Annotated in this window: 50 protein-coding genes, 2 pseudogenes, 3 riboswitches and 1 other annotated feature (2 of these 56 cut by a window edge); of the genes and pseudogenes, 40 read left to right on the forward strand and 12 right to left on the reverse strand. The window is 40.1% G+C overall.

What is annotated here, in order from left to right:
- From K0R93_RS07555 to K0R93_RS07570, 4 genes are all read left to right on the forward strand, one after another.
- On the forward strand, positions 1–427 hold the end of the coding sequence (locus K0R93_RS07555; RefSeq protein WP_300299597.1) for an acyl-CoA dehydrogenase. It extends 713 nt beyond the left edge of the window; the window shows 427 of its 1,140 coding nt (coding positions 714–1,140); its start codon lies off the left edge, out of view; the stop codon is at positions 425–427.
- A 166-nt stretch (positions 428–593) separates the two neighbouring features.
- Entirely contained in the window at positions 594–1,382 is a 789-nt protein-coding gene (gene etfB / locus K0R93_RS07560; RefSeq protein ID WP_300299599.1) for an electron transfer flavoprotein subunit beta, read from the forward strand.
- 21 nt (positions 1,383–1,403) lie between these two features.
- Entirely contained in the window at positions 1,404–2,630 is a 1,227-nt protein-coding gene (locus tag K0R93_RS07565) for an electron transfer flavoprotein subunit alpha (protein ID WP_300299601.1), read from the forward strand.
- A 115-nt stretch (positions 2,631–2,745) separates the two neighbouring features.
- A complete protein-coding gene (locus K0R93_RS07570; RefSeq protein WP_300299603.1) occupies positions 2,746–3,207 on the forward strand; it encodes a MarR family winged helix-turn-helix transcriptional regulator in 462 nt (153 codons plus the stop codon).
- A gap of 28 nt (positions 3,208–3,235) precedes the next feature.
- Here the strand turns inward: K0R93_RS07570 and K0R93_RS07575 are convergent, their stop codons facing one another.
- Entirely contained in the window at positions 3,236–3,406 is a 171-nt protein-coding gene (locus tag K0R93_RS07575; protein ID WP_300299605.1) for a 4Fe-4S binding protein, read from the reverse strand.
- A 316-nt stretch (positions 3,407–3,722) separates the two neighbouring features.
- On the opposite strand from K0R93_RS07575, the gene K0R93_RS07580 reads away from it, so the two are divergent.
- The 3 genes from K0R93_RS07580 to K0R93_RS07590 all read left to right on the forward strand — a co-directional run bounded on the left by K0R93_RS07580 (position 3,723) and on the right by K0R93_RS07590 (position 8,103).
- The gene (locus K0R93_RS07580) at positions 3,723–4,538 is read left to right on the forward strand and encodes an Asp23/Gls24 family envelope stress response protein (protein WP_300299607.1); all 816 of its coding nucleotides are present in this window, start codon (positions 3,723–3,725) and stop codon (positions 4,536–4,538) included.
- 360 nt (positions 4,539–4,898) lie between these two features.
- On the forward strand, positions 4,899–6,245 hold the full coding sequence (gdhA, locus tag K0R93_RS07585) for an NADP-specific glutamate dehydrogenase (RefSeq protein WP_300299609.1): 1,347 nt from the start codon (positions 4,899–4,901) through the stop codon (positions 6,243–6,245).
- A gap of 157 nt (positions 6,246–6,402) precedes the next feature.
- Positions 6,403–8,103 (forward strand): S-layer homology domain-containing protein, encoded by a 1,701-nt coding sequence (locus K0R93_RS07590; RefSeq protein ID WP_300299611.1) that lies wholly within the window; start codon positions 6,403–6,405, stop codon positions 8,101–8,103.
- A 55-nt stretch (positions 8,104–8,158) separates the two neighbouring features.
- Here K0R93_RS07590 and cobT read toward each other — a convergent pair whose 3' ends face one another.
- Positions 8,159–9,205: a nicotinate-nucleotide--dimethylbenzimidazole phosphoribosyltransferase gene (cobT, locus tag K0R93_RS07595; protein ID WP_300299613.1), complete on the reverse strand. Its 1,047-nt coding sequence runs from the start codon at positions 9,203–9,205 to the stop codon at positions 8,159–8,161.
- 221 nt (positions 9,206–9,426) lie between these two features.
- Positions 9,427–9,600: riboswitch (cobalamin riboswitch) on the reverse strand.
- Between the two features lie 352 nt (positions 9,601–9,952).
- Between cobT and K0R93_RS07600 the strand changes: the two genes are divergently transcribed.
- The 18 genes and pseudogenes from K0R93_RS07600 to K0R93_RS07685 all read left to right on the forward strand — a co-directional run bounded on the left by K0R93_RS07600 (position 9,953) and on the right by K0R93_RS07685 (position 34,014).
- Positions 9,953–10,834 (forward strand): DNA-3-methyladenine glycosylase family protein, encoded by an 882-nt coding sequence (locus K0R93_RS07600; protein ID WP_300299615.1) that lies wholly within the window; start codon positions 9,953–9,955, stop codon positions 10,832–10,834.
- A gap of 73 nt (positions 10,835–10,907) precedes the next feature.
- The gene (locus K0R93_RS07605; protein WP_300299617.1) at positions 10,908–11,609 is read left to right on the forward strand and encodes a DUF554 domain-containing protein; all 702 of its coding nucleotides are present in this window, start codon (positions 10,908–10,910) and stop codon (positions 11,607–11,609) included.
- A gap of 171 nt (positions 11,610–11,780) precedes the next feature.
- Positions 11,781–12,536: an RNA polymerase sigma-I factor gene (sigI, locus tag K0R93_RS07610; protein ID WP_300299619.1), complete on the forward strand. Its 756-nt coding sequence runs from the start codon at positions 11,781–11,783 to the stop codon at positions 12,534–12,536.
- On the forward strand, positions 12,505–13,653 hold the full coding sequence (locus K0R93_RS07615; protein ID WP_300299621.1) for an anti-sigma factor domain-containing protein: 1,149 nt from the start codon (positions 12,505–12,507) through the stop codon (positions 13,651–13,653). The genes sigI and K0R93_RS07615 overlap by 32 nt, the downstream gene beginning before the upstream one ends.
- 320 nt (positions 13,654–13,973) lie before the next feature.
- Positions 13,974–15,062, forward strand: a complete 1,089-nt coding sequence (locus tag K0R93_RS07620) for a stalk domain-containing protein (RefSeq protein ID WP_300299623.1) — start codon at positions 13,974–13,976, stop codon at positions 15,060–15,062.
- Positions 15,063–15,138: 76 nt separating this feature from the next.
- A riboswitch (ZMP/ZTP riboswitch) is annotated at positions 15,139–15,217 on the forward strand.
- Positions 15,218–15,547: 330 nt separating this feature from the next.
- Positions 15,548–17,233, forward strand: a complete 1,686-nt coding sequence (locus tag K0R93_RS07625) for a formate--tetrahydrofolate ligase (RefSeq protein WP_330685080.1) — start codon at positions 15,548–15,550, stop codon at positions 17,231–17,233.
- 306 nt (positions 17,234–17,539) lie between these two features.
- Positions 17,540–19,567 carry a urocanate hydratase gene (locus K0R93_RS07630; protein WP_300299625.1) on the forward strand — a complete coding sequence of 676 codons (2,028 nt, stop codon included), beginning with the start codon at positions 17,540–17,542 and terminating at the stop codon, positions 19,565–19,567.
- Between the two features lie 186 nt (positions 19,568–19,753).
- Positions 19,754–20,659 carry a glutamate formimidoyltransferase gene (ftcD, locus tag K0R93_RS07635; protein ID WP_300299627.1) on the forward strand — a complete coding sequence of 302 codons (906 nt, stop codon included), beginning with the start codon at positions 19,754–19,756 and terminating at the stop codon, positions 20,657–20,659.
- Between the two features lie 4 nt (positions 20,660–20,663).
- The gene (hutI, locus tag K0R93_RS07640; RefSeq protein ID WP_300299629.1) at positions 20,664–21,929 is read left to right on the forward strand and encodes an imidazolonepropionase; all 1,266 of its coding nucleotides are present in this window, start codon (positions 20,664–20,666) and stop codon (positions 21,927–21,929) included.
- Between the two features lie 187 nt (positions 21,930–22,116).
- Positions 22,117–22,734 (forward strand): cyclodeaminase/cyclohydrolase family protein, encoded by a 618-nt coding sequence (locus K0R93_RS07645; RefSeq protein ID WP_300299631.1) that lies wholly within the window; start codon positions 22,117–22,119, stop codon positions 22,732–22,734.
- A gap of 101 nt (positions 22,735–22,835) precedes the next feature.
- Positions 22,836–25,898, forward strand: coding sequence for an AAA family ATPase (locus tag K0R93_RS07650; protein ID WP_300299633.1), 3,063 nt, complete (start codon positions 22,836–22,838; stop codon positions 25,896–25,898).
- A 64-nt stretch (positions 25,899–25,962) separates the two neighbouring features.
- Entirely contained in the window at positions 25,963–26,649 is a 687-nt protein-coding gene (locus K0R93_RS07655; RefSeq protein WP_300299635.1) for a TIGR00266 family protein, read from the forward strand.
- A 332-nt stretch (positions 26,650–26,981) separates the two neighbouring features.
- Positions 26,982–27,671: a phosphatase PAP2 family protein gene (locus K0R93_RS07660; RefSeq protein ID WP_300299637.1), complete on the forward strand. Its 690-nt coding sequence runs from the start codon at positions 26,982–26,984 to the stop codon at positions 27,669–27,671.
- Positions 27,672–27,883: 212 nt separating this feature from the next.
- The gene (gene groES, locus K0R93_RS07665) at positions 27,884–28,168 is read left to right on the forward strand and encodes a co-chaperone GroES (protein WP_300299639.1); all 285 of its coding nucleotides are present in this window, start codon (positions 27,884–27,886) and stop codon (positions 28,166–28,168) included.
- A gap of 33 nt (positions 28,169–28,201) precedes the next feature.
- Positions 28,202–29,833, forward strand: a complete 1,632-nt coding sequence (gene groL / locus K0R93_RS07670; protein WP_300299641.1) for a chaperonin GroEL — start codon at positions 28,202–28,204, stop codon at positions 29,831–29,833.
- A gap of 761 nt (positions 29,834–30,594) precedes the next feature.
- Positions 30,595–33,042: a CARDB domain-containing protein gene (locus tag K0R93_RS07675; RefSeq protein WP_300299643.1), complete on the forward strand. Its 2,448-nt coding sequence runs from the start codon at positions 30,595–30,597 to the stop codon at positions 33,040–33,042.
- 675 nt (positions 33,043–33,717) lie between these two features.
- Positions 33,718–33,795: pseudogene (locus tag K0R93_RS19295) on the forward strand (hypothetical protein); the annotation flags it as partial.
- Positions 33,796–33,876: 81 nt separating this feature from the next.
- Positions 33,877–34,014, forward strand: a complete 138-nt coding sequence (locus K0R93_RS07685) for a helix-turn-helix domain-containing protein (protein ID WP_300299647.1) — start codon at positions 33,877–33,879, stop codon at positions 34,012–34,014.
- A 1,165-nt stretch (positions 34,015–35,179) separates the two neighbouring features.
- On the opposite strand, the gene K0R93_RS07690 is transcribed toward K0R93_RS07685, so the two are convergent.
- From K0R93_RS07690 to K0R93_RS07700, 3 genes are all read right to left on the reverse strand, one after another.
- The gene (locus K0R93_RS07690; protein ID WP_300299649.1) at positions 35,180–35,677 is read right to left on the reverse strand and encodes a hypothetical protein; all 498 of its coding nucleotides are present in this window, start codon (positions 35,675–35,677) and stop codon (positions 35,180–35,182) included.
- A 302-nt stretch (positions 35,678–35,979) separates the two neighbouring features.
- Complete coding sequence (locus K0R93_RS07695) at positions 35,980–36,258, reverse strand: spore coat protein (RefSeq protein ID WP_300299651.1); 279 nt, start codon at positions 36,256–36,258, stop codon at positions 35,980–35,982.
- Between the two features lie 56 nt (positions 36,259–36,314).
- Complete coding sequence (locus K0R93_RS07700; protein ID WP_300299653.1) at positions 36,315–36,530, reverse strand: hypothetical protein; 216 nt, start codon at positions 36,528–36,530, stop codon at positions 36,315–36,317.
- 242 nt (positions 36,531–36,772) lie between these two features.
- Here K0R93_RS07700 and K0R93_RS07705 point away from each other — a divergent pair, with 242 nt between their 5' ends.
- From K0R93_RS07705 to K0R93_RS07715, 3 genes are all read left to right on the forward strand, one after another.
- The gene (locus tag K0R93_RS07705; protein WP_300299655.1) at positions 36,773–36,949 is read left to right on the forward strand and encodes a hypothetical protein; all 177 of its coding nucleotides are present in this window, start codon (positions 36,773–36,775) and stop codon (positions 36,947–36,949) included.
- Positions 36,950–36,974: 25 nt separating this feature from the next.
- Positions 36,975–37,169, forward strand: a complete 195-nt coding sequence (locus K0R93_RS07710) for a hypothetical protein (RefSeq protein WP_300299657.1) — start codon at positions 36,975–36,977, stop codon at positions 37,167–37,169.
- Positions 37,170–37,452: 283 nt separating this feature from the next.
- Positions 37,453–40,890, forward strand: a complete 3,438-nt coding sequence (locus K0R93_RS07715; protein WP_300299659.1) for a pyruvate carboxylase — start codon at positions 37,453–37,455, stop codon at positions 40,888–40,890.
- A gap of 116 nt (positions 40,891–41,006) precedes the next feature.
- Here the strand turns inward: K0R93_RS07715 and K0R93_RS07720 are convergent, their stop codons facing one another.
- The gene (locus K0R93_RS07720; protein WP_300299661.1) at positions 41,007–41,189 is read right to left on the reverse strand and encodes a hypothetical protein; all 183 of its coding nucleotides are present in this window, start codon (positions 41,187–41,189) and stop codon (positions 41,007–41,009) included.
- Positions 41,190–41,273: 84 nt separating this feature from the next.
- On the opposite strand from K0R93_RS07720, the pseudogene larC reads away from it, so the two are divergent.
- From larC to K0R93_RS07770, 10 genes and pseudogenes are all read left to right on the forward strand, one after another.
- Positions 41,274–42,481, forward strand: a pseudogene (gene larC, locus K0R93_RS07725) (nickel pincer cofactor biosynthesis protein LarC).
- A 69-nt stretch (positions 42,482–42,550) separates the two neighbouring features.
- A riboswitch (purine riboswitch) is annotated at positions 42,551–42,652 on the forward strand.
- A gap of 123 nt (positions 42,653–42,775) precedes the next feature.
- Entirely contained in the window at positions 42,776–44,236 is a 1,461-nt protein-coding gene (gene guaB, locus K0R93_RS07730; protein ID WP_300299663.1) for an IMP dehydrogenase, read from the forward strand.
- 120 nt (positions 44,237–44,356) lie between these two features.
- The gene (gene guaA / locus K0R93_RS07735; protein ID WP_300299665.1) at positions 44,357–45,892 is read left to right on the forward strand and encodes a glutamine-hydrolyzing GMP synthase; all 1,536 of its coding nucleotides are present in this window, start codon (positions 44,357–44,359) and stop codon (positions 45,890–45,892) included.
- A gap of 337 nt (positions 45,893–46,229) precedes the next feature.
- Complete coding sequence (locus K0R93_RS07740; RefSeq protein WP_300299667.1) at positions 46,230–46,574, forward strand: transposase; 345 nt, start codon at positions 46,230–46,232, stop codon at positions 46,572–46,574.
- A 39-nt stretch (positions 46,575–46,613) separates the two neighbouring features.
- Positions 46,614–47,231 (forward strand): HAD family hydrolase, encoded by a 618-nt coding sequence (locus tag K0R93_RS07745; protein WP_300299669.1) that lies wholly within the window; start codon positions 46,614–46,616, stop codon positions 47,229–47,231.
- Positions 47,232–47,244: 13 nt separating this feature from the next.
- Positions 47,245–48,180 carry a helix-turn-helix transcriptional regulator gene (locus K0R93_RS07750; protein WP_300299671.1) on the forward strand — a complete coding sequence of 312 codons (936 nt, stop codon included), beginning with the start codon at positions 47,245–47,247 and terminating at the stop codon, positions 48,178–48,180.
- An 82-nt stretch (positions 48,181–48,262) separates the two neighbouring features.
- Positions 48,263–49,195: a hypothetical protein gene (locus tag K0R93_RS07755; protein WP_300299673.1), complete on the forward strand. Its 933-nt coding sequence runs from the start codon at positions 48,263–48,265 to the stop codon at positions 49,193–49,195.
- Between the two features lie 176 nt (positions 49,196–49,371).
- Positions 49,372–49,956, forward strand: coding sequence for a LysM peptidoglycan-binding domain-containing protein (locus K0R93_RS07760; RefSeq protein ID WP_300299675.1), 585 nt, complete (start codon positions 49,372–49,374; stop codon positions 49,954–49,956).
- A 94-nt stretch (positions 49,957–50,050) separates the two neighbouring features.
- Positions 50,051–50,275 (forward strand): hypothetical protein, encoded by a 225-nt coding sequence (locus K0R93_RS07765; protein WP_300299677.1) that lies wholly within the window; start codon positions 50,051–50,053, stop codon positions 50,273–50,275.
- A 197-nt stretch (positions 50,276–50,472) separates the two neighbouring features.
- Positions 50,473–52,086: a putative manganese-dependent inorganic diphosphatase gene (locus tag K0R93_RS07770; RefSeq protein ID WP_300299679.1), complete on the forward strand. Its 1,614-nt coding sequence runs from the start codon at positions 50,473–50,475 to the stop codon at positions 52,084–52,086.
- Between the two features lie 48 nt (positions 52,087–52,134).
- Here K0R93_RS07770 and K0R93_RS07775 read toward each other — a convergent pair whose 3' ends face one another.
- On the reverse strand, positions 52,135–52,656 hold the full coding sequence (locus K0R93_RS07775; protein WP_300299681.1) for a tryptophan transporter: 522 nt from the start codon (positions 52,654–52,656) through the stop codon (positions 52,135–52,137).
- 318 nt (positions 52,657–52,974) lie between these two features.
- Positions 52,975–53,226, reverse strand: a binding site (T-box leader).
- A gap of 225 nt (positions 53,227–53,451) precedes the next feature.
- Here K0R93_RS07775 and K0R93_RS07780 point away from each other — a divergent pair.
- Positions 53,452–54,105: a class II aldolase/adducin family protein gene (locus tag K0R93_RS07780; RefSeq protein WP_300299683.1), complete on the forward strand. Its 654-nt coding sequence runs from the start codon at positions 53,452–53,454 to the stop codon at positions 54,103–54,105.
- Between the two features lie 26 nt (positions 54,106–54,131).
- On the opposite strand, the gene K0R93_RS07785 is transcribed toward K0R93_RS07780, so the two are convergent.
- From K0R93_RS07785 to K0R93_RS07800, 4 genes are all read right to left on the reverse strand, one after another.
- Positions 54,132–54,524, reverse strand: coding sequence for a GerW family sporulation protein (locus tag K0R93_RS07785; RefSeq protein WP_300299685.1), 393 nt, complete (start codon positions 54,522–54,524; stop codon positions 54,132–54,134).
- 132 nt (positions 54,525–54,656) lie between these two features.
- Positions 54,657–55,346: a DUF2953 domain-containing protein gene (locus K0R93_RS07790; RefSeq protein WP_300299686.1), complete on the reverse strand. Its 690-nt coding sequence runs from the start codon at positions 55,344–55,346 to the stop codon at positions 54,657–54,659.
- On the reverse strand, positions 55,343–55,789 hold the full coding sequence (locus tag K0R93_RS07795; RefSeq protein ID WP_300299688.1) for an anti-sigma factor family protein: 447 nt from the start codon (positions 55,787–55,789) through the stop codon (positions 55,343–55,345). Before K0R93_RS07795 ends, K0R93_RS07790 begins: the two co-directional genes overlap by 4 nt.
- 1 nt (position 55,790) lies before the next feature.
- Positions 55,791–56,354, reverse strand: coding sequence for an RNA polymerase sigma factor (locus K0R93_RS07800; protein ID WP_300299690.1), 564 nt, complete (start codon positions 56,352–56,354; stop codon positions 55,791–55,793).
- A 273-nt stretch (positions 56,355–56,627) separates the two neighbouring features.
- Between K0R93_RS07800 and K0R93_RS07805 the strand changes: the two genes are divergently transcribed.
- Positions 56,628–57,194, forward strand: coding sequence for a DNA-3-methyladenine glycosylase I (locus tag K0R93_RS07805; RefSeq protein ID WP_300299692.1), 567 nt, complete (start codon positions 56,628–56,630; stop codon positions 57,192–57,194).
- A gap of 52 nt (positions 57,195–57,246) precedes the next feature.
- Here the strand turns inward: K0R93_RS07805 and K0R93_RS07810 are convergent, their stop codons facing one another.
- Positions 57,247–57,671, reverse strand: partial view of an AI-2E family transporter gene (locus K0R93_RS07810; RefSeq protein WP_300299694.1) — the 3' end only. 682 nt of this gene lie beyond the right edge of the window; only the last 425 of its 1,107 coding nucleotides appear in the window; its start codon lies off the right edge, out of view; it ends in the stop codon at positions 57,247–57,249.

A 57,671-nucleotide genomic window follows, 5' to 3' on the forward strand; every position in this document is an offset into this window, starting at 1 on the left:
CCTTGATGGCGGAAGAATCGGTATTGCAGCCCAGGCTCTAGGAATCGCCCAAGGTGCATTAGATGAAACCATAAAGTATATTCAACAAAGAGAACAGTTTGGAAAACCAATCGGTAAATTCCAAGCGTTGCAGTTTGATGTGGCAGATATGGAGACAAAGGTAAATGCTGCACGATGGATGGTCTATAATGCTGCGTGGAGAAAATCAGCAGGCTTATCTTATGGAAAAGAAGCTGCTATGGCGAAATTATTTGCTGCAGAGACAGCCATGGCTGTGACCACAAAGGCTGTTCAGCTCCATGGTGGATACGGCTATACCCAGGATTATCCTGTAGAGCGTATGATGCGGGATGCAAAAATCACAGAAATCTACGAAGGAACATCAGAAGTACAAAGAATGGTCATTTCAGCTGCAGTAATAAAATAGCAGTACGATAGACCTGACATCCTAATAGATATTTATTTCTAGTAAATTTTGACCATATTCTTCGGTGCGCGGTACGAGGTGCGCGGAAAAGATTAAGGAAAAGAGAATGGTTTTACCGTGAACCGGTAACCGTGAACCGTATACCGAAAAAAGGAGGGCTCGAAAAATGAAAATAATTGTTTGTGTAAAACAAGTACCGGATACCAATGAAGTTAAGATAGATCCAGTGAAAGGAACACTGATTCGGGATGGTGTGCCAAGTATTTTAAATCCAGATGATAAAAATGCCTTGGAAGAGGCGCTGAAGTTAAAAGATCAGCAAGAAGATATCCATGTGACTGTCATTACCATGGGACCGCCTCAAGCGGATGAAATGTTGAGGGAATGCCTTGCCATGGGAGCTGATGAGGCCATACTCTTAAGTGACCGAGCTTTTGCAGGTGCGGATACATGGGCTACCTCCAATACGCTGGCAGCGGCAGTGAGGAAGATTGGTGCGTACGATATCATTTTTGCTGGTCGACAAGCTATTGATGGTGATACGGCTCAGGTAGGACCTCAGTTGGCAGAGAGACTGGGAATTCCTCAGGTGTCTTATGTACAGAACTTCCAGGTACAGGGAGACAACATTCAAGTGCAAAGAGCTTTAGAGGATGGCTATGAGGTAATTCAAGTGAAAACGCCGGTACTTCTTACAGCAATTAAGGAATTGAATCATCCAAGATATATGTCCATCGGAGGTATATATGATGCTTTCCGTTCTAAAGAAGTGAAGGTGTGGACTTCGTTAGATATCCAAGTGAACAAGGATGAAGTTGGTTTAGAAGCTTCACCTACCCAGGTAAAGCGTTCCTTTACGCCTGAGCCAAAGGGAAAAGGCATCATGCTGAAGGGTACAACAAAGGAAATGGTTGAACAGCTTGTTATAAATTTGAAACAAAAACATGTGATATAGGGGAGAAAAGGAGGGAGACAGATGGCGATTTTTATATTAGAAGATAAATGTATTGGTTGTAAGCTTTGTTTAAAGTCTTGTCCTTTTGATGCCATTAAGATGGTAGGCAAGAAAGCAGTCATTAACGATAAATGCGTTGCCTGCGGTGCATGTCTTGAGGCATGTAAGTTTGAGGCGATCATCAGAGAGGAATCAGAAAAGAGCAAAAAGGATCTTGCTCAATATAAGAATGTATGGGTATTTGCAGAGCAAAGACAGGGTAAGATCATGCCTGTTGCCATTGAATTGCTGGGAGAGGGTAGAAAGCTAGCAGATGAAATTGGTGTGAAGCTTTGTGCTGTATTGTTAGGAAACAAGGTAGAGGGCTTAGCCAAAGAGCTTACCCAATATGGAGCAGATACGGTGTATTTGGCAGAGCATGGGCTGTTGGAAACTTATACGACAGATGGCTATACAAAAGTAATTAGTGATATGATAGAAGAATTAAAGCCAGAGATTGTACTCATGGGTGCTACCCATATAGGAAGAGACTTGGCACCAAGAGTTGCAGCCAGGGTAGATACAGGATTGACAGCAGATTGTACAAAATTGGAGATCGATGCAGAGGACAAAAAACTATTACAGACACGTCCTGCTTTTGGTGGAAATATCATGGCAACCATCATTTGTCAAAACCATAGACCTCAGATGGCTACGGTACGTCCTGGTGTTATGGATAAAGCAAAGAAGGTAGAGTCCGGTTCTGGTGAAATTGTGGCTTTCCCTGCTGTATTAGAGAAAGAGCATATTCGTACGGAGGTTCTTGAGATTGTAAAGGCAGATAAGCAGCAGGTGGCTTTAGAAGAGGCAGAAGTCATCGTTTCAGGCGGTAGAGGTCTGGGTAAAGCAGAAGGCTTTGAAATCTTGAAAAAGCTTGCAAGTAAGCTAGGTGGTGTTGTAGGGGCGTCCCGTGCCACGGTGGATGCAGGTTGGATCGATCATGACCATCAGGTTGGGCAAACGGGTAAGACTGTAAAGCCAAGAATCTATATAGCCTGTGGAATCTCCGGTGCTATTCAGCACATTGCAGGTATGCAGAGCTCCGATGTAATTATTGCCATCAATAAGAATCCAGGGGCCCCTATTTTCCAGGTGGCTGACTATGGCATCGTAGGAGATCTTTACGATGTAGTGCCGGCATTGATTGAAGCATTAGATCGTGTAGATGATATAATGAGCGCATTAAAAGAGGTAGCAGCGACAGAATAATCAAAATTACGGGCAGTTGATCATGGCGACAGCTGACCCGTTTTTCTTTTTTACATTTGAAACACATTCTCAACTATGATATAATGACACCAATCTATAGCGTTGGGTGATGAAGATGGCAAACTACCATAAGGAAATTAATAAAATGATTGAACGTTTAGTACATCGGGTTTTAACCTATGATCGTACTGGATTTAAAGCGGGCATGAAATCGGAGACATTATCTCTATTGGACATATATATATTGAAGAAAATTGGAGAAGTAGAGTCGAAAAAGATTTATGAATTGGTCAATGAAATGGAGATGGATCGCGGTATAGTGGCCTCTTCTACCAACAAGCTCGTATCCTGTGGGTTTGTAGAAAAGCAGAAGTCACAAGAGGACAAAAGGGTATTTATCCTTCGATTGACAGAAGAGGGAAAATCCTTGTGGGAAAAGAATCAAAACGTCCATTCAGATCTCTTGAGTGTTGTTTTAGGAGAAATAACCTTAAATGAGGAAAAGGCAATTTTGAAGTTTCTGAGTAAAATGAATCAAAGAACCCTGCTCCGGAATGAAAAAAACCTTAGCCAATAGGCTAAGGTTTTTGTTTATGTAGAACAAATTAAGCTTGAACAGGAGCGTCTACTGGGCATACATTTGCGCATGCGCCACAATCGATACATCCGTCAGCATCGATTACATAAATGTCATCACCAGCGCTGATTACGTTCACTGGACATTCTGGTTCACAAGCTCCACAACTGATACAAGAATCATTAATTACATAAGCCATAATATATTCCTCCTTCAATAGATATCATAATATTTGTCTAAGACGACAATTGTATTATAGCAAAAGGTCCTGGGAAGGACAACAAAGAACAAATAAAAAAAATAGAAAAAAGCTAATATATAATGATTATCATTGTATGTCGGTGCACGCCACTCGCCCCTCGCTGCTCGCAAAACCAGCTAGTAGAAGTGGTAGGGTAAAAGATAATTTTTGTTTTTTGTGTGATTGTGGTAAAATATTTATAATTGCGCATACAATAAGAGCAGTTCTAGAGGCGATAAGCGAGTAGCGAGTGGCCGATTTGAGGAGGTTTTCCATGAAAGTTGTTGCCTTGGTCGGGGAAAGTGGTACAGGAAAAAGCTATCGTGCCATAACCTTGTCCCATGAAAAAGATTTGGATTGTATTATTGATGATGGATTATTAGTTCAGAAAAATAAAATAATTGCAGGAAAGTCTGCTAAGAGGGAGTCAACCGCAGTTGGTGCTGTGAAGCGTGCACTATTTCATGATGATGGACATCGGGATTTGGTAAAGCAAGCCATTCATGAAAGAAACGTGCAAGGTATTTTGATCCTGGGAACCTCAGAAAGAATGGTGAATAAGATTGCCCAGCGATTGGGTATTTCCCCTATTCAGGAATATGTATATATTGAGGATATTTCCACGGAAGAGGAGCGGAAGGCGGCTAAGAAACAAAGAAGAGACTTAGGAAAGCATGTTATTCCTGTGCCTACCTTTGAGATCAAACAAGATTTTTCAGGGTATTTTATAGATCCTCTTAAGATTTTACGACGCAGAAAAGATAATACCATTGATGTGTCGGAAAAGTCTGTGGTACGGCCAACCTTCAGTTATATGGGCAGGTATACGATTTCAGATAAAGTGATTAGTGACCTGGTGGCCCATGCGGCTTTAAAAATCATTGGCGTTTCTAAGGTAGCGAGAATCGATGTGGTGACTGGGCCTGATGGTGTGGTGATTACCATGGATGCCATCATGGTCTATGGGAATCCATTAAGGGTATTGGCAAAGCAAATTCAACAGCAGGTAAAAAAAGAAGTGGAATATATGACTGCGTTGAATATTCTGTCAATTAACATCACTGTAAAAAGTTTAGTCGTTTTGAGTTAGAGTGTTTACAAAGAAAAAAGGGTGTGATATTATAATCTAGGAACTGAGGCCATAAGAATAATCCTCAGAGGAAAACATTTTCACACCCTTTTTGTATGCTTTTGCATTTTTTTTTAATAGGCCTGGGTTAAAAAATTAACAAAATCAGATAATTGAATGAAACAAGGACAAAAAATGCAATACTATTCAAGAGAAAATGTAGATGTGGTGTGAACTCTACGAACTTTAAGGTTTTGATTTATTAACATGGCAATGCATCGTGTTTAGATGAAGCTTAAGAAAAACAAACTTGCATGGGTGTCTAAATCGCTGGTACATGCCGTGGGATTATTTTAAATAAAAAAAGGGAGAAGTGATGTCATGAATACTTACGTTCAACAAGTGCTTGAAACTGTAAAACAAAGAAATGCCAATGAACCTGAATTTTTGCAAGCAGTTGAAGAAGTACTACACTCTTTAACACCTGTTATCGAGAAAAGACCAGAATATCAAGAAGCAGGGATTCTAGAAAGAATGGTTGAGCCTGAGAGACAAATCATATTCAGAGTACCTTGGACAGATGACAACGGGAAAGTACAAGTAAATAGAGGTTTCAGAGTACAGTTCAACAGTGCAATCGGACCTTATAAAGGTGGAATCAGATTCCATCCTACAGTAAATGTTTCAGTAATGAAATTCCTAGGATTTGAGCAAACTTTTAAGAACTCTTTAACAGGTCTTCCAATTGGCGGCGGTAAGGGTGGTTCTGACTTCGATCCAAGAGGAAAATCAGATGCTGAGATCATGAGATTCTGCCAAAGCTTTATGACAGAATTATATAGACATATCGGACCAGATGTAGACGTTCCTGCTGGAGATATCGGTGTAGGCGGAAGAGAAATCGGTTTTATGTATGGACAATACAAGAGAATTAAAGGTGCATTCGAGAATGGAGTACTTACTGGAAAAGGCTTAACATATGGCGGAAGCTTAATCAGACCTGAAGCTACAGGATTTGGTGTAACATATTTTGCCCATGAGATATTAAAGCATGAAGGTGATACTTTCGAAGGCAAAACTGTTGCAGTATCAGGTTTCGGTAACGTAGCTTGGGGTGCATGTCAAAAAGTTGAAGAACTAGGCGGTAAAGTTGTTACACTTTCTGCGCCAGACGGATATATCTATGATCCAAATGGTGTAACTGGTGAAAAAATTCAATTTATTGCACAATTATTAAATGAAAATAAAGGCGCAAGCATCAAGCCTTATGCTGATAAATATGGCGTAGAGTTCTTCCCAGGACAAAAACCATGGGGTGTAAAAGTAGATATCATTATGCCATGTGCGATCCAAAATGATATTCAGATGGAACATGCTAAGCAAATCGTTGCTAATGGTGTTAAGTACCTAGTTGAAGGTGCAAACATGCCTACAACAAACGAAGCTGTTGAATATTTACTAGAGAATGGTGTAATTGTAGGACCTGCTAAAGCAGCAAATGCTGGTGGTGTAGCTACTTCAGCTCTAGAAATGTCTCAAAACAGCATGAGAATGGCTTGGACAGCTGAAGAAGTAGATGCGAAGCTTCACCAAATCATGATCAACATCCATAACAACTCCATGAAAGCTGCGAAAGAGTATGGCTTTGGATACAACTTAGTAGCAGGAGCAAATATTGCTGGATTCTTAAAAGTTGCAGAAGCAATGATCGCTCAGGGAATCGTATAGAACCGAGGTTGAGGCTGAGGTTAAGGTTGATAAAAGAAGAAGAACCCGGAAGGGTTCTTCTTCTTTTATTTCAGTTTGGCAACGAATATTACATTTTAGAGACAATAGGAAAAAATGACTAATTTTTATATTACAATAGAAGAGAGGAGGGATGTAAATGAGAAATAGATGGATATATAAAGTCTTATTGACATGTATAATATTTATTTTCGCTTGGAGTGGAACTGTCTTTGGTGAAGGGGTATCCTTATATACGCCAATGCCCCAAGGCAATGTTATGGTATCAAAGCCAACGATCAGCTGGCAGATCATCCTAAATAATAATGTAATTGAAAATATTGATATGAAGCTGGATGGTAATAAGGTAGAGGCGAAATATAATAAGGAGACAGCGTCTATCGAGTACATACCATCAGAAGCTATTAAAGGAGGGCGCCATACCGTAGATGTCAGTGTAGTATTAAAGGAATGGTCTAAACCTATTAGTCGGAGTTGGCAATTTACGGTGAGTGATCAGGCTGTAGAGCAGCTCTCCGCTCCCAATACAGAACAAAAAACGGCACTCGAATATGCGAATCAATATCGTGGACAATTTCAACTCACGCCATTTCAATTAGATCCATCGCTGAATGCAGCGGCTTCAGCCCATGCTGATTATATGACGATCAATCAAGAGCTTACCCATGTAGAATCAGCAAATCGAAAGGGTTTTGTGGGAACAAATCCTCAGGATCGGGCAGCCAGCTTCGGGTATACCAGCAGTTTTATCAGTGAAAATGTCAGCAGTGGGCAGAAAGACTATAGGGAGGCTGTTAATGGTTTGGTAGATGCTCCTTACCATCGATTTTCATGGTTAAATCCTTATCTGTCTGATTTGGGCTATAGCAGCCGTGACAAATATTATTCTTTCCTATTCGGCGGGAAAACGGCAGGAGAAGATCAACTGGTCGTATATCCCTTAGATCATCAAAAGGGAGTGACTGTTTCTTGGGACGGAAATGAAACACCAGATCCATTAAGAATTCATAGAAAAAAAGAAAAAGTTGGGTATCCTGTAACCCTATCTTATTTTACAGGAAAAAATATTGTCAAATTCTCTATAGATAAGGCCACGTTAAGCAACAGTCAAGGAAAGAACGTAGAAGTCTTCTTGAATACACCTCAGAACGACGATAATTTGAAGGATAGTATCATTATGATTCCCGTAGATTCTTTTGATATGGGTGAGAAATATACAGCCACAGTCAAGGGAAGCATCATTTTTGAAGATAAGACAGAGAAGAAGATTGATAAGACCTGGACCTTTGAAACTGCAATATTCACAGATGTATTTGATCATTGGGGAAGGAACGATATTCTTGACTTGGGAAGCAAAAAGATTATTACGCCAAAGAAAGGCTCGGAATATAGACCTGAGGATAAGATTACCAGAGCAGAGTTTGCTGAGTTTATCGTAAATGTTTTGGAAATTCCTGTAAAGGACTATGAAGGAATTTTCAAAGATGTAGGAAAAGAGACCAATAAGGCAGTCTTTGTTGAGGCAGCTTATCGAGCTGGTGTTGTAAAGGGAATGGGTGATGGAAGTTTTGCGCCAAATCGGTGGATTACGAGGGAAGAAATTTCTGCTCTTGTGATCAGGGCCTATGAGAAAAAAGGAAATATGGATAAGATTAAGGAACTGCCAGCCATTACCTTTGCCGACCGCTACTATATTAGTCCGTGGGCCTTAGGGGATATTAAGGCTGTGGTTCGACTAGGTATCATGAAGGGACGTTTAAACAATGAATTTGCGCCAAAGGATTACGCCACTAGAGCGGAAGCTGCTGTAATCATGAAAGGCTTATTGGGAGCATTATAGAAAAAGGATGGTAACGAAAATGTTACCATCCTTTTTCTATACTACTATAATATTGCTATAATGAAATTCCTGATTCTTCTAGGGTAATCATTTCTTTTACCATGTAGGTAGCCGCTTCCACGATGTTGAAGGCGATGGCAGCTCCTGAACCTTCACCTAGGCGCATGCCCATGTCAAACATGGGTTGAAGTCCGATAAGATTTAATGCAGCTTTCCCGCCTTTTTCAGCTGAACAGTGGGAGGGAATCAAGTAATTCTTTACCTTTGGCTCGATAGAACAAGCAATGATGGCAGCTGCCGTAGAGATAAAACCATCTACGACCACAGGAACACCATGGGCAGCTGCAGCCAGCATGGTGCCAGCCATACCTCCAATTTCAAAGCCTCCAACCTTTGCAAGGACATCAATGCCATCCTTGGAATCTGGTTTATTATGGGCAATGGCTTTGCAGATGACGTTGGCCTTATGGGATAACTGGTCTGTTGGCAGTCCAGCACCTATACCGACAACTTCTGAAGGATCATAGTTGCCCATAACGGCCACTATGGCAGCACTGGCTGTGGTATTTCCGATACCCATTTCTCCTGTGCCGATGAGGTTCTTTCCAGCCTTGATTTGAGCTTCGGTGACTTCGATACCTATTTCTAAGGCTTGAATGGCTTCTTCTCGAGACATGGCAGGACCTTCTGCCATATTGCTCGTCCCATAACGTATCTTATGCTTGAGGACATCAGGGTGGTCGATATCAACAGCGACACCAATGTCAACGATGACTACTTCAGCTCCTGCTTGCTTAGCGAAGGCACACACCCCTGTCACACCCTTGGCGAAGTTTGGGGTTTGTATCGCAGTGATGATCTGTGGATTAGGTGCAATACCTTCTTGGTACACACCATGATCAGCAGACATGACAATCACGACTTTGTTATCTACCGTTGGGAAGGGGTTTCCTGTGATGCCTGCCAGTTGGACTGCTAAATCTTCCAATCTTCCAAGACTTCCAGGGGGTTTAATAAGGGCGTCCACGCGAGCTCTAGTTTTTGTCATGGCTTCCTGGTTTAGTTCAGAAATCATTTGTAGGGTTTGGTGAAGCTTTTCCATTTGATATTCCTCCTTGTATTGGATAGTAGTTAAGAGGCTGCTCGCCACTCGCTGTTTGCTTCTCGCAAAAGACTTTTGTGTGTTGCACTTATTAGAAGCGAGTAGCTAGTGGCCAGTAGCGAGCAGCCTATTTATAGTAGCTAAAAGCTAAAAAGCAAATAAAAAAAGTCCACAGTTTTTTTGCATAGGCAAAAAAACCATGAACTTTACCATCCTTCATGTACTTCTAAAGCTTATAGGCAGGTCTCCTGGCTTGACATCTTTGTCTTTCACACCTTCCCGGATGAACCAGTGGTATCTTGTGATTGACTCCGTCCTACAGTGGCGGGACCGCTGAAGATTTTCACTTCATTCCCTATTCTCCCCCTTGGGGCACCTATAACCTCTAATGGTTCTATAGAAGATTATATTCGACAGAGATGAAAAAAATCCTTCTAGAAAAAAGAAAAGTTAGTGTTAACGCTACTCGCTGTTCGCTTCTCGCTTCTCGGAAAAGATTTGTGTTTTGGGTTTGTGATGGGCAACTGGGTAGTGGTTAAAATATTAATGACTGGTGACTGGTGACTGGTGACTGGTGACTGGTGACTGGTGACTGGTGACTGGTGAGGATTTTTTCAGGGTTTTGCGAGAAGCGAGTGGCCAGCAGCGAGCAGCCAGCATTCAAAAGAGTAGAACATAAGATATAGGGTAAAAATAGAAGAAGGTGGATAATCTTTTTCATAGGATAAAAGCAAAGGAGGAAATACCTTGAACTATAAAGTAATCGAAGAGAAGGATAGAGTGATATTAGAAGGGGTAGAGGATTTTGAGCTGCAGCATATTCTAGAATGTGGACAGTGCTTCCGTTGGTATCGGGAAGTTGACGACAGCTATACTTTGGTGGCTCATAACAGAATATTAAATATTGCAAAGCAAAAGGATCAAATTCTCTTCAATCATACAAATATTGAGGATTTCTATGGGATTTGGAAGGCATATTTTGATTTGGATCGAGATTATAGAGGCATTAAAAAAGTTCTCTGTGAAAATGATCCCGTCATGGAAAGAGCCATTGAAAAAGGGCATGGTATTCGAATCCTTAAACAGGATGAATGGGAAACCTTGATTTCTTTTATCATATCCTCCAACCGTGGTATCCCCCTCATTAAAAAATCTATAGAAGAGCTCAGTGAAAAATATGGACAGTTCATCGGGATTTATGGAAATCGAAAGCACTATGCTTTTCCACAACCAGAAGCACTGCTGAATAGAACCATAGAAGAAATTCAGCTTTGCCGCACGGGATATCGTGCCAAATATATCGTAGATGCAGCTGCCATCGTAGGAGAGGGGCAAATGGACATTTATGCGATTCATAACTTGGATACAGACATGGCAAGAAGAAATCTTTTAAGAATCAATGGGGTAGGACCAAAGGTAGCCGATTGCATATTGTTATTTTCCATGGGTAAATTTGATGCATTTCCTATTGATGTGTGGGTAAAACGCGTAATGGAATATTTTTATTTGCAGGAGGACATGCCCCTAAAAACGATTCAAGACTATGGTCAGAAACGCTTTGGCAAATACGCAGGCTTTGCCCAGCAGTATCTTTTCTACTATGCCAGAGAATTAGGAATAGGCAAATAATACAAGAAGGAGTTTTTTGAAGAATAAAGAATATATATTTAGACATACGAAATGAGCAAAGGGGGAAGCAATTGTGCTGGGAACAATTGTGAATGCATTGGCCATTGTAGGCGGAAGTATTATAGGTCTATTTTTCGGGGGAAGAATACCAGAAAAATATAGCGATACGGTGATGAAATCCATGGGATTGGCCATCATACTTTTGGGTTTATTGGGTGGTTTTAAGGTTCAAGATCAGGATGTGCTATTGGTGATTTTTAGTTTGGCCATAGGGAGTTTGATCGGAGAGTATCTCCGCATAGAAGATAAGCTCGAAGATTTAGGAAGATGGGTAGAAAAAAAAGCAGGTAAATCAGAAGGGGGTATTGCCAAAGGCTTTGTCGCTGCTAGTTTACTTTATTGTGTAGGTTCCATGGCCATTGTAGGTTCATTGGAAAGCGGCTTGGTGGGAAATCATCAAACTTTATATACCAAAGCTGTGTTGGATGGAATCACCTCCATTGCATTTACATCTACCATGGGAATCGGTGTTATGCTGTCTGCTGTGGCAGTTTTTGTGTACCAAGGTCTGATTACCATGACCGCTTCCTTTATGAAGGTGTTTTTGATTGATGAGGTCATCCGTCAAATGTCAGTGGTGGGGGGATTGTTAATTCTTGCCATTGGATTGAATATGATAGAAGTAAAACGATTGAAGGTAGGCAACATGCTTCCGGGTATTTTTATACCATGTGTGTACTACATGGGAAAACTACTATATTTGAAGATAATTTAGTATATAATTGTTAAATAAGGGTAGACATTGGAGAGAGACAAATGGGTCTCTTTTTCCTTTTTAGCATAAAACATGAAAAATTTGGAGAGATATCTCCTCAAAAAACTAGAACCAGGGACCTAAAAAAGGGTAGAACAGCGTACATCTATAATGTAAGGAGGTGCATACGGGTTGGCGCGCCTATTGAATTTTCTTAAGAAAGACTCCTTAACAAATCGGTTAAAGAAAATTAAGGATGGAGATTCCCAGGAAAGAGAAATATTTATTGAGGAATATATACCTTTTATTATAAAAACCATATCCAATACGACCAATCGTTATGTAGAATCCGAGAACAGCGAGGAGTATAGTGTGGGACTGGAGGCCTTCAACGAAGCTATTGATAAATATGAGGGATCGAGAGGCACATTTATCAGTTTTGCGGAGTTGGTAATCAAGAGCAGAGTAACTGACTGCCTTCGCAGGGCCAGCAGACATATGGTTTCTGTTCCCATAAGTCAATATGACGACGAGCAGGAGCAGCAAATTGAAGCTCAGCTAAAGACCGAGGACTTTACTGTTGCTTTTGAGCTGAAGGATGAAATGAGAGCCTTTGAAGAACAGTTAAAGGCATTTGATATTACCTTCTCAGATTTGGTGAATGAAGCACCAAAGCATGTAGATACCAGGGTTAATAGCATACAAATCGCAAAGTTTGTGGCAACTCACCAGGAATTAAAGGATGAATTATTTCGGAAAAAGACATTGCCTGGGACAAAAATTACAAAAGAATTAAATGTAACATTGAAAATGTTAAAACGAAGCAGGAAATTTATCATCGCAGCCGTATTGATTCTAGACAGCGATTTAGAACTTTTAAAGAATTATATTTACGAGATAGAAGGGGGTGTTGCGGATGGTATACAGGGGATGCGTGGTAAAGCTTGAAAATGATTTTGCGGTTGTTCTGACAAGTACCATGGAATACCTAAAGGTTGTAAAAAAAGATGGGTTAGAAGAGGGAAAAGAAATTATCTTTGTCCAGGAAGACATTTATAGAAGAAGCAAGGTATCCATAAGGACTATTGGTTTAGCCGCAGCAATGTTCCTCATGATGTTTATTTCCATGACTTGGCTAAATCCATGGAGTACCACAAAGATTCTGGCAAATACAGCCGCTGTTGTCAGTATAGATATCAACCCCAGTGTAGAGCTTGAAATCAATCAAGCGCAGGAAGTTTTGAAGGTAATTCCCATCAATGAGGATGGAAAGAAGGTTGTGTCAGAAAAACTGCTTGGCATGGCCATTGATGAAGCAGTCTTAGCCATTGTAGACAGCGCAAAGACATTAAACTATCTGACAGAGGAGCGAAATATGGTGCTGATTTCTACCACCATGACAGCTGAAAAGGTGAGCCTTGATGGAAAAGAAATCGTTGGGAGAATTGAACAAAAGCTGGAAGAGAAGCTAGATATTCAAGAAATTCAAGTTGCCTATTTAGAAGGAAAGAAAGAAGATGTAAAAAAAGCTCGAGCACAGCATGTATCCATTGGGAAGTATGGTGTTTTGAAAAAAGCGGAAGCTGATGGAGAACAGATTACAGTTGAAGAGATTAAAGAATTAAAGGTACAACAGATTCTGGACAAAGGTGTTGGAAAATTAAACGTTAAAGAATTAAAGAAAAAAATACAGGATGATGAAATAAATGATGACCAAATAGAGAATAAGGTGACAGATGAAAAAGAGAAAAAGGAAAATCATCCACCAGGTCAAGAAGCAGCACCCGGTCTCGGAAAGGCGCCTGGACTGCAAAAAGCTCCTGGACTACAAAAAGCACCCGGCCAAATAAAAAAAGAAGCCTCTGCTGAAAATCAAAATAGTGAAAATAGAAAGCAGGAAGATAAAGACAAGGAAAAAGCGGTAGAAGAAGAGACGAGTAAGAAAGCACAAGGGAAAACAAAGGATCAGAAAGAAAAGTCCAAGGATGAAGAAAATGCTAAAGATGTGAATTCTAAGGAATGGAAGATATGGCTGGAAAAACAAAAACAGAAGAATAAAAATTAGGAAATAAGACATATTGGTGGCTAGAAAAACTTGTAGTATGCTAAGGCTACAAGTTTTTTATTTAATAGGAAAGTTCTACTTTCCTATTAAATAAAAAATCAGGGGTGCAGGGGAAGTATTCCCATGCCGTATTCAGAGGGGTGCTCAGGCTGCTTGGCAGCCGTCGAAGGGGAACTAGGTTCCCCTAGCGAAGCAGCTTTGCTGCTTTTTGACATTTATAGACAAATTTTTTTAACAAATAGGTAAAACAGCACCTAAAAAGTAAAAAGAAGTCGTAATACTATGATGTAAATCAAGAAAACACAAAGGAGGACACAAAAATGAAATGGAGAAAAATAGTTTCATTGACAGTCATTACTGCTTGTATGTTTACGGTGCCAGTTAGTGCCGCACCAAAGGTCGGCAAGGTGGAAGCACCTAAGGGAAAAGTAGTAAAAGAAGTACAGCTTGATATGGAAAGCACAGTTGAAGCCACAGATGAAACAGTTGAAGAAAAAGCTAAAGATAAGGCATGGAAAGCAGTGAAAGATCAGTTAGAAGAAAAGAAAAATGAAATAGAAGCTGAGAAAGATGCCATAGAAGAGGCGTTAGCAAAATTAGAGGCTGACTATGAGGCTGCAAAAGCCAGCGGTGACGAAGCTGCAATTAAAACTGCTCAAGAAGCGATGGCTGCTGCCAAGGCTGAAATGACTGAGTTTAAAACACAAATGAGTGCAATCAAGGCAGAAATGAAGGACGTTATCAGAAATAAATATACCCAAGAAGAATTAGATGCTTTGAAGCAGGTGGCAGCAGAGATTGAGGAAGCGGATGCAGATGTAGAAGTAATTCCAGTGGAAAATATCTACTCTAAGAAAGGAAACTTTAAATTTGATGTTCCTCCGGTGATCAAGCAGGGAAGAACATTAATCCCTGTAAGAGCAATCACAGAGGGGCTTGGTGCTGAAGTTCAATGGGATGGAGAAAATCAAACGGTTACTGTGACAAAGGATGGTGTAGAGATTATTTTTGATCTAAAGACCGGTGCAGTAACGGTAGATGGTGAAGCGAAAACAATCGATGTACCTGCGGGACTTATCAATAATAGAACCATGGTACCTTTGAGATTTATCGCGGAAGCCTTAAATTTGAAGGTAGGATATGATAGTGAAACAGGTGTTATCGACATCGACGAAGAAGCTGGCGAAACCACAGAGACAACAGAGGGTACCGATGCCGTAGATACAGCAGAACCGGTTGAAGCAACAGAAACAGCTGAGACAGTAGAGGATACTGATGCTGTTGATACTGCTGAACCAGCTGAAACAACAGATGAAGAACAGACTATCGTTGTAGAACCAGTTCAAGACGATGAAGCTGGAGCTGATGTGACTAATACAGAGGTAGAGGATACAGCAGCACAAATATAAGTACATATCCATTTTCAATGACAGATAAACCTTTCTCTTGATAATGAAGAAAGAATACTCTATAATGAAAAACATAGTGAAATCACACGACTGGCGGAAGTGGAATAAACCACGGGGAGTGTGATGAAGAAAAGCCGACCGCCTGGGCACAAAACCCAGGTGGTTTTTTTGTTTATCAGGAAAGTTCTACTTTCCTGATAAACAAAAAAACAGGGGTGCAGGGGAAGTATTCCCATGCCGTATTCAGAGGGGTGCTCAGGCCGCTTTGCAGCCGTCGAAGGGGAACTAGGTTCCCCTAGCGAAGGCATCGTTAGATGCATTTTTGTATTGATTAAGATGAAAATAAAAAATATTTTGAAAGCACATACTAAAGCCGAATGACGGAAAAAATATTCTGTCTATTTTTAAAATTCGACGCTTTGGTGACGAGGGCTATTATATAATTCAGATATATAATATTGGGAAAATACATAGAGAGGGTGGTTATGATGGTAAACAAGGTACCAAGTGATATCGAAATCGCACAGCAGGCCAAAATGAAGGCAATTGGAGAGATTGCCAAGGATTGGAATATATTAGAGGACGAGCTTGAGCTTTATGGAAAGTATAAAGCAAAAATTAATCCCAGTATATTTACCAGATTAAAAGACAAGGAAGACGGTAAACTCATTCTTGTTACAGCAATCAATCCTACACCAGCAGGGGAAGGAAAGTCAACGACCACGGTAGGATTAGGTCAGGCCCTAAATAAAATTGGCAAGAAAACAGTGATTGCCTTAAGAGAGCCTTCTCTTGGACCCGTATTTGGGGTAAAGGGCGGTGCCGCAGGTGGTGGATATGCTCAAGTGGTGCCAATGGAGGATATCAACCTTCACTTTACTGGAGATATGCATGCCATCACCACAGCCAACAACCTGTTGTCAGCGACAATAGATAACCATATTAATCATGGCAATGCATTAAATATAGATCCAAGACAGATTATTTGGAAGAGAGTTTTAGATATGAACGATAGAGCCCTACGGGAAGTTGTTGTAGGGTTAGGCGGTAAAGCCAACGGATTTGTAAGACAGGATGGATTTATGATCACTGTGGCATCAGAGGTAATGGCAATCTTATGTTTGTCTTCTGACCTAATGGATTTAAAGGATCGACTTAGTAGAATGGTTATTGCCTACAATTATGGGGGTCAGCCTGTGACCTGTGGAGATTTAAATGTTCAAGGTGCTATGGCAACTGTATTAAAGGATGCCATTAAGCCGAATCTTGTCCAGACCCTTGAGAATACGCCAGCCTTAATTCATGGCGGGCCTTTTGCCAATATTGCCCATGGCTGTAACAGTATCATGGCGACGAAGCTAGGATTAAAGCTAGGAGACTATCTTGTGACAGAGGCAGGCTTCGGTGCAGACCTTGGGGCAGAAAAATTCTTAGATATCAAGTGTAGATATGGTGGACTAAAGCCAGCAGCTGTAGTGATTGTAGCAACGATACGTGCATTAAAAATGCATGGTGGTGTAAAGAAAACAGAGCTAGGTATAGAAAATGTAGAAGCTATCGAAAAAGGCTTTGCCAACCTTGCAAAGCAGGTGGAAAATATTCGAAAGTTCGGACTTCCTGTATTGGTGGCTGTGAATCGATTTGTCAGTGATACAGAAGCAGAAATAGAAATATTAACGAAAAAATGTATAGAATATGGTGTGGAAGTTGCACTAAACGAGGTGTGGTCAAAAGGCGGCGAAGGCGGCGTAGAGATGGCTGAGAAGCTGGTTCAAATCGTTGAAGGTACATCACCTGACTTTAAACACTTATATTCAGCAGAAGCATCCATTCCTGAAAAGGTTGAAACCATCGTAAAAGAGATTTACGGCGGTGATGGTGTTGTATTCTCTTCTAAAGCCTTAAAGGAAATCAAGAAGCTCGAAGAATTAGGATTGGATAAACTCCCGATCTGTATGGCAAAAACCCAGTATTCTCTATCAGATGATCCAAATCTTTTAGGTGCGCCAAAAGGATTTAAGATTAATGTGAAGGAAGTCAGGGTGTCAGCAGGGGCAGGCTTTATCGTATGCCTCACAGGGGAAATTATGATTATGCCAGGATTGCCAAAGATACCATCGGCAGAGAAAATTGACATTGATGAAAACGGTGTGATTACAGGATTATTCTAAGAGGTTAGAAGTTAGAAGTTAGAGAAAAAGACGCTACTTGCCACTCGCTGTTCGCTTTTAGCAAAAGGCTTTTAAGTTAGTCTTTGCTAGTGGCGAGTAGCGAGCAGCTAGTAGCGACTTCAGTTACGCTAAAATACATTACTTATATCAGCTCATCCGATGGCTAACAACTCTAAGGCTCCCGCTCCTACAAGCGGGAGACAAGAGTTGTACAGCCCCTGGATAACACGACTTGGCGTTCAGGTGGAGTTACAAACTCCATCTGAACTGAGTCTTAGTTGATATACAAACAAGGAGGAAAATAATATGGTTACAAATTATGATATTTCTCAGGCTATGACCATAAAGCTAGACAATGAACTGCCTGAATACCCTAAGTTCATTGAAGGGATTCGAAGAGCACCGGATCGTGGCTTTAAGCTTACACCAGATCAAACAGAGACAGCACTAAAAAATGCCCTTCGCTATATCCCTGAGGAGCTTCATGAGGTAGTAGCACCAGAGTTTATGGATGAGTTACTGACGAGGGGGAGAATCTACGGCTATCGCTTCCGTCCAGTGGGAGAACTAAAAGCCAAGTCTATTGATGAATATAAAGGAAACTGCATTGAAGGAAAAGCCTTCCAGGTAATGATTGACAACAATTTATGTTTTGATATTGCCTTGTATCCCTATGAACTGGTTACCTATGGGGAAACGGGAAAGGTATGTCAGAACTGGATGCAGTACCAATTAATCAAAAAGTATCTAGAAGTGATGACCAATGAGCAGACCCTTGTGATCGAATCTGGGCATCCTTTGGGACTATTCAAGTCTAAGCCTGATGCGCCTAGGGTAATTATCACCAATGCCCTCATGATAGGAATGTTTGACAATCCAAAGGATTGGGATATCGCAGAACAGATGGGTGTGGCCAACTATGGTCAAATGACAGCTGGTGGTTGGATGTATATCGGCCCCCAGGGAATCGTACATGGAACATTTAATACCCTGCTGAATGCAGGAAGAAAGATATTAGGTATCCCAGATGATCAGGATTTAAAAGGAAAGCTGTTTGTAACCTCAGGACTAGGAGGTATGAGCGGTGCACAGCCAAAGGCAGTAGAGATTGCCAATGGCGTAGGTATTGTGGCAGAGGTAGATTATTCAAGAATTGAAACGAGACACAGCCAAGGATGGGTACAAAGAGTAACAGCGGATTTAAAGGAAGCCTTTGATATTGCCAGGGAGTATATGGATAAAAGAGAGGCCATGTCCATTGCATATCATGGAAATATCGTTGACCTCTTAGAATATGCTGCTGAAAATCATATCAAAATCGATCTATTATCCGATCAAACCTCCTGCCATGCGGTATATGAGGGTGGATATTGCCCACAAGGTTTGACCTTTGAAGCAAGAACAGAAATGTTAAAAAATGATCGACAGCAGTTTGTGAAGCTGGTAGATCAGACATTAAAGCGTCACTTTGAAGTAATAAAGAGCCTTGTCAGTCAGGGAACCTATTTCTTTGATTATGGCAATGCATTTATGAAGTCTATCTATGATGCAGGGGTAAAAGAAATTTCAAAGAATGGTATTGATGACAAGGATGGATTTATTTGGCCGTCCTATGTGGAGGATATCATGGGTCCTGAGCTATTTGACTACGGTTATGGACCGTTCCGCTGGGTGTGTTTAAGCGGCAAGGACGAAGACCTAAGAAAAACAGATAAGGCAGCCATGGACTGCATTGACCCAGACCGCAGGGGTCAAGACCGGGATAACTATGTATGGATTCGGGACGCAGAGAAGAATAAGCTTGTGGTAGGTACCAAGGCCAGAATTCTATACCAGGATGCCATGGGAAGAACAAAGATTGCATTGAAATTTAATGAAATGGTACGTAATGGGGAAGTAGGACCGATCATGCTGGGGCGTGACCACCACGATGTAAGCGGTACAGATTCTCCATTCAGGGAAACCTCAAATATCAAAGATGGCAGTAATGTCATGGCAGATATGGCGACTCAGTGCTTTGCTGGAAATGCAGCGAGAGGCATGAGTTTGATAGCCCTTCACAATGGGGGCGGTGTAGGTATTGGAAAGTCCATCAACGGCGGTTTTGGCATGGTGTTGGACGGCAGTGAGAGAGCAGACAATATTCTAAAGACTGCTATGCCGTGGGATGTTATGGGCGGTGTAGCAAGACGTGCCTGGGCAAGAAATGAAAACTCTATTACAACAAGTATAGAATTCAACAAGGATAATGAAGGCACAGATCATATTACCCTTCCATACATTCCGAAGGAAGATTTAGTGAAAAGCCTTGTGGCGAAAGCATTTAAGAAATAGGATAAGGTTGTAGGGGCGATTCACGAATCGCCCGATAAGATTAAAGATAAGTGATAGGTTGAAGGTAGATGACGCTGCTCGCCTCTCGCTATTCGCTTCTCGGAAAAGATTATTGTTTTATCTTTTGCCAGTGGCGAGTAGCGAGCAGCGAGTAGCCACTAACCCAAAGAGAAAGGTGGATCATCCATGAGTAATGTAAAAAAAATCATCGAGTGTGTACCAAACTTTAGTGAAGGCAGAGACTTAGAAAAAATCGAGAAAATTGTGAGCCCTTTCAGAGGTAAAGATGGCGTAAAGCTTTTGGACTACAGTAGGGATGAAGATCACAACAGACTGGTGGTTACTGTGGTGGGAGAACCAGAAGCAGTAAAAAATGCCGTGGTTGAAGCCATGGGTGTGGCTGTTGAAGTGATTGATATGACCAAGCATCAAGGACAACATCCAAGAATGGGTGCTGTGGACGTGGTACCTTTTATTCCAGTAAAAAATGTAAGTATGACGGAGGCAGTAGAGTTAGCCAAGGAAGTTGCTAAGGAAGCATCGGAGAAATATGGATTGCCAATCTTCCTCTATGAAAAGGCAGCAACCAATCCTACCAGAGAGAATCTTGCCAATATTCGTAAGGGCGAGTTTGAAGGGATGATTGAAAAGATCAAGCAGGCAGATTGGACGCCTGATTATGGTCCAGCAGAAATCCATCCTACAGCAGGAACTACAGCAGTGGGTGCTAGAATGCCATTGGTAGCATTCAATGTGAATTTAAATACAAATGACATAGAAATTGCCAACAAGATTGCAAAAAATGTAAGATTCCTAAACGGCGGGTTACGTTTCTGCAAGGCTATCGGCATTGACCTAAAAGAACGAGGCATTGTTCAAATCTCCATGAATATGACGGATTATACAAAAACGGCCCTTTACAGAGCATTTGAATTGATTCGCATCGAAGCCAGAAGGTATGGTGTGAGTATCGTAGGCAGTGAAATCATCGGATTGGTACCGATGGAAGCGCTAATCGATACAGCAGTATATTATCTAGGTGTAGAGGATTTCTCCATGGAGCAGATTCTTGAAGCCAGGATGATGGAGTAGGCTTATGAAAAAGGGAAATGTATTGATCAAAAATGCAGCAGAGTTGGTAACTTGCAGCGGTTTTCATGGAAAAAAGGGCCAAGAAATGAACGATTTACATGTGATTCCCAATGGTGCAGTGGTGATCGAAGAAGGCGTCATCAAAGCAGTGGGAACCACGGAGGAGATTTTAAAGAACTATCAAGAAACTGACTATGACGTGATTGATGCTGCAGGAAAGGCTGTATTGCCTGGTTTTGTAGATTCTCATACCCATTTTGTCTTCGGAGGCTATCGTGCCGAGGAGTTCTCCTGGAGACTTCGTGGCGACAGCTATATGGAGATCATGGAGAGAGGCGGCGGGATTATCAACTCTGTGAGAGCCACCGCTGAAGCTACCAAGGAAGAACTCCATCGCGCTGGAAAGAAGAGATTGGATTCCATGCTTTCCTTTGGTGTAACAACAGTAGAGGGTAAAAGCGGCTATGGATTAGATTATGATACAGAGATCAAACAATTAGAGGTTATGGATGCATTAGATCAAGAGCATCCTATGGATATCGTTAAAACATTCTTAGGTGCCCATGCTGTTCCTAAAGACTATAAGGGCAGAGAAGATGAATTCATTGATTATATCATTGAGAAGGTACTGCCTACGGTGGCAGAGCGAAATTTAGCAGCCTTTTGTGATATCTTCTGTGAGAAAAATGTATTCTCTGTGGAGCAGTCTAGAAGGCTGTTGACAAAGGCGAAGGAAATGGGGATGCAGGTAAAGCTCCATGCAGATGAAATCGTACAGCTTGGTGGCGCAGAGTTAGCAGCTGAGTTGGGTGCTGTTTCTGCAGACCACTTACTGCAAGCTTCCGATCAAGGAATCGCAGATATGGCCAAGGCAGGGGTTGTGGCTACGTTGTTACCATGTACAGCTTTTAGCTTGCGTGAACATTATGCTAGAGGAAGATACATGATTGACCAAGGCTGTGCTGTGGCATTGGCATCAGACCTAAATCCAGGCAGCTGCTTTACAGAGTCGATTCCACTGGTATTCGCGCTAGCTACCTTATACATGAAAATGTCCATCGAAGAGGCTGTGACGGCGTTGACCATTAATGGTGCTGCCGCTGTGGGCCGTGCCGACCAAATTGGAAGTATTGACGTGGGTAAACAAGGAGATGTCATCATCCTCGAATTCCCATCCTACAAGTATATTCCATATCACATCGCTGTAAGCACTGTAGAAAAGGTTGTGAAAAAAGGCGTGTTGGTGTTTGATAAAGAAGTGAAGGGTTAGAGGGTGAGAAGCGCTACTCGCTGCTCGCCAAAGATTTTTTTAGTCTTTGCGAGAAGCGAAAAGCGAATAGCGAGCAGCCAAGTATTTTCTGTACCGGATACCGTGCACCGCGTACCGAAGGCAGGTGCAGCATAGAGATGGGGATAAAATTATATGCATCAATAAAATACGAATGGGGTGTATACATATGTTAGCAGAAATGAGTGTAAAGGCTTTTTTAGATGAGACGGCTTCCAGTGCACCGGTACCAGGCGGCGGTAGTGTGGCAGCGCTGAGTGCAGGGGTGGCAGCTGCCTTAACGGAGATGGTTGCAAATCTAACCATCGGTAAGAAGAACTATGAGGGTGTGGAAGAGGAGATGAAAACCATCTCTGGGTACAGCGCCAAGTTTAGAGCCAAATTTGTAGAAGATATCGATCGTGACTCTGATGCATTTAATGAAGTAATGGCAGCTTTCAAGTTACCGAAGGCAACGGACGAAGAAATGGAAGCTAGAAAAGCAGCAATTCAGGAGGCTACAAAAAAAGCTGCATTGGTGCCGCTAGAAGTGGCAAGGGATGCTTTTGGCATGTTGGAATCCATCGCAGCTGTGGTAGAAAAGGGTAACAAAAACGCAGTAACAGACGGAGCTGTGGCAGCCATGATGACAAGAACTGCAGTTCTTTCAGCCCTATATAATGTAAAGATTAACTTAGGATCTATAAAGGATCAAAGCTTTGTAGAAGAAGTGAGTAAGGAAGTAGAGGCTTTAGAATCTAAAGTAGGAAATCTTGAACAAGAAATATTAGCCAAAGTAGTACTTTAATAAAACCCCCATAGCCCTTCAAAGGGCTATGGGGGTTTTTTCCCATCCCATTATCGTATATAATGGATAGTAAGAAACCCATTAGACAGGCTGGTGATGAGATGGATTCCATTCAAGTAAAGATGCTGCAGGCGCCTATGGTATTTAAAAATCAAGAGCAGATTATATTTCCCTTTCGAAAGGCAGAGGCCTTATTCTACTATCTGCTCATCAATGGACAGGCATCCAGGGACGAGCTGGTAGACTTACTGTGGGGTGAGGCGGAGGAGGAGACGGCCAAGAAAAACCTTCGCCATGCCATGTATAAAATTCGGAAGGCCTTTGATCTGGATATCATCATATCTCCTCAAAAGTCCTTGGTGATGATCAATCCAGAGATTGAAATGTTTACAGATATTCAAAGGTTCATATCAGATGAGGAAAGTGGAATCGGTGCCTATAGAGGTGAATTTCTCCAAGGGTTTTTGGTGAAGGATGGAGAAAAATTTGAAGAATGGATGTTCCGAAGTCGAGAGTATTATCGGGATCTTTATATAGCAAAGCTTTATGATCGGATGTACCAGTACCTAGAAAAAGGAGAACTCCGGCGGGTGGAATACTATGGAAAGCTATTGGTAGAGGTAGACCCCTTTGATGAGGGAGCTTATCGCATGCTGATGGATGTTTATAGCAGAGAAGGTGCATATCATAAAGCGATAGATCTCTATAAAAGGCTGGAGGAGATACTGAATCAAGAACTGGGTATTACCCCTGATCACGAGACAAAGGCAGTGTATGAGGAGGCCCTAGGGAGAAGAAATAGAGAGAATACCCAAAAGGAGAAATACGGGAGTCAGGCATTTTTCTATGGACGCCATGGAGAATTGGGCTTGATGGAAAAGCACTATGAAAGCTTTATACAAGGGCAGAGGGCACCTTCTACACTAATTATCGGAGAAGCCGGGGTTGGAAAAACGAAGCTAAAGGAGCGGTTTTTAGAGGGAATACATGGTTTGGATACCTATATCCTCCAAGCCAACTGCTACCAGGCAGAAGAAGGATACCCACTGAAGCCCTGGCATCAGATTTTCACAGACCTGGGGGAAATCGTAAGGAAAGAAAAGATTGCTGTTCCTCAGTTATGGAAGAATATAATCCTCCGTTTGTTTCCAGGGTTTGATCCAGAGGCAACGGGGTTGGGTGATAACCCAGTCGAAGGAATCGACCGAGTAAAGTATCATACGGCTGAGGAAGCCATCCTGGGCGTATTGAAAAAAATAGCTTTGAAGAAAAAAATAATTTTAGCGTTCGAGGATACCCAATGGATGGATGCAACCAGTATTGGTCTCTTAAGCTTTGTACTGCGTCATCAAGGACAGAATCGAATCATGTTGATAGGTACCTGCAGGAATGGCCATGATAGACGGATGGAGCAGTTCATTACAAATATGGTCAAAGATCAGCTGCTGGATAAGATTTGTCTTGCCAGGTTTACCAAGGAAGAGGTTGATGACTTTATTGAGAAGGCCATTCCAGGGAGTAAGATAGAAAAACCTCTCAAGGAACGAATTTATCAGGAGACAGAAGGGAATGCCTTTTTCCTCATGGAGCTGTTAAATACCCTCAAAGAGAAGGGGACTGTCGGTGAGATTTCAGGCACAGGTCAGGATATTTTAAAGAGTAGGATTGTGGATATTTCAGAGGAGGCAATGAAACTATTAAACATTGCATCTTTATTCTTTGACCGTGTTACCTTGGATATGCTCCAAACCATCAGTGGGAAAGATGAACTTGAGATTTTAGACCGAATGGAGGAGTTGGAAAAAAGATATATTTTAAAGGAGGTTGAACAGAATGAAGAAATCAGCTTTGAGTTTACCCATCATAAGCTGAGAGAATTTATTTACGGCCTTCAATCAATAGGAAGAAGAAAGGTTCTCCACCATCGCATCGGACAAATATTGGAGCAAAACCTGCAGCATGATTATCGTGATAAATTTGTATACTCTAGGTTGATTTATCACTTTTCCAATGGAGGTAATCGTCTGGCAGCTTTGAGATATCGTATTAAAAATCTGGATGATTATTCAGATTTCAGCCATGAGCTTTTTCCCATTCTTTATGATGAGGAGATGGAGGATGAGAAAATCGTCTATCTCAATCAGGAGGAGTCTATCAAGTACTTAAACGATTTAGAACAGCAGCTAAAGGAAGTGCAGAAGACAGAGAAGGATCAACAGGAACTGGCGCAATTGGAAATCGCTTTTTATCATACAAAGGGTAGATACTGCATTCAAGAAGGTGAGTATAACCAAGGGATCGAAGCTATACAAAAAATGATTGAGGGAGCAGAAAAAACAGAGGATTTTGGTTACATGCTCAAGGGATATCGACAAATGGTATACTATGGAATTCAGGTCCATCAAACCACATTGATGCAAGAATACTTAACCAAAGGGATTTCTTTGGCTAGAAAGACCCAGCATCAGAAAGAAATGGGGATTCTTTTAAGGCTGCAGGGACTACAGCGGCTGATGGTAGGCGCCTATGAAGAAGCACAAGAAATTTTAAAAGAATCTATTCATATCTTTGAGATGTTGAGCCAACGGGAAGATCGATATGCATTGAACATTGCTGCAGCTTATAATTATATGGGAGAAATTCGACGATGCAATATGAAATTTGCCGGTGCATTATATTATTATGATAAGGCCATGGATATCTGCAATGAAAGAAAGGTATTTCGGGGCATTACTCTTTTTAATACCAATGCGGGGCAGGCAGCCTTCGATATGGGGGACTATGATCGAGCGAAAAATTATTTTGCCAAAGCCATTGAAACCTATCGCAAAGTTGATACATTTCTGGGCAGATCTACGGCCGAAGGATATATGGCCCTGTTGCTCATTCGAGAAGGAAAGTATCGGGAGGCCCTAGATTCTTTAAAAAGTGCAGATGAATACGGAAGAAAGCTTCAAAGTCCCTATGAGCAGGGACTAATCTGTAGGGTAAAGGCGGAGATCAAGGTACAGATGGAGGTCAACAAAAAGGTAAGGGATGTTTTTGGAAAGTATCTTCCCCTAAGTATTCATGCTTATTGTGATCAGGGTATGGAATTGCTGGGCCAGACAAAATCCTGTTATGAAATAGACATACTAAAGGCCTTAGGCAGAGAAAAAAGCTGATGAAACTGTAAAATTATGTATAAATTTTTCTGTATAGAATAAGTTAATCATGGAGGTGGAAACGATGAAATACGAAATCAGGGGTGGTAGTTTGCCTGTGGTGTTGATGGAGCTCCAGAGGGGTGAAAGTGTATTCACGGAATCCGGAGGTATGGGATGGATGACAGATGATTTCAACATGGAAACAAACATGGAAGGCGGCTTGTTTGGTGGTATAGCTAGAAAACTGGCAGGGGAATCCCTGTTTATGACAACCTATACCTGTGCAGCAGCCAGTGGTACCATTGCTTTTCCTTCATCCTTTCCTGGTAAAATCTTACCTATGGCATTAGGAAACGGACAGAGTGTGATTTGTCAAAAGAAATCATTTCTCTGTGGAGAGCGAGCTGTCAATTTAGAAATCTTTTTCAGGAAGAAGCTAGGATCTGGATTGTTTGGTGGAGAAGGATTTATTCTCCAAAAAATTACGGGACCCGGGCTAGCCTTTATGGAATTTGACGGTGAGGTTGTGGAATATACCCTGGGCAGTGGAGAGGTAATGAAAGTGGATACTGGGCATGTAGCCATGTTTGAGCCAACAGTAAGTTTTGATATTGAGATGCTGAAGGGCTTTAAGAATATGCTGTTTGGCGGCGAAGGTCTGTTCCTGGCAAGACTGCAAGGACCAGGGAAAGTATGGCTCCAGACCATGCCGATACAAAATCTTGCAAAGAATATCATTCCATTTATACCGCCTTCGGGAAAAGATTGATTTAAGGCAAAGATCAGTTGAGAGACTGGTCTTTGATTTTGCAGGAAAATGGGCATTAAGGTTGAGGTTGTAGGGGCGATTCACGAATCGCCCGCAGACCACAGGATCTAAAGCACCTATCATTATGTAGGGAAGGCCCCCTGTGGCCTTCCGTTTGCAGGCAGGGAATATCCTATGAATTATAACGGTGCAATATGGCGGAACGGCACGGGGGCGCGTTCCCTACGATGGTGTTGCCTCCCTAATAAAATATGCAATGGATGATATCAAAAATTGATAGAGAGATAACATTTTAACCAAGACTAACGAAAAAGAAAAAAGGGGAATAAGTTTTGAACAAGAAAATAAACTTACTAAGGGCTCTGAATGAATTTAAGAGATATGCCTTTATAGGTATGACGGTGGCCCTGCTATTGCTATTCATTTTTATACAGTGGATGAACATTACATTGATTGAAAAAAGAATAGATCATATGGATCAGTTTGTGATGGATAGTATCCACAAATACTATAACCCTGCTCTGACAAAAATCGCCTTGGGAATCACCTATTTGGGAGTAGGAAAGTTTTATGTGGTACTTTGTCTTGTCCTATTTTGGCTTTTATATAGGAAAAGAAACTACATAGAGATGATTGCCCTAACGACAACCTTGTTAGGGGGATACGGTTTAAATGAATTGCTAAAGGCAATCATTCAGAGGGAAAGACCGAACCTCTATGATTTGGTCGAGAAGGGGTTTAGCTTTCCCAGTGGTCATGCCATGGTATCCCTATGCTTTTATGGCATGGCAGCTTATCTCATATCCAGAAACACAAAAGAAAGCCGATGGAGATGGGTGGTTGGGATATGGGCTAGCCTTCTGATTGCGGCTATTGGACTTACACGTATTTACCTAGGTGTCCATTGGTTTAGCGATATTGTAGCAGGATTTATTGGGGGCAGTATTTGGCTCATTTGCTGTATTGTAGGCACGGAAGTTGCCCATAGAGCTTATGGAAATAGGAATGCAGAGAAAAAATGAGAAAAAAAAAGTTATAAGACGTATATGGAATAAAATTGAAGATATTTGCCTAAAATATCAAATGTCATTAAAATATGGAAGAAACGGAGATTTGCATATCTGTTTTAGATGGTATACATTATAAATGTGATTAGCACTCAACAGAAGTGAGTGCTAATAAAATAGTCACAAATAATAAAATAATATACAAATCATTCTAAGGAGGGTTTCTAATGAACATCAAACCATTAGGAGACAGAGTTGTTATCAAAAAGCTTGAAGCAGAAGAGAAAACGAAGAGTGGTATCGTGCTTCCAAGCCAGGCAAAAGAGCAACCACAAATGGCTGAAGTTGTAGCTGTAGGCCCAGGCGGTGTGGTAGAAGGAAAAGAAATCAAGATGGAAGTAAAGGTTGGAGATAGAGTGATATTCTCCAAATATGCAGGAACAGAAATTAAATATGATGGTATTGAGTACACAATCCTAAGACAAAATGATGTTTTAGCGATCGTAGAGTAAAAATACTGAATACATAATAGGGAGGTTATTGACATGGCAAAAGAAATTAAGTTCAGTGAAGAAGCACGCCGTAAGTTAGAGACAGGCGTAAATAAATTAGCGGATACAGTAAAGGTTACTCTAGGACCTAAGGGAAGAAATGTAATCCTTGATAAGAAATTTGGTTCTCCAATGATCACAAATGATGGTGTAACCATTGCAAGAGAAATCGAATTAGAAGATGCCTATGAAAATATGGGTGCTCAGTTGGTAAAAGAAGTAGCTACAAAGACAAATGACGTGGCTGGAGACGGTACAACAACAGCTACTTTATTGGCGCAAGCGATCATCAGAGAAGGTTTAAAGAATGTGGCTGCTGGTGCAAATCCAATGATTTTGAAGAAGGGTATCCAGAAATCAGTGGATGTGGCTGTGGATGAGATTAAGAAGATTTCTAAGATTGTAGAATCAAAGGAAGCTATTGCCCAGGTAGCATCTATTTCTGCGGCTGATGACACGATTGGAAGCTTAATTGCTGACGCTATGGAAAGAGTAGGAAAAGATGGTGTTATTACCGTAGAAGAATCAAAATCTATGGGAACATCTCTAGATGTGGTAGAAGGAATGCAGTTTGACAGAGGTTATGTATCTGCATACATGGTAACGGATACGGAGAAAATGGAAGCCGTATTAGAAAATCCATATATCTTAATCACTGACAAGAAGATTGCAAATATCCAAGAATTACTTCCAGTATTAGAGCAAATTGTTCAGCAGGGAAGAAAGCTTTTGATCATTGCTGAAGATATCGAAGGCGAAGCTTTAACAACATTGGTAATCAACAAGCTTAGAGGTACGTTTGAGTGTGTTGCAGTAAAAGCCCCTGGCTTTGGTGATAGAAGAAAAGCAATGCTTCAGGACATCGCTATCTTAACAGGCGGTACAGTAATCTCTGAGGAGTTAGGATTAGAGTTAAAAACAGCTACCGTTGACATGTTAGGTCGTGCCAATAGAGTAAAAGTAGACAAAGAAAACACAACAATCATTGATGGCGCTGGAAACGAGAAAGATATTAAGGATCGTATCCACCAAATCAAAACACAAATCGAAGAAACAACTTCTGAGTTTGATAAAGAAAAGTTACAGGAAAGACTTGCAAAGCTTTCTGGTGGTGTTGCAGTTATCCAAGTAGGTGCTGCTACAGAAACTGAGCTAAAAGAAAGAAAGCTTAGAATTGAAGATGCATTAAACGCTACAAGAGCTGCTGTTGAAGAAGGAATCGTTGTGGGTGGTGGTACAGCACTAATCAATGCGATCCCTGCAGTAGAAGCCTTGGTAAGTGAATTGACTGGCGACGAAAAGACAGGTGCTATGATCATCAGAAGAGCACTAGAAGAGCCAGTAAGACAAATCGCTGCCAATGCAGGATTAGAAGGTTCTGTCATCGTTGAGAAGGTAAGAAATAGTGCAGCAGGCGTAGGCTTTGATGCATTAAATGAAAAATATGTGGATATGATCGAAGCAGGTATCGTAGACCCAACAAAGGTAACTCGTTCAGCGCTGCAAAACGCAGCTTCTGTATCCGCAATGTTGTTAACAACTGAAGCAGCAGTAGTAGATATCAAAGAAGAAAATGCAGGCGGAATGCCAGGTGGTATGCCAGGCGGAATGCCAGGAATGATGTAGTAACCCCTTAAAGCCCTTGAAATCAATGGGTTGAAGGTTGCTAACAAGTAAGATGATAACATTTTGCTAACATTAGAGATTAGAAGCTTTTCATTAGTTCACTGAACTTTTGAGAAGCTTCTTTTTTCATGTCCTTCGTAACATGAAAAAGCTAAATTCCATAGAATATAAGATTTCTCACCCTTTTTTTATGTAGTGATTGTTTCGAAAATGAAGGATTAAAAGACACGCTCGATGAGCTGTTCCGTTAAAAAATAAGACTAGGAGGTATGCATGCCTTCTGGTCTCATTTATTTTCATCGATCTTTCTAGTTCTAAGGATATCATCATAAAGACTGCCGATGAGTTTATCCATTGTACACTCAAGAAGTTCACAAAAATGCAAAATAAATCTTAACTTAACACTTCCTAAACTATTTGACCTTACTGAAAGAAAAAATAGAAAGTGTCCCACATAGAGTTGCGGCGCATGGGCATCCCCCTGTTCATATAAAGATGACTTTGTCATGATTGTCTAGTAGAAATATATTTTTGTTATCTATAGGGCAAACAAGCAATCAGTTATCAAAATAATAAATGTATATAGTATTCGTAATAATGCTATTAAAAAAGTAAAAAAATAGAAAAAATAATAAAAAACTTACAAAATTCTATAAAATATTAAAGATGATGATGATATAATTTTGAAATGTAAATGTGATTACGAATTGTAATTACATTAAGTGTGCCCACATAATTAACATTGAAAGGATGAGTGTATTATGAAAAGGGTAGGAAAATTAATTAGTCTTGTATTAATCATTTGCCTAATGGTACCTTCTTTTACGCTCGGACAAATGATAAATGCATCACCAAAGGAAAACAATGTGGATGATTTCGCTATTACTGCACCAGAAGGATATGATTTTAGTATGTCACTAATAGGGGACATAAGATTATCGGAGAAGATTACTTTACGAGCAAACTTTGGGGACAAGTTAAAAGAAAGAGGAGAGAAATTAAATATCTCTTTATCAAAAGGTATCAAGCACCTAGATGGAGAACTGAAATTCAATCTCGACTCTCAAACAGAGTATAAAGATATAAACGTGCAGGTAGAAGCGTATGGAGAGTATTATATTTCTATAGACGCTGGAGATAAGAGACGAGCTAAAGAATATTCTTTTGAGATTTATGAGAACTACGCTTCGTTTGGACCAAAGTCAAATAAAATTGTATTTGAAAACCTTGAAGAAAATATAAAAAAACTAAAAGCAAATAAGGAGAGTAAAAAGAAAGAAGATAATTCGATTATTTCTATAAAACAAGTTGGCAAAGAGTTGAAGAAAGCAGAAGTAACAATTAAAGATATTTCCATCTCCGAACCTGTTATTGAAGAAATAAATATAACAAAACCAATTGATGGACTGCCTGGAATGCCGGAACCTATTGCTGAGGAGTTAGATGCAACTAAAGATAGTATCAGCGATGAGGACACCGAGATTCCTGAGGAAAACACTGTAGTTGATGAAGTCTATGGTGTTAAGACTCCAGTACGAGGGATTGAAAAATCACTAACTCTACAAGAGACTACACTAAACATAGCAACTGCAGCAAACAGCAGGGGATTAGTTGCTGCTGATATAGTTCCTAAAGTTGCTCCACCATATATAGTGAATACACAATATCCTTTTGAATTCATTTATGGAAATGAAAGTTCTACAAGCAAAAGCAATGTAAAAATTGGCTTATATATAAATGAAACTCAAATTCATACTTTTACCACAACATTGGCAGCAAACACATATTATAAACTATCGGTAAACTTTGGATTACAAAATCCAGGAGTGCATACTTTAAGTATGAAGGTAGACGAAGACTACATACCTAGTACATGTAGTGAAGATTTTTTATGGGCTGCAAAAGTTGGAAAGGCAGTAGAATTTAATGTCACCACTAGTCAAAGTTCCCCTCATATTGTAGGAAATTCTACACCATTTAACGTATCAATTAGAAATATAGGGACACAGTACACAGGACCTCTTTCCTTAAGGGTATTTGACAATAATGTTTCCCAGGGAGACTTAACATTGGTTGACTTACAGCCTGGATATACCATGTCCTTTACAATAGAACTAACAATATACACTGCAGGAAGTCATACTATAAGATTTGTCTTAGATCCTGACCGCTTACAACTTCCTGATTATTATGCAAAAGCATATACTGGTACATGGAAGGATATAACAGATATTCGTGCTAAGTCCATCAGTCTGCTGGGAACGACTCGACCAAAACAAAAAGAAACTGCTCAAGTAAGGGTGGAAATATCTAATGAGGGAACCTTAGACATAAATAACTCCTTTTACGGAACGGTAAATGCACAGAACAGAGATACAGGCGAACTTGTTGAATTAAGAGTATATAGAATCGACGGAATAGCTAAGGGAACTACTCTCGCTGCTACCATTTCATTTGTTGGGCCCGAAAGAGGAAGGTGGACTGTCAGAAATAACGTTAACTATCCACATCAAATTGCTGAAGACATAATAACTAATAATTCTGTAACAGTCCAAACGGTATTTATACTTCCGATTAGTAATACTTCAGCATATACCCAACTCGCGGCTTTAAGCGATATGGCTTATGAAAGCTACAATCCTGAATATATACTAAGGGAGTCTGGATTGAATAATTGGCAACAGATTGAGAACGGTTCAGGGTCAAGTGGATTTAAATATATCATTATGAAAAACACATTAACGAATGAATATGTAATCGCATTCGCTGGATCAGCAGATATAGGTGATTATATAACTGATATAGTTGAAGTTGTAATGGGAAAACATGATGTACAAGTTCCTCAAGCGGAGAATGTAGTACGAAACTTTATTAATGACTATCCAACTGCTAAGTTTGCAATAACAGGTCATTCTCTTGGTGGCTATTTGGCTGCTTGGACTGCTGCACAGATTCAAGATGAAATCATAACTACTAGCAATTTCACCAAAGCATATACTTATAATGCTCCTGGAATTTTTCCGGGGATGGACATAAGAGAATTATCACCACTGTATAGCGAAACAACCAATTTTATTATAAGACAAGATACATTAGTCGGTAATAGTTCATTTGCTATTCGGCATTTAGGCAATGAAATATTTTTCGAAAGTCCAGATTCAGGAATAAAGGCTCATTCTATATATCAATTTTACACACATAATTATTAGAATAGGGCATTCAAGAAGGATTAATTTCCTAACTATAGAAATAAATATATAGAAGAGTAAGATTAGTGTATGATACAAGGGGGAATGATATTATTGTTCTATTAATAACATTTGCATACATGTTTCCTATTTTATACTTATTTAGAATCATATTTGGACTACTTAGGAAGGAATTTATGACTGAAGGTGGGATAAGGCATTTAAGAAAAATTCGCTTAACATCAATGGTTTATTTATTATTAAATGTTATTTTATGGATTCCCCATTCAGTAGCAGGTGCCATGTACTACGGCTCTACAGGCAAAGTTAGTCCTGTAATCGAGTGGATATTTATGTCTTCTTTATGGAGTCCTGTCTTCTCAGCGTTGTGCACAGTCATTTCCAGTATAGGTATAATAGTCTATTCAAAAAATCATAAAAGTACATGATTTTTGAAAATTTTCCTGCCTGATATATATGTACAAACAATATACATCAGACAGGAAAAAATAATAAGTGTTGAAAAATGCGTAAAAAAGGGTAAGCTATTATTTTGAAGATGTTTGATAGCTTACCCTTTTTTAGTAGAAGCAGCACTCACATAGCTGAAAAGAATATGCTCAAGTTATTTGGGAGTACATTGTAATTTTCTTATGGCTATTTTTTACACAAATCGTTGCCACATACCTTGTAAGCTTGAAGGAAAGTATTGATACAACAACTAGCACAGGTAGACTTGTATTTCACATTTTTGCTGCTTTGGCTGAGTTTGAGAGAGATATTCTTAGAGAAAGAACCATGGCCGGATTGGAGTCTGCCAGGGCAAGGGGAAGAAATGGAGGAAGACCTTCTATAATGGATAGTAAAAAAGTATCGTTGGCCAAAACGATGCTATCTGATAAAAATAACTCTGCAGACGATATATGCAAAATATTAGGTGTTTCTAGATCAACCCTTTATAGGGCAATTAAAGATGGAGAAAATATGAATTAGTAAAAGCAGTAAAAATTTTAATTCTTAACGGTATTTGAAGGGCTGAAAGACATGTATACTGAGCTGTTCCGTTAATAAATAATACCTGAAGGTATGAATATCTTCAGGTATTATTTATTTTCGCCGATTTTTAATTTTCACAAGACCTATTAAGCAATAACTCGCTTTTAAATTGTTACATAGAAACTCAAATAAACTTTGAAAGCCAAGATAGAGGTAAGGCAACTCATGATATGCTCCAATGTATAAGCATAATTATTAGAGCAAAATTTATAGAAGGGTAAAATGGATAGCTGTTGAATATATCATATTGTGAACACTTTTTGGCGAAAGGATATCACTGTTATGATTATTTTAATTATACTTGCATATATGTTTCCTGTTATGTACCTACCTAGAATTATAGTAGGTTTACTAAGGAAAGAATTTATCGGAGCTAACGGAATAATTCGCTTAAAGAAAATATGGTGGATATCTCTCATATATCTAGTAATTAATATCATTTTTTGGTATCCCCATTTTATGGTTGGAGGAATGGCATTGTACTCTGGGTCTAGACCAATAAGCACCGAAACTAAAATGCTATTTGATGTTTCGCTATGGAGTCCTGTATTTTCGTTACTATGTTCAATTATAAGTAGTATAGCTTTAAAGATTTATCGAAAACACTAGAATTTCATCTTGCGTTAGAATAAAGATGGCTTATTTCTTTGCACAACAAAATAATAGGTTAAAGAAATAAAAAGATTTAACGAAATGTTGTTAGATTTTTTTATGTGTTCTGAATTGTGAGGTAAGGAAATTGCATAATGAAAGATAAGGACAGTCAATAGAAAGTTGTTTATAAAGGTGTGGATATTAAAATGCATAGTAGTTGTTTATAAGATATAGCATCTGCTATGTTTTCTAAATGGAGAAGAAAGAGCATGAGTTAAATATACAGTTAAAGCAAAAGAGCAGGCTTTTCATCCTGCTAACATTTTGCTAACGCATTGCCGATGGTTCTATTCACATAAATGAATTATGAAAATTAGAAATGTGTATTTTACTAGATTTGATGCACATAGATTTTAAAGAATTGATAACAAAACCTCATAAATTTAATGCCAGGAATGATGTAATAAAGAACCCTCTCTACATGAATGTAGAGAGGGTTTTTATTTATTTAATAAATCTCAACGTTATTGGCATGATAGGTTTCAAGATTTTGAATCACCAGTTCCTTGGTGCTGTCATCTAGCTTATGGAGCACCAAAACAACTTCATTCTTGTTCTTCAGCCAGCTTCGCTTGGAGATGAGGGTATTCATCAAGAATCCTAACAGAGCACCTGCAGCACCACCATAAAAGATAATAAACATGCTAGCGATAAAGGATAAAGTAGATAAACGAAGCATATCCGTATTTAGATAAACCGCTGCGAAGGCAGATAGACCACCGATGAGAAAACCGGTAAATACGCCAAACCATACATCCTCTAATCCAGATGGTGCAATCTCCCGGGAACGTTTAATCAGAACACTGGAGATTTCCTTTTCTGTGTTCTTGGTAATTTCCTTTGGAATTACCGATATGTGGCCTTTAATATTAGGGTTTACTCTCAAAGTTTTCATGCAACGGTTTAGGTCGGGCATGTTTTTGAAAGTAGCAATAATATTATACACAATATCAACTCCTTTCACCTATGAAATTTTAAGCTGCATCCAACACAAAGTTCTTTATATATCTTATACCCTGAGAAGGTAAAAAATATTTAGAATATTATGTATTTATTTTATTATATATAAAAATCAAAGGGAAAGCAAGGGAGTAAGGAGGGCTAGTAGTTAGTGGTTAGTAGTTAATGGTTTTAGGGTGGACATTGTAAGTACTAAAAAAATAAAGATCTAAAAGATAGACATACAAGCCACTATCTACTAGCGACTAACTACTATCCCTTTAGATCTTTTTACCCTTCTATAAAGCTTTACTTCAATTCGCTTTTCATCTGATTGAATTTATCCTTGGCTGTCTGTACGTCTTGTGTGGGTGCCTTTTTCAAGTTGTACCAGCCTCTTTGAGCCATTGCTTTGAAAATGTCTTCTTGATTTGTAAATACATTTTTTTCACAGCCTTCTAACACCTGTCTTAGTTTTGGACAAGAGGACTCTGTAATACCTGCGGTATATGCAGAAGAAACCTGTTTTTCAGACATGAGAAGATCATTCATTAATTCTTTTTCTGTGAAATTTCCTTGGTGCAGCATAGGACAACCTCCTTTGTTTTCCATAGTGGGGGCAATTGTCGTAGGTAAGCGCGTTATTATTGGTGGGAATTTAAGTAAGTTAATAGGGCGTTATAATTTTGCTTATGCCTTTGAGCACCTTGACGACAAATACTTTTTAACTGAGGATCCCTACAATACGCTGCATATTGATCCATTTTTTTGTTCATCATGGATTCGTAGTTCAGCTGATCTTCTAAAACTTTTAGATTGGGTGCATCCAATTGAGGTTTTTGTTGTGTTGAATGGATCATGATGAGCCTGCCTCCTTTATATGAAAAAACTAGATAAAAAACGAAGTGTTTAAGATTATTATGTGAAGAATAGTAATAGATATAGCATGCAAAAAATGAATAGTAGTCTTGATTATAACGGGAAAAGATAATATTAATAAATTTTGCAAAAATTACTGGAAGGGATGACTGCATAAAAATACCAGTAATCTAGATTCATAACCATGGTATGAAAGGAAAAAATAATGATAAGGAGGCATCGTATGGACCACAATAATCAAAGTAGTGACGGATGGGAAAACGTAGAAGAAGCCATAAGGCAGTATTGGACAAAACATAACACAGATCCAAGTAACAGTTGGAGTGAAGTGAAGGATGAAATACGCTTTGGATGGCTGATGGCAAAGCAATTCAATCAGACGAGGGAAAGCATTCATTAAGCATATTGAAAAGGAGGAAAAGTTGATGAATAACTTTATGAGCAAAATTTTTAATGGTCTTCATATGAATGATATGGCGAAGCCGAAAAATAAGCCGACAGCAAGCCAAAATGCAGCTGGAATCATTCAAGATATGCCTGAAAATGTATTGTTTGGTGAAGACTCAGGAGCAATTCCACCAGACGAATTTAAGAATCAATTGGATGACGAGATTCATTAAAGAAGTGTCCTTAGGGTTGCTTCTATATGTAAGAAAAAAGATTGTATAAAAAATTAGAAAATTTAAAATTTAGTGAAGTCATGAAGAAGTGAAAGAATGCATAAACTTTCATCATAAATGAGTAAAACGATTTCCTGAAAAGGAAATCGTTTTACTCATTTATAGGGCCAGATAAGTTTTTTCATATTATTGAAAATAGAAAATGAATAGGATATAATGAACGTTAATATTAAAATTTATTAATAAATATACGTTTGGTATATATAGAATAGGGGAGAAGACAATGCAACAGCATACAAAGTTTAAAAGGGTGTTGGTGGCAAATCGTGGTGAAATTGCCATAAGAGTCTTTAGAGCCTGCCATGAGTTGGGGATTCGGACTGTGGCAATTTATTCCAAGGAAGATCAATGCGCTTTATTTCGGACAAAGGCTGATGAATCCTATTTAATTGGTAAAAACAAAGGCCCTATTGAAGCATATTTAAATATTGATGAAATCATTCGTTTGGCTCTGAAAAAAGGTGTGGATGCCATCCATCCCGGCTATGGATTCCTTTCTGAAAATCCGGAGTTTGCACGTAAATGTGAAGAATCAGGTATTGTGTTTATTGGACCCCATTATACGATGATGGAAAAGCTAGGAGACAAAATCAAGTCTAAGATTGTTGCCAAGGAGTGGGGCGTCCCTACGATTCCAGGCATAGAAAAGGCCGTCGTATCAGAACAAGAAGTGATCCATGCTGCCAATCAATGTGGATACCCAATCATATTGAAGGCTGCAGCCGGCGGCGGCGGTAGAGGTATGCGAATTGTAAGAAAGGAAAGCGACCTTCTCAAAGAATTCCAAAGTGCGAAGAACGAAGCAAAAAAGGCATTTGGCATTGATGACATCTTTGTAGAAAAATATCTGGAAAAGCCAAAGCATATTGAGGTACAAATCCTAGGAGATGCCCATGGCAACATCGTCCATCTCTATGAACGTGATTGTTCTATCCAAAGAAGACATCAAAAAGTCGTGGAGTTTACACCAGCATTCTCCTTATCAGATGAAAAGAGGCAGTCAATTTGTAACGATGCTTTAAAAATTGCCAGGGCTGTGAACTATAAGAATGCAGGAACCATTGAGTTTTTGGTGGATACCCATGGAAATCATTATTTCATCGAGATGAATCCGCGGATACAGGTGGAGCATACGGTTACGGAGATGGTGACGGGGATTGATATCGTACAGAGTCAGATTTTGGTTGCTCAAGGATATCCATTGAATTCTCTGGAGATTGGCATCGCTTCCCAGGAGGATATCCAACCGAGGGGATATGCCATCCAGTGCAGGGTAACCACAGAAGATCCTTCCAATAACTTTGCACCAGATACAGGCAGAATTGATGTATATCGAACAGGTTCAGGATTTGGGATTCGTTTGGACGGGGGCAATGGATTTACTGGTTCAGTTGTAAGTCCTTACTATGACAGCCTATTGGTAAAGACGGTGTCCTACTCAAGAACCTTTGAAGATGCAGCAAAAAAAGCAATCCGTTCCATCAAAGAGCTAACCATTAGCGGTGTGAAGACCAATGCAGCATTTTTGATTAATGTATTAAATCATGAGGACTTCTTAAAGGGTGAATGTGACACAGGATTTTTGGCGAATCATCCTGAGCTTTTTGCGATCGGGCACAAAGCCGATAAAGAGCTCCGGGTGCTTCAATATATTGGTGAAAAGGTAGTAAATGAAACAAAGGGACTCAAAAGGGATTTTGATGTACCTATGGTTCCAAAAGCACCGATGCCTTCCTCTCTTCACGGCACGAAGCAGATTTTGATCGAAAAGGGACCGGAAGGTGTAGTGAACTGGATCAAGGATCAAAAAAAGCTATTGCTTACGGATACCAGCATGAGAGATGCCCATCAGTCCTTAATGGCTACAAGGGTGAGAACCCGGGATATGCTGAAAATTGCGAAGGACACAGCTATTCTTGGTCAAGATTTATTCTCCCTAGAGATGTGGGGCGGCGCTACATTTGATGTGGCCTACAGATTTTTAAAGGAGTCACCTTGGGTAAGGCTGGAGGAATTAAGAAAGAAAATACCGAATGTACTGTTCCAAATGTTGGTGAGAGGTGCAAACGGCGTTGGTTACCGCAACTATCCAGACAATGTGATCCGAGAATTCATCAAGGAATCAGCAAACAGCGGCATCGATGTTTTTAGAATTTTTGACTCTTTGAACTGGCTAAAGGGTATGGAAGTCGCCATTGATGAGGTATTAAAAAACGAAAAAATTGCAGAAGTATGTATGTGTTATACAGGGGATATTTTAGACGAGAGGAAAGATAAGTATTCCTTAGATTATTATGTGAAGATGGGGAAGGAGATTGAAAGAGCAGGTGCCCATATTCTTGCCATTAAAGACATGTCCAGCTTGCTGAAGCCCTATGCTGCATCAAAGCTGATCAAGGCTCTGAAGGATGAAATATCCATCCCTATTCACCTCCATACCCATGATACCAGCGGCAATGGGGTAGCGACCATTCTGATGGCCGCAGAGGCTGGGGTAGATATCGTAGATACAGCCCTAAACAGCTTATCTGGGCTAACGAGTCAGCCAGCGCTTAACTCCATCGTGGCAGCTTTGGAGAATACAGAAAGAGATACGGGCATCCGCTTGAAGGATGTACAGAAGCTTTCAGACTATTGGAGCGATGTTAGACCTGTATATGAGCAGTTTGAATCTGGCTTAAAATCTGGAACAACAGAGATTTATAAATATGAAATCCCAGGGGGGCAATATTCCAACTTAAAGCCCCAGGTGGAAAGCTTTGGTCTAGGTCATCGATTCAACGAAGTAAAAGAAATGTATAAGAAAGCCAATGAAATGCTGGGAGATATTGTAAAAGTAACACCTACGTCCAAGGTGGTAGGGGACCTGGCCATCTTTATGGTACAGAATGATTTGACCCCAGAGAATATTTGCAGCAAGGGAAAAGATTTAGCCTTCCCTGATTCTTCTGTAGATTATTTTAAAGGTCTTTTAGGGCAGCCCATGGGAGGATTCCCAGAAGCATTACAGAATCTAGTTTTAAAAGGAGAACCCCATATCACCACTAGACCAGGAGAATTGTTGGAACCGGAAGATTTTTCTAAAATCGAAAAACATCTAAGCGAAAAATTCAACATTGTGCCGACCATGAGGGATATGCTGGCCTATGCCTTGTATCCTAAGGTCTTTGAAGAATATTTAACCTATATCGCTAAATATGGAGACCTAAGCCGTATGGGCAGTGATGTGTTTTTCCATGGATTGTATGAGGGTGAGACCTGCGAAGTAGAGATCGCTGAAGGAAAGGCATTGATCATTAAGTTGGTAGAAATCGGAAAGGTTAACCATGAGGGCAATCGGCAGATTGTATTCGAAGTCAATGGCAATCGAAGAGAAATTGCCATTGCAGACAAAGCAAGCCAGGTTCGCCTTGATACGAAGACCGTTGCTATGGCAGATCCTTCGAATAACATGGAGGTGGGTGCAAGTATCCCAGGGACTGTGGCCAAGATCTTTGTGCAGCCGGGAGAGACCGTAAAAGAGAATCAAACCCTTATGATCATTGAGGCCATGAAAATGGAAACTAGTGTTGCATCTACCGCCGCAGGTACTGTAGAGTCTGTTTTGGTGAAGGAAGGACAGCAGGTAAAATCAGGAGAATTGTTACTACAGTTAAAATAATTGAAAAGATGCCAGCACAGGGTGAGCCTGGGCTGGCATCTTTGATTCTTACATATAAATTATGTAGTTGAATTCCTTCCTTGATTTGGATAAACTTAAGGATAGGGAGTTTCACTTTATTGGGGATCCCGATGGGTAAGTTTATCAATCTTGTGTACCAGGATTTCCATAGCATCTGCAATTTTTCTATTGGATGTAGCAAGAACATGGAAGAGATAGATCATGTAGATCATGATGCCAAGATAAACCAAGAAGAACAGACCGCCCATGATAGGGAAACCGTAACCAAGCATATTCATCGTATCAACCCCTTTCTATATTTATCATAACACTTAAATATATATCCGTATATACATACATATGAAAAATTGGAGGAATTTGGAATGAAGAAAATTTTGTTCTTTGATTGTTTTTCAGGTATTAGCGGCGATATGACCATCGGTGCCCTATTGGACCTAGGTGTGGATCAGGCCCAGTTTATGAATGAAATCGAGAAGCTTCATGTTCATGGGTATGAGCTGGAAATTGAGAAGTCCATTAAAAAAGGAATTACAGGTACAAGATTTCATGTGCACCTGACGGATCACCATCATGATCATGATGATGATCATCATCACCACCATCATGATCACCGTAATCTGTTTGATGTGGAGAAGATTATTGATGACAGCAGCCTAAAGGACAATGTAAAGGTGATGAGTAAGAATATTTTTCGATTGGTGGCGGAGGCAGAAGCCAAAATCCATGGTAAACCCTTGGATCAAGTACATTTCCATGAGGTAGGTGCCATTGATTCTATCATTGATATTGTGGGTGCTGCCATATGTATGGATCTTTTGGGTGTCGACGAGGTATATGCATCACCGCTCCATGTGGGAACTGGTTTTGTCCATTGTGCCCATGGGGTGTTTCCTGTGCCAGCCCCAGCTACCCTAGAGATATTGAAGGGCGTTCCTATTTACAACAGGGGTATTGAAACAGAGCTGGTTACACCTACAGGTGCTGCCATCATAAAGGCGTTGAGCGAAGGCTTCGGCGATGTACCTGCAATGGAACTAAACCGCATCGGGTATGGATTAGGGAAAAAGGATTTGGCGATTCCCAATGTGCTTCGGATATATTTAGGGGAAAAAAAAACGAGAAAAATAGGCTAATCATGTTGGAATGCAACATCGATGATATGAACCCTGAAATCTATGGCTATGTGATGGAAAAAGCTTTAGAAGCTGGAGCCCTGGATGTTTTTATGGTGCCCATCATCATGAAGAAGAATCGGCCAGGTATTATATTGTCAATCCTGTGTGAGTTAGAAAAGAAGGAAGACATGGAAAAACTAATATTCTTGGAAACTACGACCTTAGGCATCAGAAACTATGAAGTGGATCGAAGTGCTTTGGAAAGAAAGGTGCTGCGTGTACGTACAAAGTATGGGGTTGTAAGCATGAAGATTGGCTTTATGGGGGGAAAAATCCTTAAGTATGCCCCCGAGTTTAATGACTGCAAGGAAATTGCAGAAAGCTTTTGCATACCCTTAAAAAAGGTGTACGAGGATGTTCAGTTTGCTATGAAAAAATACGTTGAGAGTATGTAGAATATTGCGACTATATAAAATCCCTTGAATCTGTATTGACAAGGGATTTTATATTTGATAAGTTATATAAAAATATAAAGAATCAACCCTCATATATGTTTGGGAATATGGCCCGAATGTCTCTACCAGACGACCGTGAATTGTCTGACTATGAGTGGAATTGACGTGGATTTTCTATTGTTTTTGCCATCCATGTAATAATTTCACTCAAATTATTACATGGATTTTTTCTTTTTAAAAGGGAAATTATATATTCAGTATGAACAGCGGACCAACGAAGAAAGGATGGATCGAATGGAAGGTAAATTAGTAAAAGAAGGCTTAACCTTTGACGATGTTTTATTGATTCCTCAAAAGTCCAGTGTATTGCCTAGGGACGTGGATGTAAAGACGAAATTGACAAAGAAGATTAAATTAAATATTCCTATCATGAGCGCGGGTATGGATACTGTTACAGAAGCAAGGCTTGCCATTGCCATGGCGAGAGAAGGCGGCATAGGAATTATCCATAAAAACATGCCAATTGAAAGACAGGCTTTAGAGGTAGACAAGGTAAAACGAAGTGAACACGGCGTAATTGTAGATCCCTTCTATTTATCAGCAGACCATGTGATCGCTGATGCGTTGGAGTTAATGGAGCGGTATCGCATATCTGGGGTACCAATTACAGACGAGGCTGGCAAGCTGGTAGGTATTTTGACCAATAGAGATATTCGCTTTGAAGGAGATATGAACAAGAAGATTGGAGATGCCATGACCAAGGAAAACTTGGTAACTGCCAGAGAAGGAATCTCCATGCTGGAAGCAGAGAAAATCCTAAAGAGCAGAAAAATAGAGAAGCTACCTATCGTAGATGAACAAGGTTATTTAAAAGGCCTTATCACCATCAAGGACATTGAAAAAGCCATTCAGTATCCTAATTCTGCCAAGGATGAAAGAGGCAGACTCTTGGCAGGGGCTGCTATAGGTGCCACGGGAGATATGTTAGAGCGGGCAGAGGCATTGGTAAAAGCAGGCGTTGATGTGGTTGTTATCGATACTGCCCATGGCCATTCCCAGGGTGTATTGGATGCAGTAAAGAAGATCAAAGCTGTATATCCTGATTTACAAGTTATTGCAGGAAATGTGGCCACGGCAGAAGCCACAGAGGACTTGATCAAGGCAGGGGCAGATGCGGTAAAAGTAGGTATCGGACCGGGATCTATTTGCACCACAAGGGTGGTAGCGGGAATTGGGGTACCACAGATGACAGCAGTCTATGATTGTGCAGAAGCAGCGAAAAAATATGATGTTCCTATCATTGCAGATGGTGGCATCAAATACTCTGGAGATATTCCAAAGGCCATTGGTGCCGGGGCTGATGTATGTATGATCGGATCGTTGTTCGCTGGAACGGAAGAAAGCCCTGGAGAAATGGTGATTTATAAAGGCAGAAGCTTCAAGGTATATAGAGGAATGGGTTCCTTAGGGGCCATGGCCTGCGGCAGCAAGGACAGATACTTCCAAGAAAATGAAAAGAAATTTGTACCTGAAGGGGTCGAAGGAAAAGTACCCTATAGAGGGGCATTGAAAGAGATTATCTATCAGCTTATCGGTGGATTGAAATCTGGTATGGGCTACTGTGGTACGGCAACGATTAAAGACTTAAAGGAAAACAGCAAATTCATCAAGATTACAGCAGCAGGCTTAAGAGAAAGCCATCCCCATGACATCAGCATCACCAAGGAAGCACCGAACTATAGCGTGAGCGAGTAGTTAAAAAACGGTACGCGGTGAGCGGTGCCCCGGATAGAACGATAAACTGAAGATAATGATATAGGCCGTGAAACCGGTAACCGGATACCGTGAACCGAGCCTTATACAAGGAGGAAAAACATGCATCCACAAGAGTTGATTTTAATTATAGATTTTGGCGGGCAGTATAATCAGTTAATTGCAAGACGTGTAAGGGAACAGAATGTTTACTGTGAGGTGGTTCCTTATCACACATCGATAGATAAGATTAAGGCTAGGCATCCAAAGGGAATAATTTTTACGGGGGGGCCTGCCAGTGTATATGCGGAAAATGCACCTACCTGTGATCAAGAAATCTTTCAGTTGGGCATTCCGATTTTAGGTATCTGCTATGGCGGTCAGCTGATGGCTCAAATGTTTGGCGGCAAAGTAAACAGAGCGGCCTCTAGGGAATATGGCCGTGTGGAATTAAGCATCATGGACCGTGAGGGAATTTTTCATGAGGTGCAGAATAACTCCAAATGCTGGATGAGCCATACGGACTTCATCGAGTCGGCACCAGAAGGCTTCCAGATCACAGCTACGACAGACAACTGCCCTGTGGCAGCCATGAAGAATAGTGAAAAGAAATTATATGCAGTGCAGTTCCATCCAGAGGTAGAGCATAGTGAAAAGGGTAGAGAAATGATTCGCAACTTCCTTTATGAGGTATGTGAGTGCTCTGGGGATTGGAACATGCATGATTTTGCAGAGAAAACCATCCAAGAGATCAAAGAACAGGTTGGCGATAAGAAGGTGCTTTGTGCCCTTTCCGGCGGGGTAGATTCTTCTGTAGCCGCAGTCCTTGTGCATCGGGCCATTGGAGATCAACTTACCTGTATTTTTGTGGATCATGGCCTTTTAAGAAAGAATGAAGGGGATCAAGTGGAAGAGACCTTCAAAAACCAATTTAACATGAATTTGATCCGTGTCAACGTGGCAGACCGATTCTTGGGCAAACTAAAGGGTGTTTCAGATCCTGAAACCAAGAGAAAGATTATCGGAGAAGAATTTATCAGGGTGTTCGAGGAAGAGTCTAACCGCCTAGGAAAAATGGATTATCTTGTACAAGGAACTGTATATCCTGATGTCATCGAAAGTGGTACCGATACAGCGGCAGTCATCAAGAGCCATCACAATGTAGGCGGTCTTCCAGAGGATATGGACTTCTCATTAATAGAACCACTACGACAGCTGTTTAAGGATGAAGTTAGAAAAGTAGGGGAAGAATTAGGCATACCTGAGGAAATCGTATGGAGACAACCTTTCCCAGGACCAGGACTGGCCATCCGTGTATTAGGAGAGATCACAGAGGATAAGCTTCATATTGTGAGAGAATCCGATGCCATTTTAAGAGATGAAATCAGAAAAGCAGGATTGCATAGAGACATTTGGCAGTACTTCACGGCTCTGCCAAACATCCGCAGCGTTGGGGTTATGGGTGATGAAAGAACCTACAGCCATACGGTGGCAGTCCGTGCCGTTACCAGCACCGATGGCATGACATCCGACTGGGCAAGAATCCCCTATGAGGTGCTAGAGAAGATATCCAATCGTATCGTTAATGAAGTGGATAACGTAAACAGAATCGTATATGATATCACAAGTAAGCCTCCTTCAACCATAGAGTGGGAGTAGTACCCAATGAACCAAGGGATAGCGAAGGTGAATTGTAGGTACTACCCCTGTCAGGGTTGGCGAGGCTTGTAGTGACCAGGGAGAGTAACAAGCCCGCAACCTACGGCGGGAGTAGTACCCAGTGAAACAAGCGATAGTTACTAGTCCGCAACCTACGGCAGGAGTAGGATAGAGGCGTTTGAGATACTGATTTTTAGAGGTAATAACTAGCAGGTGAGTTAGATTTCCTTTGTATAAAGGCTGTCTAAATCACCTGTTTTAATTTTTTGGAGGAGAAAAGCGGTAAATATAGAAATAGTTATTGTTAGAAAGAATATTTATATCTAGAGGTGTTATTATGAACAATTTACCTCAGAGAAAGCATCAACGACTAAAAGATTATGATTATTCTCAGGTGGGATACTACTTTGTGACTATTTGTACGCAAAATAGGGTGCATTTATTTGGACAAATTGTAGGGGCGATTCGTGAATCGCCCCTACCTAAGAGGTCGTCATTATCAAAATTGATTGGATATTTAAAGATGAATACAGCAAAGGAAATTCATATTAGTAGTAAAGATATAAGTGTATGGCAACGGGGGTATCATGATCATATCATTAGGAGTGAAAAAGAATACCAAGAAATCAGTAACTATATAGAAACAAACTGCTTAAAATGGGAATTGGATAAGTATTATTAAGACAAAGTAATAGCACAGGAAAATTAGGAGGGTTTTGATATGGACAGTATTATTTTCGATTTAGATGGAACGCTGTGGGATTCTACAGATGTGGTATTGATGGCTTGGAATGATGTAGTAAAGAGACATCAACAGATAGCAAAACCCCTAACAAAAGATGATATAAAGGGCATCATGGGACTTCAAGTCAAAGAAATTGGCAAAAAGCTGTTTCCTGGATTAGGAGAGGATATGCAGCTAAAAATTCTCAATGAATGCTGTGAGATAGAATGCGGCTACATAGAGAAGCAAGGGGGTCTATTGTATGATCACTTAGAAGAAGTGCTCCGTGCTCTTTCTCAGAGGTATAAGTTGTTTATCGTCAGCAATTGTCAGTGTGGTTACATAGAAGCTTTCTTAAAGTATCATAAACTAGAGGGCTATTTTGCTGATTTTGAAAATCCGGGAAGAACGTGCCTATCCAAAGGGGAGAATATAAGATTGATTATGGAGAGGAATAATCTACAAGGTTCTGTGTATGTAGGAGATACGGCAGGGGATCAAAAAGCTGCAAAACAGGCAGGTATTCCCTTTATTTATGCTAGGTATGGGTTTGGCAAAGTAACCGAATTTGACTATGTCATCGACAGTCTGGATAATCTCTTGAAATTATTTTAAGGAATGGGTTGACATGAAAAAGGCAGAACGACTCAACGGAATCATATATGCTCTTAAAGAAAAGGGCAAGCTTAATTGTAAGGAGCTATCTGAATTATTTGAAGTAAGTGAGCGAACCATATATCGAGACATGGATGCCCTAAGTCAATTGAAAGTTCCTCTGTTTTCCTATGAAGGGAAAAAAGGAGGATATGAAATTGATGAAAGTTACTTTATTCCCAGCATCCAGTTGACAGAACAAGAAGTCATTATGTTATTAATGGTGCTAAATATGGGTCAAGCCATAAAGATTCCCAACTTGGGCAGCGAATATCAGTTGCTTCGGGCTAAAATCATCAATGTGCTGACTGAGCGTGATCGGAAAAAAGTCAATCAGCTATTGAAGCATGTATCATTTTATGTGGATAGATTGTTACCGAAGGACTATTCGGAGAAGGTACTGCCAACAATTTTAGAAAGCTTTATGGAAGGGAGAAACATCTCTATTACTTATTATGTACCAGCTAATGGGCGCATGACAGAGAGAAAGGTATCTCCTACAGAATTGTTTTATAGCGATGGTGGCTGGTATGTCTCAGGGTTTTGTCATAAGAGATTGGAGAAGAGAACCTTTCGTCTAGATCGGATTGACAAGATAGAGCTTATGGATGAGATCAATGCTTACCTGGGAAAATCAATCCATAGTACCTATGACAAATTTGTACTTAAGGAATATCATTTTGAAATCAGTAAACCCTTGTATCGATTGATTCGAGAAAACTTTTATATGGAAAATTGTACAGTGCTGGCAGATGGCGAAAGAATGGAGATTTACGTCCTATCAAAGTATGAGGAGGAGATGACAAATCTTGTTTTGAGCAATCCCCATGATATTAAACTCCTAGGCCCAGCATCCTATATAGAATATATAAGAACATTAATTCATGAACTATATAACAAATATATTTAAAATATTTTCAAGAAACTCTGACAGGTTTATGTCAGAGTTTCTTCGTTATAATACATGTAGATAATAGAAAAGGGGTGGGAATATGATATATACAGTGAATGGGCCAATTCTTAAGGAGCAAATGAAGCCCACATTATGCCATGAACACTTTAAATGGGAAAATGAAGAGAACTACGCCAATCAACTGTACTTTGACAGAGAATACGATGATGAAAAAATTGAGGAGGCTTACCAAAAACTACTGCCTGTACTACAAAAGCTATATACAGCTGGATGCAGGTCCATTGTGGAGGCTTCACCACCACTAGGGGGTCAAAATATAAAGCTGCTGAGAAAGCTCTCCATGGCCTCAGGGATCAATATTATTCCATGTACTGGCCATAGCCTGCCCAACTATGTCCATAGGATTCATCGTGAAAGATATGCCGAGCAGTTGTCGGATCGATGGATAAAAGATTTTCAACATGGGCTGGATACCATAGATGGAGTTACCATTAAACCAGGACATATTAAGCTGCTCCTTATGAGGGGAGAACTGTCTGAGGTTGACAGAGAATTACTTCGGGCTGCCATCATGACAAATAAGCAGGTAGGAATACCAATTCATTGTCATATACTCGAAGCAGCATTGGCGGATGAAGTGATGGATTTATTGGAAGCGGAGAAGGCGAACTTCGATAAGTTTTTATGGTCCCATACCCTTCGGGATAAAAATTATGATACGATCCATCGAGCGCTGGATCTTGGTATATGGCTAGGATTGGATTTGATCAAGGCAAATGAATATGGAGAGAATTTGGGTTTCATCAAAGAGGCCATCGTTGATGGTTTTGAAAATCAGATCCTACTCTCCCAGGACTATGATTTTTATGACGAGGTCGCAGCCCACGGGGAGCATCACCCCTGCGCAGCTTTCTTCACAGATTTCATTCCCTACTGTATAGCCCATGGTATTTCACCGGATACACTGGATGACATTATATCGAAGAACCCTGGCGAGTTTTATAATTTCTAAGGAATTGGAGAGATCACCGAATATAGCCTATTAACATTTCACGAAAAAAATCTTAAGCAGGTTCAATAGCTAGGGACTATATAAGGGAGCTTTTAACATACAAATTGGATACTAAACATCATTTTCAAATCATATGATTAGTAGAAGGAATTCGTGAATATAAGGAGTTGAAAAGGATGGTTATGTTTCCAAGAAAACCTACAAATTGTCCGCCGGATGCTGGGAGATATACGGTTAGACCCGGTGATGTGATGTATCGAATTGCCAGAAATTATCAAATGGATTTGAATCAACTGCTTGAAGCCAATCCCCATATATCTCATCCCGGTCTGATTGTACCCGGGGATGTGTTATGTATTCCTAAGATTAAGCTTTCGCCCTACTGTACGATTTTACAACCTGTGGAAGAAGAATATTCCACAGCGAGTGGGACGGTAATGGTGAGCAAAACCCCAAATTATGAGAAATCTGTAAGTATCATCGCCGTTTTGCCTGGACTGGAGACCCTAAACGATAACTATAAACAATATGAAGCCTATCTTATTTATACGACGCCAACGGATAATCGTGCCCTGAACAAACCCCTTCATAAAGTCCCAGAGACACCAAATACATGGGCGGCTACCATTGACTTAACACCTGAAGACATAAAAGAAATACCCAGAAATGTTAAGATCGTGATCAGTGCTACCAGGACGGAATATCCGGAACCACCACCTGGAGATTTAATCATTCTGGAGGGGAACATCAGCCGATTCTAATGTGAATATGTCCTGAAAAAATATTCTATCAGCTTGTCACACTTCTATTATTCCTATCATAGCTTGTATTGAAAAGGAAAGGAGTGTGACATGTATGGGAAGAAAATGTCCAAAAACCCCTACTGCAGTAAGTCCTATGAAAGCTCCTATGAAAGCCCCTATGGAGCGAGTGCCTGTATTTTATCCAGAGCCACCCCATTACAATCCAACGGGAAATGAATATGATTATGTACCGAGGAAATATAGTGTAGACCAGTATATGAAAACATCGCCTGCAAAGGCTGATAAACATGGATGCGCAGCTTCAAAGAAGCGCTAATCTACAGTTTGTTTTTCAATACTAGTCAGGGCAAAGTTTCCAAAAAGTCCAGAGCAGTACGCTCTGGACTTTTTGGATGTAGATAGAGCTCAAGCAGAAATACTAGAAAGGACGCAAAATAATTGAGTGATAATTTACGCAAATCGATCGAACTCTGCTATAATAATAGATTAAGAAAACAATAAAGGAGAATCATCATGCCTACATTGATATTTGGACATAAGAATCCCGATACAGATTCCGTTACCTCGGCTATTGCTTTTTCCTACTTGAAAAATAAGCTGGGAAATCATACCCTTCCCTGTATCTTAGGAAATTTGAATAAAGAATCAAGCTTTGTGCTGGATTATTTTGGTGTTTCAGTACCAGTGCTGCTAAAAAACGTAAAGATTCAGCTAAGAGATTTGGATTATGATAAGGTTGAAGGAATTTCTCCTAAGGCTTCCATTCTCCATGCTTATAAATTGATGGAAGAAAATAATTTGAAAACCCTTCCCATCGTGGATGAGGAAGGAAGACTGGCAGGAATCGTGACCATGAAAGATATTGCCATGGGCTTGATTAAAGGAGATTTCTATCAATTGGAGAGTTCTCTTGAAAATATAGCCAAGGATTTAAAGGGTGAAATCTTAGTAGACGGTGCTAAGGAAATACAAGGACGCATTAAGGTGATGGCTTTTTACCATGAAAGCATCCGAGGAACCTTGAATCAAGAGGATATCATTATCGTAGGAGACCGATATGGGATTATTGAAAATGCCATCGAATCAAGGGTGAAGCTAATCATTGTCACTGGGGGAAAAGCCCTGCCAAATCAATACATCCATACAGCCAAGGAGAAAGGTGTAAGTATTATCGAAGTATCCATGGATACCTTTACTACTTCAAAGCTGATCAATCAGTGTAATTATATTGCTTCTATCATGAAGATTCAGGGGATCATCCAATTTAATGAAGATGAATATCTAGAAGAGGTAAAGGATGAGTTAATCAATACGGCATTTAGAAATTTTCCAGTCATTGACCATGAACAGAGATTCCTAGGGTTCATCGGCAGAAGACATATCATCAACCCAAAGAAGAAAAAGGTAATTTTAGTGGATCATAATGAATATGCCCAGAGTGCCGAAGGTTTGTCGGAGGCAGATATTTTAGAAATTGTTGATCACCATAAAATAGGCGATATTTCTACTTCTATGCCAATCAGTTTTAGAAATATGCCTGTAGGAAGTACCTGTACCATTGTGTATCATTTGTTCCAGGAAAGCAGGGAAGAGATTCCAAAGGAAATTGCCGGGCTGCTTCTGTCGGGCATCATTTCAGATACCCTGTTGTTAAAATCTCCTACGACCACCGATTGGGATAAAACTGCTGTAGAAGAATTAAACAAGCTGCTGGAGTTGGATTTAGAAACCTATTCCATGGAGATGTTCAAGGCAGGGACTTCCTTAGAGGGGTATAGCATTGAAGAGGTATTCTATAAGGATTTTAAAGAGTTTCAGCTGGAAGGGGTTAAAGTGGGTATCGGACAAGTATTTACCCTGGATATTGAGGATGTATTCAATCGAAAAGAACAATTTATTGATTTTATTGGCAGGGTGCATCACCATAACAATTATTATCTGACCCTTTTGGTGATCACAGATATTCTGAATAATGGCTCCTATCTGCTCTATCAATGTATGAACCTAAGCCTATTGGTTGTGGCTTTTGATGTTGAACCTGTGCAGGGTATTTTTGTACCAGATACAGTTTCCCGTAAAAAACAGATTCTTCCCAAGCTTTCAGACGCATTAAAGATGCTGAAATAAATGAATCCCTGTGAACTTATAAGATCACAGGGATTTATTACCTTTATATTATTGCTGTACATATTTTGCGCCGGTAACTTTCATGGCAAGCTTAACGGCTTGATAAATCATGGCAGTCAAAAATATATTGGTCACTGAGGTAGGCAGTACAATACCGAAGAATAATACGCTAAAAGGTGCTGGAAGTCCTGAAATATAAAGGGCTGAGGTTAAGAATACTGTACCGCTGACAACAGTACCTAGAAAAGAAATGGCACCCCTTACAATTTCTTGCTTTGGTAATTTTTCTGTAGCTTTGATCAATAAGAAGACGATACCACAGGTGATGAGTTTATCAATCAAGTTTGGAATTTGACCGCCAGGGAATGTGGTGGTCATAGCTGTAATGATACCGCCTAAAAGGGCAGTAACCATTGCATTTTTAAAATCTTTATTGATATATAAGGACACAAAGATGACAGATAACATGATATCAAATTTCATACTACCGATGGTGCCAGGAACGATTTGGTGTAGGATATAACCGATGGCAATAAGCAATGCTGACAATATATTTTTTCTTAAATTCATGAGAATCTCTCCTTTTAATTTCAATTTTATTTTTTTCATAGATAAATAACCAATGGGATTCCTCTGATGTTCATGGCATGCTTACCACCTCCTATAATATGTATTATCAAGATAGCTACCTTGGCATTAGGCATATGACTATCTAGAGCTTTATCACATCCAGGTTAGCAGTTAGCGGTTAGCAGGTAAGAAAACTTTGCGGCTAACATGCTAACGGCTAACCATAGGACAAAATCATCTAAATGCTAGATATAAATTTTGGAAGGCTATTTTCAACAACCAAGGATGCAAATAAAAAAAGCCCATCATCCCTGTAAAAACAGGGACGAAAGGCTTGCTTCCGCGGTACCACCCAAATTAGATAGATTGATTCCATCTCGCTTTTCCAGATACGGAGTGTATAAAAACTCGATATCCTGTTTCTATAACGGGAAACCCCCGGCGGCAGCTACTCTACGTTCACCTTGCATCTCCTAGGTCCATTCAACAAAGATCTAAATATCGGCTTCCACCAAACCCGACTCGCTGTAAGTAGATATTTTGTCTACTACTCCTACTCAAAGAATTTGTTTTTTAGATTATACTAATAATAATACAAAAGTAGATCTAAGTCAATAGTTAGAATATTTAAAAATTAAAATAACATGGTGAGGAACTAAACTTGTCATTCAGCGTGCAGTGAAGGATACGATACATTGACATCTTTATATTCATAAAATACAATGGGGTAGAAATGATTTTGTTTGGAAAAGATAATAATGAGTTTTAAAAGAATGGATAAAGCGAGGACTGGTTATGGATATAGAAAAGGAACTGATAAAAACTGGTATCTGTATGGTGAAAAGCGGTTTGGTCAAGGGAACCTGGGGGAACGTTAGTATTCGTCATGGAGAAAACATGTGGATTACTCCGTCTGGAATTGCCTATGAAGATTTAATACCGGAAGATATCGCTGTGGTGGAGGTCGCTACGGGAAAGCAATTGGATGGAAGGCAGAAGCCCTCTAGCGAGATGCCCTTACATTTGATTATTTATCAGAATCTTGAAGAAATCCACAGCGTTGTACATACCCATAGTATATATGCCAGCGCCTTTGCAGCCATGCAGGAAGAAATCCCCTGCTATACCGAGGATCATGCCCAAATCATTGGAGGCAGTATTCCCGTTGCCAAGTACGCCTTTCCAGGTACTGCCGCATTGGGAGAAAATGTGTTGAGGGTATTTAGACGGGATCGTTATGCAGGGCTTATGGCAAAGCATGGTCTGGTGGCCATCGGCAGATCCCTAAGGGAGGCTTGGACAGCCGCAGAAATTGCTGAAAAGTCTGCCCAGGTTGCTTCTGTTATCCGTGGGACAGGAAAAAACCCTAAGCCCATTGATGAAGAAGAAATTGCCCAGATGAGAAAAAATTATTTGGAGAGCTATAGTAAAGAGATCATTAAATATTAGTAAAGAAGAATAGGGAGCCCAGCTCCCTATTCTTCTTTACAACAACTTTCTTCAGAACAACAGCCAGATTCTTTATGATGCATTTGTACCTTGTTGACGATATCAGGTACCATATCAATCAATTTTTCCAATCCGCCCTGGGCTTTTATGGGAAGGACTTCAACTTTATCTCCTTTGATGACAATCACGGCCGTAGGAGAAGCTTTTGCGCCAATACCTCCGCCGCCGCCGAAGCCCTTAGCGCCTTTATCATCGGTGCCATCTCCGCCACCGGAACCTAGACCAAAGGAAAGATTTACGATGGGGATCAAAGTGGTTTCACCAATTTGAATAGTTTCACCTACGATGGTTTTTGACTTTAGAAGATTCTCCAGTTTTTCAAATAAAATACTTACATTTTCATCAAAATTAAATGACATATGCTTTTTCCTCCTTTTTATTTTATATAGGAAATTGATTTTTGATTTCCTAGATACGGGGTGTGCAGAGGGGATTCCCCTTTGCCGTATTCAGGAAGGTGCTCAGGCTGTCTCGCAGCCGTCGAAGGAAACCTAGGGTTTCCTAGCGAAAACAAATTGCCGATAGGCAACTTTGTTCTTTATAAATTGTATGATAATATTTCTACTTGGGTTGGATAACAACAGCTTTATTACCAGTAAAATCAATACACCAATGATAATTCTACCTTGAACAGCAAAATTTCCCTCTAGCTTTTCCTCGTGAAAGATGGGCACAATCTGAATATCAAAATTCTTTAGCAAGGGATAGAGTATATTTAATCCACCCCAAAATACTCCTGTATGGTAGGGGTCATCAAAGCCTATACTTCCATGGAGTAGGAAGGCTTGTGGCTTCATGTGCTTCAAAACGTCGGCCACGAATCGGCATAGGACCTCAAATAGCCTCTTGTTTAGAAATAAACTGGCATCAAATCTTCTAGCCTTTTTTTTCTCTTGTTTTATGGATGGATCTTTCTTTTTTTTCAGCTTTTGTTTTTCTTGTCTGGGAGTTTGTGGCGATAGATGAAAACCAAAAAGCTGTAGAGAAAAAGAAACTCTTTGACGAGATTCCATGGAAATAAGTCCTTTGAAACCGCCAAAAATCCAGATGATTTTTCCTTCAAGAAAGTAGGCTTCGTGTTTGTCACCTGAAAAAGCATATTCAAACGGAATCAGACACACTGTCAGCATAAGGATCAATAAGAAAATCAATAGAGTCGAGAGAATACTTATCAATATCATGGTCGATCCCTCAACATGAGCAGCCGTTTTCTTCCTTTGAGGATAGTGTCCATCGTCCTGTATAAAGCCGATGGCGTTTTCTTAATACCTTTTTCCAAAATGTTTCTACCTGGCTTTATGCCAGGAACCATTTCCAAGAAGGTGCCTGCATTCTCCAGTATGTTCCGCTGTAGACCAGTAAATTCCTTTATACCAAAAGTTCTATTGTCATGGGCATCTTGAAGCTGATTTAAGGCCTTATTTCGAAGGAGAGAAATTTCCGATGGCAGTTCAACCGTCTGTAAAGATTCAAATTCCCACAACAAGAGCTTTAATTCAGTCAGCTCTCTTCTGCATGAAACACAGTGTTTCAAATGCTCTTCGAGAATGATCCTTTCTAACGGATCGATGGTTCCATCAAGATATTCATGAAGTAAGAATTCATCAAATTTACATTGTCCCATATCACACCTCCCAAACCCCTGCGTCTTTTAGTTTATCCTTTAAAAGCTTACGTCCGCGGAATAAATAAGTTTTAACAGTACCGATGGGTAAATTCATAATTTCACCGATCTGCTGGTAACTCATCTCTTCCACATGACGGAGAATTATGGCTGTTTTCATATCCTCAGGAAGCTCCTGGATTCCTTTGACCACCGATTGCTTTGTATCGAGATAAGCAATTTCCGCTTCTACATTGGAAGTGGAGGCGATGAGGTCAATCGGAGAGGAACCTTCATCATTGATGAATTGGGTGCTTATCTTTTGCTTTCGAAGATTATTTAGGCAAACATTTACTGTGATGGTTTTCAACCAGGGTAGAAGAGGCCGATTGCCATCGAAATGTTGAATACCCTTGTAGATCCTTATGTATACCTCTTGAAGAAGGTCTAAGGAGTCTTCCTTAGAATGGGTGTAGTAATAGCAGAGGCGATAAATATATTTTTCATATTTTTGGAAAAGTAGGTCATAGCCTTCGCGTTTATTGTTTTTACAGAGATTTATTAAGTTTTCATCTGTGAACAGCAAAAGGCATCCCCCCATTCCTCAAAAGCATTTCATTATTAAATACACATTTTTTTAAAAAAAGTTTCAGGAAAATAGAAATATTTTTTGTTGTTTTGGTATTTCCATTCAGCGGTCGGGGGAACCCCGACCCTAACAATGGGTACAATCTTTTGTAGGGTCAGGGTCATCCTGCCTATCTAACTAAGGATAAAGGCAAGAAGGATTGAGGAAAAGAAGGGAAATGCATGTTAAAATAGAATATTTTATAAGGCTTGAAAGGGAGGCTGGGAACAAATGAAAAAAAGATGTGATTGGGCAGGACACGAACAGGTCTACATAGATTATCATGATCAGGAGTGGGGTGTACCCATCCATGATGATGTAAGACTTTTTGAGTTTCTAATTCTGGAGGGTGCCCAGGCTGGACTGAGTTGGATTACTATTTTGAAAAAGCGAGAAAATTATAGGAAGGCCTTTGATGGTTTTGATCCTAAAAAGGTTGCCCAGTATGATGAGAAGAAATTCGAAGCACTGATGGCCAATGAAGGGATCGTACGAAATCGATTAAAAATCCAAGCAGCCATACAAAATGCAAAGGCGTTTCTGGTGGTGCAGCAAGAGTTTGGAAGCTTTGATACGTATATTTGGGGGTTTGTAGATGGAAAACCTCAAAAAAATGCTTGGAAAAGCTTGAAAGAGGTACCCGCTGCAACATCAGTCTCTGATGCTATGAGCAAGGATTTGAAGAAAAGGGGCTTTAAGTTTGTAGGCTCCACCATATGCTATGCATTCATGCAAGCGATCGGTATGGTAAATGACCACATCATCGATTGTTTCCGATACCATGAAATTGAAATGTAGATGGAGAAGGGGAATATATAGAAAGAAGGCTTCGAAATACGAAGCCTTCTTTCTATATATCCAATTCTTTTCTTTTTAAGCGCTGATCCACTTGATGCTCTAAGAGATTTCTGATTACGGCTAAAATTGGAACCGCCAAGAACATGCCCAATACCCCAAAGGCACCACCGCCCACGATGATCGCTAGGATAATCCAGAATGGGGATAACCCCACTTTATCTCCCAAAATTTTAGGGCCAAGCCAAAGACCGTCAAACTGCTGAAGAATAAAAATAAATAGGACTACCCATAGGGCTTTGATCGGGCTGACAAATAGGGTGATAATCCCAGCGGGAATCATACCGATCATAGGTCCGAAATAAGGGATCATGTTCGTAATACCAACAATTACACTGAGGAGCATAGGATAACGTACGTCCAATATAATTAGACCAATGAAGCACAATATGCCAATGATCAAGGAATCGATAAATTTAC

Origin of the sequence: Anaerosolibacter sp., assembly GCF_029240175.1 — a bacterium.
GTDB lineage: Bacteria > Bacillota > Clostridia > Peptostreptococcales > Thermotaleaceae > Anaerosolibacter.

Excerpts from the sequence above, each read along its gene's own strand:
- K0R93_RS07575 (WP_300299605.1), bottom strand. The coding sequence starts at position 3,406 with ATGGCTTATGTAATTAATGATTCTTGTATCAGTTGTGGAGCTTGTGAA.
- groL (WP_300299641.1), top strand. The coding sequence starts at position 28,202 with ATGGCAAAAGAAATTAAGTTCAGTGAAGAAGCACGCCGTAAGTTAGAG.
- K0R93_RS07580 (WP_300299607.1), top strand. The coding sequence starts at position 3,723 with ATGAAAGTTGTTGCCTTGGTCGGGGAAAGTGGTACAGGAAAAAGCTAT.
- K0R93_RS07675 (WP_300299643.1), top strand. The coding sequence starts at position 30,595 with ATGAAAAGGGTAGGAAAATTAATTAGTCTTGTATTAATCATTTGCCTA.
- K0R93_RS07645 (WP_300299631.1), top strand. The coding sequence starts at position 22,117 with ATGTTAGCAGAAATGAGTGTAAAGGCTTTTTTAGATGAGACGGCTTCC.
- K0R93_RS07750 (WP_300299671.1), top strand. The coding sequence starts at position 47,245 with ATGAAAAAGGCAGAACGACTCAACGGAATCATATATGCTCTTAAAGAA.
- K0R93_RS07625 (WP_330685080.1), top strand. The coding sequence starts at position 15,548 with ATGATGGTAAACAAGGTACCAAGTGATATCGAAATCGCACAGCAGGCC.
- K0R93_RS07720 (WP_300299661.1), bottom strand. The coding sequence starts at position 41,189 with ATGAATATGCTTGGTTACGGTTTCCCTATCATGGGCGGTCTGTTCTTC.
- K0R93_RS07655 (WP_300299635.1), top strand. The coding sequence starts at position 25,963 with ATGAAATACGAAATCAGGGGTGGTAGTTTGCCTGTGGTGTTGATGGAG.
- etfB (WP_300299599.1), top strand. The coding sequence starts at position 594 with ATGAAAATAATTGTTTGTGTAAAACAAGTACCGGATACCAATGAAGTT.
- ftcD (WP_300299627.1), top strand. The coding sequence starts at position 19,754 with ATGAGTAATGTAAAAAAAATCATCGAGTGTGTACCAAACTTTAGTGAA.
- K0R93_RS07695 (WP_300299651.1), bottom strand. The coding sequence starts at position 36,258 with ATGCTGCACCAAGGAAATTTCACAGAAAAAGAATTAATGAATGATCTT.
- K0R93_RS07570 (WP_300299603.1), top strand. The coding sequence starts at position 2,746 with ATGGCAAACTACCATAAGGAAATTAATAAAATGATTGAACGTTTAGTA.
- K0R93_RS07790 (WP_300299686.1), bottom strand. The coding sequence starts at position 55,346 with ATGATATTGATAAGTATTCTCTCGACTCTATTGATTTTCTTATTGATC.
- K0R93_RS07795 (WP_300299688.1), bottom strand. The coding sequence starts at position 55,789 with ATGGGACAATGTAAATTTGATGAATTCTTACTTCATGAATATCTTGAT.
- K0R93_RS07785 (WP_300299685.1), bottom strand. The coding sequence starts at position 54,524 with ATGTCATTTAATTTTGATGAAAATGTAAGTATTTTATTTGAAAAACTG.
- K0R93_RS07770 (WP_300299679.1), top strand. The coding sequence starts at position 50,473 with ATGCCTACATTGATATTTGGACATAAGAATCCCGATACAGATTCCGTT.
- K0R93_RS07740 (WP_300299667.1), top strand. The coding sequence starts at position 46,230 with ATGAACAATTTACCTCAGAGAAAGCATCAACGACTAAAAGATTATGAT.
- K0R93_RS07780 (WP_300299683.1), top strand. The coding sequence starts at position 53,452 with ATGGATATAGAAAAGGAACTGATAAAAACTGGTATCTGTATGGTGAAA.
- guaA (WP_300299665.1), top strand. The coding sequence starts at position 44,357 with ATGCATCCACAAGAGTTGATTTTAATTATAGATTTTGGCGGGCAGTAT.
- K0R93_RS07630 (WP_300299625.1), top strand. The coding sequence starts at position 17,540 with ATGGTTACAAATTATGATATTTCTCAGGCTATGACCATAAAGCTAGAC.
- gdhA (WP_300299609.1), top strand. The coding sequence starts at position 4,899 with ATGAATACTTACGTTCAACAAGTGCTTGAAACTGTAAAACAAAGAAAT.
- K0R93_RS07705 (WP_300299655.1), top strand. The coding sequence starts at position 36,773 with ATGGACCACAATAATCAAAGTAGTGACGGATGGGAAAACGTAGAAGAA.
- K0R93_RS07685 (WP_300299647.1), top strand. The coding sequence starts at position 33,877 with ATGGATAGTAAAAAAGTATCGTTGGCCAAAACGATGCTATCTGATAAA.
- hutI (WP_300299629.1), top strand. The coding sequence starts at position 20,664 with ATGAAAAAGGGAAATGTATTGATCAAAAATGCAGCAGAGTTGGTAACT.
- K0R93_RS07765 (WP_300299677.1), top strand. The coding sequence starts at position 50,051 with ATGGGAAGAAAATGTCCAAAAACCCCTACTGCAGTAAGTCCTATGAAA.
- K0R93_RS07650 (WP_300299633.1), top strand. The coding sequence starts at position 22,836 with ATGGATTCCATTCAAGTAAAGATGCTGCAGGCGCCTATGGTATTTAAA.
- K0R93_RS07745 (WP_300299669.1), top strand. The coding sequence starts at position 46,614 with ATGGACAGTATTATTTTCGATTTAGATGGAACGCTGTGGGATTCTACA.
- K0R93_RS07615 (WP_300299621.1), top strand. The coding sequence starts at position 12,505 with ATGGTATACAGGGGATGCGTGGTAAAGCTTGAAAATGATTTTGCGGTT.
- K0R93_RS07620 (WP_300299623.1), top strand. The coding sequence starts at position 13,974 with ATGAAATGGAGAAAAATAGTTTCATTGACAGTCATTACTGCTTGTATG.
- K0R93_RS07775 (WP_300299681.1), bottom strand. The coding sequence starts at position 52,656 with ATGAATTTAAGAAAAAATATATTGTCAGCATTGCTTATTGCCATCGGT.
- K0R93_RS07710 (WP_300299657.1), top strand. The coding sequence starts at position 36,975 with ATGAATAACTTTATGAGCAAAATTTTTAATGGTCTTCATATGAATGAT.
- K0R93_RS07590 (WP_300299611.1), top strand. The coding sequence starts at position 6,403 with ATGAGAAATAGATGGATATATAAAGTCTTATTGACATGTATAATATTT.
- K0R93_RS07805 (WP_300299692.1), top strand. The coding sequence starts at position 56,628 with ATGAAAAAAAGATGTGATTGGGCAGGACACGAACAGGTCTACATAGAT.
- K0R93_RS07755 (WP_300299673.1), top strand. The coding sequence starts at position 48,263 with ATGATATATACAGTGAATGGGCCAATTCTTAAGGAGCAAATGAAGCCC.
- K0R93_RS07760 (WP_300299675.1), top strand. The coding sequence starts at position 49,372 with ATGGTTATGTTTCCAAGAAAACCTACAAATTGTCCGCCGGATGCTGGG.
- groES (WP_300299639.1), top strand. The coding sequence starts at position 27,884 with ATGAACATCAAACCATTAGGAGACAGAGTTGTTATCAAAAAGCTTGAA.
- cobT (WP_300299613.1), bottom strand. The coding sequence starts at position 9,205 with ATGGAAAAGCTTCACCAAACCCTACAAATGATTTCTGAACTAAACCAG.
- K0R93_RS07700 (WP_300299653.1), bottom strand. The coding sequence starts at position 36,530 with ATGATCCATTCAACACAACAAAAACCTCAATTGGATGCACCCAATCTA.
- K0R93_RS07715 (WP_300299659.1), top strand. The coding sequence starts at position 37,453 with ATGCAACAGCATACAAAGTTTAAAAGGGTGTTGGTGGCAAATCGTGGT.
- guaB (WP_300299663.1), top strand. The coding sequence starts at position 42,776 with ATGGAAGGTAAATTAGTAAAAGAAGGCTTAACCTTTGACGATGTTTTA.
- K0R93_RS07565 (WP_300299601.1), top strand. The coding sequence starts at position 1,404 with ATGGCGATTTTTATATTAGAAGATAAATGTATTGGTTGTAAGCTTTGT.